The 57671-nt window shown below is 40.8% G+C and carries 56 protein-coding genes and 1 pseudogene (1 of these 57 running past the window's edge); 31 read left to right on the top strand and 26 right to left on the bottom strand.

Annotation, left to right across the window (positions count from 1 at the left end):
* Positions 1–600, bottom strand: partial view of a sensor histidine kinase gene (locus tag H6G18_RS08265; RefSeq protein WP_190406611.1) — the start only. Its footprint begins 663 nt before the window's first position; only the first 600 of its 1263 coding nucleotides appear in the window; its start codon is at positions 598–600; its stop codon lies off the left edge, out of view.
* A 215-nt stretch (positions 601–815) separates the two neighbouring features.
* On the opposite strand from H6G18_RS08265, the gene H6G18_RS08260 reads away from it, so the two are divergent.
* Positions 816–1115 (top strand): 30S ribosomal protein PSRP-3, encoded by a 300-nt coding sequence (locus H6G18_RS08260; protein WP_011320561.1) that lies wholly within the window; start codon positions 816–818, stop codon positions 1113–1115.
* A 181-nt stretch (positions 1116–1296) separates the two neighbouring features.
* On the opposite strand, the gene H6G18_RS25185 is transcribed toward H6G18_RS08260, so the two are convergent.
* The gene (locus tag H6G18_RS25185; RefSeq protein ID WP_313954425.1) at positions 1297–1395 is read right to left on the bottom strand and encodes a WD40 repeat domain-containing protein; all 99 of its coding nucleotides are present in this window, start codon (positions 1393–1395) and stop codon (positions 1297–1299) included.
* A 932-nt stretch (positions 1396–2327) separates the two neighbouring features.
* Between H6G18_RS25185 and H6G18_RS08255 the strand changes: the two genes are divergently transcribed.
* Positions 2328–5336 carry an EAL domain-containing protein gene (locus H6G18_RS08255; protein WP_190406610.1) on the top strand — a complete coding sequence of 1003 codons (3009 nt, stop codon included), beginning with the start codon at positions 2328–2330 and terminating at the stop codon, positions 5334–5336.
* A gap of 37 nt (positions 5337–5373) precedes the next feature.
* On the opposite strand, the gene H6G18_RS08250 is transcribed toward H6G18_RS08255, so the two are convergent.
* The 4 genes from H6G18_RS08250 to H6G18_RS08235 all read right to left on the bottom strand — a co-directional run bounded on the left by H6G18_RS08250 (position 5374) and on the right by H6G18_RS08235 (position 9876).
* The gene (locus H6G18_RS08250; protein WP_190406609.1) at positions 5374–6393 is read right to left on the bottom strand and encodes a helix-turn-helix domain-containing protein; all 1020 of its coding nucleotides are present in this window, start codon (positions 6391–6393) and stop codon (positions 5374–5376) included.
* A gap of 627 nt (positions 6394–7020) precedes the next feature.
* On the bottom strand, positions 7021–7755 hold the full coding sequence (locus H6G18_RS08245) for an amino acid ABC transporter ATP-binding protein (RefSeq protein ID WP_190406608.1): 735 nt from the start codon (positions 7753–7755) through the stop codon (positions 7021–7023).
* Complete coding sequence (locus tag H6G18_RS08240; RefSeq protein ID WP_190406607.1) at positions 7748–9238, bottom strand: ABC transporter permease subunit; 1491 nt, start codon at positions 9236–9238, stop codon at positions 7748–7750. Before H6G18_RS08240 ends, H6G18_RS08245 begins: the two co-directional genes overlap by 8 nt.
* A gap of 248 nt (positions 9239–9486) precedes the next feature.
* Entirely contained in the window at positions 9487–9876 is a 390-nt protein-coding gene (locus H6G18_RS08235; RefSeq protein WP_190406606.1) for a DUF2795 domain-containing protein, read from the bottom strand.
* A 75-nt stretch (positions 9877–9951) separates the two neighbouring features.
* Here H6G18_RS08235 and H6G18_RS08230 point away from each other — a divergent pair, with 75 nt between their 5' ends.
* From H6G18_RS08230 to H6G18_RS08220, 3 genes are all read left to right on the top strand, one after another.
* Complete coding sequence (locus H6G18_RS08230) at positions 9952–10410, top strand: rhodanese-like domain-containing protein (RefSeq protein WP_190406605.1); 459 nt, start codon at positions 9952–9954, stop codon at positions 10408–10410.
* Positions 10411–10442: 32 nt separating this feature from the next.
* Positions 10443–11198 (top strand): TIGR04283 family arsenosugar biosynthesis glycosyltransferase, encoded by a 756-nt coding sequence (locus H6G18_RS08225; RefSeq protein WP_190406604.1) that lies wholly within the window; start codon positions 10443–10445, stop codon positions 11196–11198.
* Between the two features lie 420 nt (positions 11199–11618).
* Positions 11619–12953: a hypothetical protein gene (locus H6G18_RS08220; RefSeq protein ID WP_190406603.1), complete on the top strand. Its 1335-nt coding sequence runs from the start codon at positions 11619–11621 to the stop codon at positions 12951–12953.
* A gap of 108 nt (positions 12954–13061) precedes the next feature.
* Here the strand turns inward: H6G18_RS08220 and H6G18_RS08215 are convergent, their stop codons facing one another.
* The 5 genes from H6G18_RS08215 to H6G18_RS08195 form a co-directional block, all read right to left on the bottom strand.
* On the bottom strand, positions 13062–13763 hold the full coding sequence (locus tag H6G18_RS08215; RefSeq protein WP_242040233.1) for a DUF547 domain-containing protein: 702 nt from the start codon (positions 13761–13763) through the stop codon (positions 13062–13064).
* A 7-nt stretch (positions 13764–13770) separates the two neighbouring features.
* Positions 13771–13980, bottom strand: coding sequence for a hypothetical protein (locus H6G18_RS08210; protein ID WP_190406602.1), 210 nt, complete (start codon positions 13978–13980; stop codon positions 13771–13773).
* A 142-nt stretch (positions 13981–14122) separates the two neighbouring features.
* Positions 14123–15307: an AbrB family transcriptional regulator gene (locus tag H6G18_RS08205; RefSeq protein ID WP_190406601.1), complete on the bottom strand. Its 1185-nt coding sequence runs from the start codon at positions 15305–15307 to the stop codon at positions 14123–14125.
* A gap of 621 nt (positions 15308–15928) precedes the next feature.
* Positions 15929–16267, bottom strand: a complete 339-nt coding sequence (locus H6G18_RS08200) for a hypothetical protein (RefSeq protein ID WP_190406600.1) — start codon at positions 16265–16267, stop codon at positions 15929–15931.
* Between the two features lie 648 nt (positions 16268–16915).
* A complete protein-coding gene (locus tag H6G18_RS08195) occupies positions 16916–17284 on the bottom strand; it encodes a Lin0512 family protein (protein WP_190406599.1) in 369 nt (122 codons plus the stop codon).
* A 163-nt stretch (positions 17285–17447) separates the two neighbouring features.
* Here H6G18_RS08195 and H6G18_RS08190 point away from each other — a divergent pair, with 163 nt between their 5' ends.
* The 8 genes from H6G18_RS08190 to H6G18_RS08155 all read left to right on the top strand — a co-directional run bounded on the left by H6G18_RS08190 (position 17448) and on the right by H6G18_RS08155 (position 23913).
* Positions 17448–18104, top strand: a complete 657-nt coding sequence (locus tag H6G18_RS08190; RefSeq protein ID WP_190406598.1) for an RNA polymerase sigma factor — start codon at positions 17448–17450, stop codon at positions 18102–18104.
* The gene (locus tag H6G18_RS08185; RefSeq protein WP_190406597.1) at positions 18094–19011 is read left to right on the top strand and encodes a DUF1822 family protein; all 918 of its coding nucleotides are present in this window, start codon (positions 18094–18096) and stop codon (positions 19009–19011) included. Before H6G18_RS08190 ends, H6G18_RS08185 begins: the two co-directional genes overlap by 11 nt.
* Positions 19012–19220: 209 nt before the next feature.
* Complete coding sequence (locus H6G18_RS08180; RefSeq protein WP_190406596.1) at positions 19221–21479, top strand: CHAT domain-containing protein; 2259 nt, start codon at positions 19221–19223, stop codon at positions 21477–21479.
* A gap of 2 nt (positions 21480–21481) precedes the next feature.
* Positions 21482–22093 (top strand): CPBP family intramembrane glutamic endopeptidase, encoded by a 612-nt coding sequence (locus H6G18_RS08175; RefSeq protein WP_190406595.1) that lies wholly within the window; start codon positions 21482–21484, stop codon positions 22091–22093.
* 46 nt (positions 22094–22139) lie between these two features.
* A complete protein-coding gene (locus H6G18_RS08170; RefSeq protein ID WP_190406594.1) occupies positions 22140–22391 on the top strand; it encodes a UPF0175 family protein in 252 nt (83 codons plus the stop codon).
* The gene (locus H6G18_RS08165) at positions 22384–22575 is read left to right on the top strand and encodes a hypothetical protein (protein WP_242040232.1); all 192 of its coding nucleotides are present in this window, start codon (positions 22384–22386) and stop codon (positions 22573–22575) included. Before H6G18_RS08170 ends, H6G18_RS08165 begins: the two co-directional genes overlap by 8 nt.
* Positions 22576–22884: 309 nt before the next feature.
* A complete protein-coding gene (locus H6G18_RS08160) occupies positions 22885–23175 on the top strand; it encodes a hypothetical protein (protein ID WP_190406593.1) in 291 nt (96 codons plus the stop codon).
* 234 nt (positions 23176–23409) lie between these two features.
* The gene (locus H6G18_RS08155; RefSeq protein WP_190406592.1) at positions 23410–23913 is read left to right on the top strand and encodes a hypothetical protein; all 504 of its coding nucleotides are present in this window, start codon (positions 23410–23412) and stop codon (positions 23911–23913) included.
* Between the two features lie 16 nt (positions 23914–23929).
* On the opposite strand, the gene H6G18_RS08150 is transcribed toward H6G18_RS08155, so the two are convergent.
* A complete protein-coding gene (locus H6G18_RS08150) occupies positions 23930–24130 on the bottom strand; it encodes a hypothetical protein (protein ID WP_190406591.1) in 201 nt (66 codons plus the stop codon).
* A 46-nt stretch (positions 24131–24176) separates the two neighbouring features.
* Here H6G18_RS08150 and H6G18_RS08145 point away from each other — a divergent pair, with 46 nt between their 5' ends.
* Both H6G18_RS08145 and H6G18_RS08140 read left to right on the top strand, forming a co-directional pair.
* Positions 24177–24734 carry a DUF4833 domain-containing protein gene (locus H6G18_RS08145; protein WP_190406590.1) on the top strand — a complete coding sequence of 186 codons (558 nt, stop codon included), beginning with the start codon at positions 24177–24179 and terminating at the stop codon, positions 24732–24734.
* Between the two features lie 299 nt (positions 24735–25033).
* Positions 25034–25780, top strand: a complete 747-nt coding sequence (locus tag H6G18_RS08140) for a hypothetical protein (RefSeq protein WP_190406589.1) — start codon at positions 25034–25036, stop codon at positions 25778–25780.
* Positions 25781–25887: 107 nt separating this feature from the next.
* Here the strand turns inward: H6G18_RS08140 and truB are convergent, their stop codons facing one another.
* The gene (gene truB, locus H6G18_RS08135; RefSeq protein WP_190406588.1) at positions 25888–26766 is read right to left on the bottom strand and encodes a tRNA pseudouridine(55) synthase TruB; all 879 of its coding nucleotides are present in this window, start codon (positions 26764–26766) and stop codon (positions 25888–25890) included.
* Positions 26767–27039: 273 nt separating this feature from the next.
* Here truB and H6G18_RS08130 point away from each other — a divergent pair, with 273 nt between their 5' ends.
* The 5 genes from H6G18_RS08130 (at position 27040) to H6G18_RS08110 (ending at position 32682) form a co-directional block, all read left to right on the top strand.
* Positions 27040–27411: a hypothetical protein gene (locus tag H6G18_RS08130; protein WP_190406587.1), complete on the top strand. Its 372-nt coding sequence runs from the start codon at positions 27040–27042 to the stop codon at positions 27409–27411.
* A 211-nt stretch (positions 27412–27622) separates the two neighbouring features.
* A complete protein-coding gene (locus H6G18_RS08125; protein WP_190406586.1) occupies positions 27623–28384 on the top strand; it encodes a glutathione peroxidase in 762 nt (253 codons plus the stop codon).
* Between the two features lie 172 nt (positions 28385–28556).
* Positions 28557–29762 (top strand): glutathione S-transferase family protein, encoded by a 1206-nt coding sequence (locus H6G18_RS08120; RefSeq protein WP_190406585.1) that lies wholly within the window; start codon positions 28557–28559, stop codon positions 29760–29762.
* A 563-nt stretch (positions 29763–30325) separates the two neighbouring features.
* A complete protein-coding gene (locus H6G18_RS08115) occupies positions 30326–31831 on the top strand; it encodes an FAD-dependent oxidoreductase (RefSeq protein ID WP_190406584.1) in 1506 nt (501 codons plus the stop codon).
* Positions 31832–32133: 302 nt separating this feature from the next.
* On the top strand, positions 32134–32682 hold the full coding sequence (locus tag H6G18_RS08110; RefSeq protein WP_190406583.1) for a DUF4334 domain-containing protein: 549 nt from the start codon (positions 32134–32136) through the stop codon (positions 32680–32682).
* Positions 32683–33106: 424 nt separating this feature from the next.
* Here H6G18_RS08110 and H6G18_RS08105 read toward each other — a convergent pair whose 3' ends face one another.
* Positions 33107–33745 carry a histidine phosphatase family protein gene (locus H6G18_RS08105; RefSeq protein ID WP_190406582.1) on the bottom strand — a complete coding sequence of 213 codons (639 nt, stop codon included), beginning with the start codon at positions 33743–33745 and terminating at the stop codon, positions 33107–33109.
* A 300-nt stretch (positions 33746–34045) separates the two neighbouring features.
* On the opposite strand from H6G18_RS08105, the gene H6G18_RS08100 reads away from it, so the two are divergent.
* The gene (locus H6G18_RS08100; RefSeq protein ID WP_190406581.1) at positions 34046–35269 is read left to right on the top strand and encodes a flavin monoamine oxidase family protein; all 1224 of its coding nucleotides are present in this window, start codon (positions 34046–34048) and stop codon (positions 35267–35269) included.
* Between the two features lie 16 nt (positions 35270–35285).
* On the opposite strand, the pseudogene H6G18_RS24695 reads toward H6G18_RS08100, so the two are convergent.
* From H6G18_RS24695 to aroC, 8 genes and pseudogenes are all read right to left on the bottom strand, one after another.
* Positions 35286–35390: pseudogene (locus H6G18_RS24695) on the bottom strand (serine/threonine protein kinase); the annotation flags it as partial.
* A gap of 9 nt (positions 35391–35399) precedes the next feature.
* Positions 35400–36575 (bottom strand): GNAT family N-acetyltransferase, encoded by a 1176-nt coding sequence (locus H6G18_RS08095; protein ID WP_190406686.1) that lies wholly within the window; start codon positions 36573–36575, stop codon positions 35400–35402.
* Between the two features lie 84 nt (positions 36576–36659).
* A complete protein-coding gene (gene mtnA, locus H6G18_RS08090; protein WP_190406580.1) occupies positions 36660–37703 on the bottom strand; it encodes an S-methyl-5-thioribose-1-phosphate isomerase in 1044 nt (347 codons plus the stop codon).
* A gap of 126 nt (positions 37704–37829) precedes the next feature.
* Entirely contained in the window at positions 37830–39959 is a 2130-nt protein-coding gene (locus H6G18_RS08085; protein WP_390824743.1) for a cation:proton antiporter domain-containing protein, read from the bottom strand.
* 89 nt (positions 39960–40048) lie between these two features.
* Positions 40049–40948 carry an MBL fold metallo-hydrolase gene (locus tag H6G18_RS08080; RefSeq protein WP_190406579.1) on the bottom strand — a complete coding sequence of 300 codons (900 nt, stop codon included), beginning with the start codon at positions 40946–40948 and terminating at the stop codon, positions 40049–40051.
* Between the two features lie 11 nt (positions 40949–40959).
* On the bottom strand, positions 40960–41343 hold the full coding sequence (panD, locus tag H6G18_RS08075) for an aspartate 1-decarboxylase (RefSeq protein ID WP_190406578.1): 384 nt from the start codon (positions 41341–41343) through the stop codon (positions 40960–40962).
* A gap of 134 nt (positions 41344–41477) precedes the next feature.
* Complete coding sequence (locus tag H6G18_RS08070) at positions 41478–41987, bottom strand: inorganic diphosphatase (RefSeq protein ID WP_190406577.1); 510 nt, start codon at positions 41985–41987, stop codon at positions 41478–41480.
* 123 nt (positions 41988–42110) lie between these two features.
* Positions 42111–43199 carry a chorismate synthase gene (gene aroC, locus H6G18_RS08065; protein ID WP_190406576.1) on the bottom strand — a complete coding sequence of 363 codons (1089 nt, stop codon included), beginning with the start codon at positions 43197–43199 and terminating at the stop codon, positions 42111–42113.
* A 304-nt stretch (positions 43200–43503) separates the two neighbouring features.
* Here aroC and H6G18_RS08060 point away from each other — a divergent pair, with 304 nt between their 5' ends.
* Positions 43504–43746 (top strand): BolA family protein, encoded by a 243-nt coding sequence (locus H6G18_RS08060; RefSeq protein ID WP_190406575.1) that lies wholly within the window; start codon positions 43504–43506, stop codon positions 43744–43746.
* Positions 43747–43810: 64 nt separating this feature from the next.
* Positions 43811–44134 (top strand): Grx4 family monothiol glutaredoxin, encoded by a 324-nt coding sequence (gene grxD / locus H6G18_RS08055; RefSeq protein WP_190406684.1) that lies wholly within the window; start codon positions 43811–43813, stop codon positions 44132–44134.
* 59 nt (positions 44135–44193) lie between these two features.
* Here grxD and H6G18_RS08050 read toward each other — a convergent pair whose 3' ends face one another.
* From H6G18_RS08050 to H6G18_RS08040, 3 genes are all read right to left on the bottom strand, one after another.
* Positions 44194–44697 carry a MogA/MoaB family molybdenum cofactor biosynthesis protein gene (locus H6G18_RS08050; RefSeq protein WP_190406574.1) on the bottom strand — a complete coding sequence of 168 codons (504 nt, stop codon included), beginning with the start codon at positions 44695–44697 and terminating at the stop codon, positions 44194–44196.
* A 154-nt stretch (positions 44698–44851) separates the two neighbouring features.
* Complete coding sequence (psb28, locus tag H6G18_RS08045; protein ID WP_190406573.1) at positions 44852–45187, bottom strand: photosystem II reaction center protein Psb28; 336 nt, start codon at positions 45185–45187, stop codon at positions 44852–44854.
* Positions 45188–45373: 186 nt separating this feature from the next.
* On the bottom strand, positions 45374–48505 hold the full coding sequence (locus H6G18_RS08040) for an MFS transporter (protein WP_190406572.1): 3132 nt from the start codon (positions 48503–48505) through the stop codon (positions 45374–45376).
* 450 nt (positions 48506–48955) lie between these two features.
* Here H6G18_RS08040 and H6G18_RS08035 point away from each other — a divergent pair, with 450 nt between their 5' ends.
* From H6G18_RS08035 to H6G18_RS08020, 4 genes are all read left to right on the top strand, one after another.
* Positions 48956–50257: a general stress protein gene (locus H6G18_RS08035; RefSeq protein ID WP_190406571.1), complete on the top strand. Its 1302-nt coding sequence runs from the start codon at positions 48956–48958 to the stop codon at positions 50255–50257.
* A gap of 91 nt (positions 50258–50348) precedes the next feature.
* A complete protein-coding gene (locus H6G18_RS08030; protein ID WP_190406570.1) occupies positions 50349–50810 on the top strand; it encodes a BON domain-containing protein in 462 nt (153 codons plus the stop codon).
* Positions 50811–51004: 194 nt separating this feature from the next.
* A complete protein-coding gene (locus H6G18_RS08025) occupies positions 51005–51436 on the top strand; it encodes a CAAD domain-containing protein (RefSeq protein ID WP_190406569.1) in 432 nt (143 codons plus the stop codon).
* A gap of 223 nt (positions 51437–51659) precedes the next feature.
* Entirely contained in the window at positions 51660–52067 is a 408-nt protein-coding gene (locus H6G18_RS08020; RefSeq protein WP_190406568.1) for a hypothetical protein, read from the top strand.
* Between the two features lie 178 nt (positions 52068–52245).
* Here the strand turns inward: H6G18_RS08020 and H6G18_RS08015 are convergent, their stop codons facing one another.
* The gene (locus H6G18_RS08015) at positions 52246–53037 is read right to left on the bottom strand and encodes a hypothetical protein (protein WP_190406567.1); all 792 of its coding nucleotides are present in this window, start codon (positions 53035–53037) and stop codon (positions 52246–52248) included.
* A gap of 81 nt (positions 53038–53118) precedes the next feature.
* On the opposite strand from H6G18_RS08015, the gene H6G18_RS08010 reads away from it, so the two are divergent.
* The 4 genes from H6G18_RS08010 to H6G18_RS07995 all read left to right on the top strand — a co-directional run bounded on the left by H6G18_RS08010 (position 53119) and on the right by H6G18_RS07995 (position 57390).
* Positions 53119–54294 (top strand): sigma-70 family RNA polymerase sigma factor, encoded by a 1176-nt coding sequence (locus H6G18_RS08010; protein ID WP_190406566.1) that lies wholly within the window; start codon positions 53119–53121, stop codon positions 54292–54294.
* Positions 54295–54420: 126 nt separating this feature from the next.
* Positions 54421–55590 carry a DUF1822 family protein gene (locus H6G18_RS08005; protein ID WP_190406565.1) on the top strand — a complete coding sequence of 390 codons (1170 nt, stop codon included), beginning with the start codon at positions 54421–54423 and terminating at the stop codon, positions 55588–55590.
* Positions 55591–55661: 71 nt separating this feature from the next.
* Positions 55662–56129 carry a DUF4870 domain-containing protein gene (locus tag H6G18_RS08000; RefSeq protein ID WP_190406564.1) on the top strand — a complete coding sequence of 156 codons (468 nt, stop codon included), beginning with the start codon at positions 55662–55664 and terminating at the stop codon, positions 56127–56129.
* A gap of 148 nt (positions 56130–56277) precedes the next feature.
* Positions 56278–57390, top strand: a complete 1113-nt coding sequence (locus H6G18_RS07995; protein WP_190406563.1) for a Gfo/Idh/MocA family protein — start codon at positions 56278–56280, stop codon at positions 57388–57390.
* Positions 57391–57671: the final 281 nt, after the last annotated feature.

Genomic DNA, 57671 nt, shown 5'->3' with positions numbered 1-57671 from the left:
AAATCTTTGTAGGTAATCGTAACTCTGAAGAATTGGTTGCATAGCTACTCCCCCTAACCACCAACCAGTCAAAGCTATGACTCCTAAGGTAATGGGGACTGATATAGCCAAAACTAGCCTAAACTCAGCTAAAGCAGCTTCGGTATAGGTCATTGGCGTTGCTGCTTGCATATAACCAATTAATAAACCATCCTGGTAAACAGGCAAAGTCACCTGACGTAACCATAACTTGCTATCAATTTTGATAGTATTAAATCCACCTGCAACCAAAAGGCGATCGCTCGGATTGTCACCAAAAAATTGTATCAGTTGCTTTTGCTCATCATACCAACGTGCATAGACTAATTGACTATCCGGCATCGGTTGTACCATAGTCCCTAGCAGAGGGACATTTTCCAAGTCCAACTTTCGCTGACCATTGTTGAGTTCTGACCTCACACTCGCCGCCATCACGCTGGTTTTTTGATAAAGTAATCGATCTAATTTTTCCAACTCATCTAAGACTTTTACATAATAGACCACCGCCGCAAACACAATTAAAATACCCCCCATTGCTAGGGTGAACCAACTGGCTAGATTGCGGCGACTGCGATTAAACATAGGTAGTCAATAGTCATTAGTCATTGCTTTTCTCCCCATTCACTATTAGTCTACGGGATACATATCAAACCTTCATGAGGAGTTTCTTTGCTTAAGTCTTAACCTATTTGGTCAACTGGGGAGGTATTGCGTTAAAATAAGCGATGGCGTTCCGCCCGCCATAGGCGATCGCAAACTTAATTAATTTAGTACACACATATTGGCCGGAGGTGTGATTGTCCAAGTTTATTTTGAAAATTCTTTGGCTAGACGAGAACGTTGCGCTGGCTGTTGATCAAGTGGTAGGCAAAGGTACTAGTCCTCTAACTAAGTACTTCTTCTGGCCCCGCAATGATGCTTGGGAAGAGTTGAAGAAAGAACTCGAATCCAAACACTGGATCAGTGATTTAGATCGCGTCGAGTTGCTCAATAAGGCAACAGAGGTGATTAACTACTGGCAAGAGGAAGGTAGAAACCGCCCGATGGCAGAAGCTCAATTAAAATTTCCTGAAGTTACCTTTACAGGTAGTGCTTGATTTAATCAAACTAGTGCAGGAAGGCAGTAAGGTCAACTTCATACACTAACAAGCATGAAAAAATTAGAGGTTAGAGGCTAGAGGCTAGTACTTTTTACTCAGTGTTCAGTACTCAACACTCCTTACTCTTTCAATTTTGCTGTTTTATACCAATTTTTCCCAATTCAGCAATCTATCCAACTCAGAAAACCTTGTCATCGCTGCTTATTGCCAGAATTTTGCTATCTGGACTAAAAGCGATCGCCAAAACTGCCCTTGTATGTCCTGAAAGCGTTCTTATTTAGGTACATCTAGGGTAGTTTTGCGTTTTTGCCATCTACTATCGGCGAATTGTATTGTTGCACTACAACAGGAACTGGGGGCAATACGGTTCGGTTAACAGAGTTATCTGTTGAGGCGAGCAGGGGGTGCAGGGGGAGAATAGACGCAGGGGAAGAGAAATTGCTTAATAATAAATCTCTTCCCTCCCCTGCCTCCCCTGCCTCCCCTGCCTCCCCTGCCTCCCCTGCCTCCCCTGCCTCCCCTGCTTATCCGAACCGTATTGGAACTAGGGGAGATTCATCTTCGTTTACAGCGAGATAGGTTTGGCAAAATCCCCCCTGAGTAATCAAATTGAATCAACGATAACGATTTTGTCAGAGATTTAAAATAGTCAATTTCCATTCCTGAGTACTTTGTCATTTAGTGCTTAAAAGAATCAGGACTATTCGCGCAGCGTTCCCTTAGAATATTCCTTACTACTAACTGGCTTACCCCGCAGCGTCATATTTAGATTGCTGTGTGCTGTAATAATAAAATACTTAGAAAATATTGCATTCCGCCTATCACATCATTTTGTTAAAGAAATGTTACGTCCATATATAAATTTTCAGTAAAAAATGTGACTGCATCTATCAAAAGGAGTAAAGTTAAGAATAGTTTAATAATTCTCTTTGACAATTAACAATTAGTGTTCAGTAATTACTGTATAGTCAACCCTAAACAACTAAACAATTTTTAGTTTGCCATAGATGCTCAAAATTATTTATCAGTGAAAACATTTAAGTGTCTACCAAAAGCAGGTTGTATTATATACAGTTCTAGGCTAGCATTTACCGCTATAATAGATTGCTGGTGTACAAGTGTACAAACACTATCAGTTCAAGTGTCAGAGCTTTTTAAAAAAGTGGGATTTTTGATTAAACTTACTCAGTAATTTAAGAAAGTCTGGCAATGGTTTTTACGCGTGGTAAAGTGTACAAAAATCATCTGAACCTTCAGAAAAAAAATAAAGGCTTTTCCCAGCCAACAGAAGATTGTACCTGTGGGTGTGAGGCTAGAAATCTCAATTTAATACAAGAATTTCAGCCTTATGAAAAGTCAATATTAGATTTACAAGAAATAATTAATTTATTAGCTGAAATTAACCCATTTCCGGTAGTAATCATCTGTTTAGAAAGTACTCAAATTTTATTTAAGAATAAGCTTGTTGAAAACCCAGTATTTGATCAAATAATACCCGATTTTTTGGCTAATTCTGATTTATGGCATCAGTTAACTAGCAACCTACAAAACGGTGATTTAATTAGTAACTGGGCGATAGAAATCAAAAAGAGCAACAAAGAAAGCTTTACAGCTAAAATTTCCGGCAAACTGGTTAATTATGAAAATAAGCTAGCAGCATTGCTCGTATTTACTGATGTAAATACTGTCATGGGAACTACCGAGGAAAAACCAGAATCTGGGAATTTAACTTTTGAGACAGGTGATATCTGGCTATCATCATCGCCAGCTCCTTTACATTTGATGGAACGAGCTTTAGCTGCTACTAGTAATGGGATTGTGTTGACAGATGCCAATCAACCACATAATCCCATTATTTACGTCAATCAAGGCTTTGAAACTATGACTGGCTACTCGGCTCATGAAGTCATAGGACAAAACTGCCGCTTTCTACAAGGCAATGAAACCGATCAGCCAGGTCTTGAGGTGTTGCGTTCTGCGCTACAAAAACAAAAAGAATGCCATGTCATCGTCAAAAATTTTCGTAAAGACGGTACACCATTTTGGAATGAACTATACATTGCACCTGTGTTTGATGCCTATGGGCAGTTAACTAATTTTATTGGCGTTCAGAATGATATTACCCAACACCTACAGGCGCTAGAGACATTACGAGAGCAAGAAGAACAATATCGCCGGATTGTAGAAACGGCAAGAGAGGGAATTTGGCTACTCAATGGAGATAACGAAACTACCTTCGTCAACCAACAGATGGCCGCTATGTTGGGTTATACCGTTGAAGAAATGATAGGCGCAACGTTATTCTCCTTTATGGATGCAGAAGAATTAGAAACTGCTCAAGAGCAACTTTCACGCCGTCGGCAAGGCATTCATGAGAAACATGATTTTAAATTCCGTTGTAAAGATGGCTCAGACTTATGGGCAATTATTTCCTGTGCGCCGTTGCTGGATGATGAAGGAAACTATGTCGGCGCGTTGGGAATGGTGACTAACATTAACGGACGCAAACAAGCAGAAGCCGCATTACAAGAAAGCAAAGCACGTTTAGACGGAATTTTAAATTCTCTGGAAGTTGTGATTTGGTCAATTGCGGCGGATACCTTTGACACTCTTTATCTCAATCCCGCCGTTGTGCAAGTTTATGGTCGTGCTGTTTGTGAATTTCACGATAACCCAAACCTGTGGTGTGAGGTGATTCACCCAGAAGACCAACAATGGGTTAGTCAAACTATTCAACCCTTGTTGTTGACTGGTAGCCAAGAAATAGAATACCGAATTTTACGTCCCGATGGAGAGGTACGCTGGCTTTCTAACCGTAGTCATGTGATTTATGACAATGTTGGTAAACCTATTCGCATTGAAGGTATTGCCACGGATATTACTGAACGAAAAAACATGGAAGAACGGTTAGTCCACCATGCTTTCTACGATGATCTGACTGGGCTGCCTAACCGAGTTTTATTTATGGATAAGCTAACGCAAGCCATAACCCAAATTAAAGAATATCCAGATGAGTTGTTTGCTGTATTAATTTTGGATCTTGACCGTTTTAAAGTTGTGAATGATAGCTTGAGTCACTTAGTAGGTGATCAATTACTGGTCAGTTTTGCCCAACGCCTACAAAGTTGTTTACGGCCAGAAGATACCTTTGCTCGTTTGGGTGGAGATGAGTTCACGATTTTACTTTCTCACATTAAATCTATTGACGACGCAACCCGCATAGCCGAAAAAATTCATCAGGTACTCAAGTCACCGTTTAATTTGAGTGGATATGAAGTATTTACAACTGCCAGCATTGGCATTGCTCTAGGTACAAATGAGTACGTTCAAGCGGCAGATTTGCTCCGAGATGCTGATACTGCTCTTTACAGTGCTAAAGAGCAAGGTAAAGCTTGGCACATAGTATTTGATCAGACTATGTACGACCGAGCTGTAGCCCTTTTGCAATTGGAAACTGACTTGCGCTGGGCGATCGCACGGCAGGAGTTGCGAGTTGTTTACCAACCCATTGTTTCAGTAGCAACAGGTAAAATTACTGGATTTGAAGCACTGGTTCGTTGGCAACACCCAGAACGAGGGCTAATTTCACCAGCCGAGTTTATCCCCGTGGCGGAAGAGACAGGACTGATTATCCAGATCGGTCAATTTGTCTTGCGCGAATCTTGCCAACAATTAAAACGATGGCACTCAGACTTTCCTCAGTTCCAGTATTTGAGTATAAATGTCAATCTTTCCGGTAAGCAGTTTTCTCAACCATGTTTAGTTGAAGAGATTGAGCAATTATTGCAAGAATTTGAGCTTGACGCTAGCAGCATCAAGCTAGAAATTACAGAAAGCGCCATTATGGCTAGTCCTGAACAAGCTGCTACTATTCTTCAACAATTAAAAACTTTAGGAATAAAGTTGTGTATCGATGACTTTGGTACAGGTTATTCATCTTTAGCTTATTTACACTGTTTTCCGATTGATGTTTTAAAAATTGACCGTTCTTTTACTAAACGAATTGATAGGGACGGTGAGCAATTGGCAATTGTCCGCGCCATTGTCACGCTAGCCCGGAACTTGGGAATGAGTGTGGTAGCTGAAGGAGTAGAAACAGTAAACCAGTTGGTACAACTCAGGTTACTAGAATGTGACCAAGCCCAGGGATACTTGTTTTCAACAGCCTTGAGTGATGACAAAATTAGCTTATTACTGGCTTCAAAGCTAGGCTCTTGATGATGTCCTTAGAGAATGTTTACAAGTTCGTGACGAATTAATAAAAGGCTTCTGGTGGTGCAATGTCATTACCGATACTTATACCAATACCAGTAGATTTAATTCCTGGTTTGATTATTGCTTCAGACTTTTGTGGTATTCGCAAAGAAGATGAAGTGGGAGAAACTACTATATCTGAATCGACTAGCCTATCAGGATTTGCTTGCTGAGAAATATAGGATAATCCGCCCACGGCTCCAACCACAAGGGCCGTATAACCCACATATAAGTGCATCGGACGTATTTCTAGATTCAATGGTTTACTGTTATTTTTTGTCTGACACCAAGAGGGTATAACTGATTTCATCGCTCCCGGTTTAGGTAAAGAAGCCGCTAAAATTGTGCCATTTATCCCTAAAGCATTGCCCATAACTCGAATAAATCCGCGTAGATAGACATCCTCTGGTAATAAGTCAAAATCAGCATTTTCCACGGCTACCATTTGCTCAATGGATATATGTGTATAAATACTGAGTTGTCTCCAACTCAAATTTTGCGTCTCACGGGCTTGTTTTAGTTGTTGACCTATTTGACGCATGGTTTCTAAGCGTTGCTTGTCTGCCATTTCTTGGGCTAGCTGATTTTTAGAGGTTTTTTTGTGTGATTTGAGCCATTGTATTAGTGTTGTTGCTGGAGGTTGATGAGGTATTGGTGTTTGTGTAAGGTTTGTTGAAGACTGACTAGAAGGCGAATTGTGCAGGGAAAGTTCAGATGGTGGTTGTGTGGGGGTAACTATACTTGCAATGTCGCTGTTATCAGTAGGTTGATCAATCTGTGCAACAATTTCATGTTGTTGAGCAAACTGCTGAAATGCTAAACCAATTGCTTCTCTACCTAATGCTTTACACAAAATCTGGGCTTGTTCACCAGCAGAACCTAACAATGTTTGGAACTTACCTACAACACGGCGATAAACTGTGCTGCGATGAAGTTCAACTTCGATTTGAGCTAGGAGCGATCGCAATTCTTCTTGAGAAATAGCAAGAGTTGGATTTCCGGGTATGTTTAATAAATACATAAGTGGAATAGCATAATCAAAGTATACTCATGTATCATTTCTCGATTCCTTCACAAATTAATCCGGAAGTTTTAGTATTTTTTTTACATAGATTTTTGATGATACGTGAAAATTGGTGTTTAGCAAATAACTGCTTAAAACGGAAAAACCTTGTTAAATTGGCTAATTTTCTATTTTTTTAGACTTAATTAAAAATATTAAATAATAAATCTTTAAAAGTCATTTATTGCCATTAAGCTAATACTACTTAAGTATACGTAGAGTGTTTTCTTACAAAGGATTTATGATCTTTAGTAGCAAAAAGTATATATAACTATGTATTATTGCTGTGTAATCAATGATCTGCGATCGCTCATAGCTCAGGCATTGCTGAATAAAGGGATGAATCTTGTAGGGTGGACATCTTGCCCATCCCCCAAAAATATTGGGCGTTGCAGAACAGGGGGATGAATTTAGGCAGGCAGGGGAAGCAGGGGAAGCAGGGGGAGAAATTTTATAACTTGCTAAATCATCCCTCGATTCATCAACACCAAATATTGAAATCATCCCGCATTTATGCAACGCCAAAAGGCTATATTCTCTCTGCATCTCTGCATGAGAAAAACCATACCCAAATATGCGACACAACTAAAGCATCTTGTCCAAAAATTGTTGGGCGCGATCGCACTGAGGATTGTGGAAAAACTCCCCAGGGGTGGTATCCTCAGCTAAAGTACCCTGATCAAGAAACATAATTCGGCTAGCAACTTCTCTGGCAAATCCCATCTCATGGGTGACAATGGCCATTGTGATTCCTGTTTGAGCTAAAGCCTGCATCACTAGTAATACATCTTTCACCATTTCTGGATCTAAAGCAGAGGTAGGTTCATCAAAAAGAATCATCTCTGGTTCCATAGCCAAAGCGCGGGCGATCGCTACCCTTTGTTTCTGTCCGCCTGATAATTTGGATGGGTAGACATCTGCTTTTTCTGCCAAACCCACCTTTGTTAATAACTCCAACCCCTTATTTTCGGCTAACTGCTGATTCAATCCTTTCACCTTCATCGGTGCATAAGTAACATTTTGCATTACCGTTAGATGGGGAAAAAGATTGAAGTGTTGAAACACCATCACCAACTGTTGACGAACCTTACCAATATTTACTTTGGGATTAGTGATTTCTACGTCGTGAAAATAGACTTTACCTTTGGTGGGGCGTTCTAGCAAATTCATACACCGGAGAAATGTAGACTTACCCGAACCAGAAGGCCCCAGAATAGCTACGACTTCCCCTTGGTGAATCTCTGTAGATATATTTTTGAGTACATCTAGTTTGCCAAAAGATTTACACAAAGATTCTGTACGAATGACGACTTTATTCACTTTGTCTCAATCTCCTTTCTAACACTGATGCACTAAAGGTCAGACCCATAACTAAAACATAGTAAATTACCCCAGCAAACAACAGAGGTTCAAAGTAAATATACTTGTTTGCTCCGACGATTTGGGCGCTACGTAATATTTCTACGACACCAATTGTTGATACCAAAGCTGAGTCTTTCAATAATCCAATAGTCTCATTTACCAATGCAGGTAGAATATTTTTCAATGCTTGGGGCAGAATTATATCCCACATCATCAACCTGTAGGGAACACCCATCGACATCGCCGCCTCTGCTTGTCCTTTATCTACGGCTTGGATTCCCCCCCGGATAGTTTCCGACATATAAGCGCCAGAATTGAGGGTAAAAGTTAATACACCTGCCTCTAAAGCCGAGATATCGTAGCCTGTAAGTTGGGGTGTGGCGTAGTAAACCAAAGCCAATTGTAATAGTAAAGGTGTACCGCGAAATACGGAAGTATAAGCGTTAGCAATCCAGATGAGGGGTTTGAACCCGGTTATTTTACACAAAGAAAGAACCGTACCCCAAATTAACCCCAAAAATACTGACAATAGGGTAAACAGCAACGTCAGGGGGATACCTCTAAGAATAAAGGGAATGTCTGGGAAAATTCGCCTAAAGTCGAGATTTAGTCCGCCTTTAGCTGGTGGTAAAGATGCAGCATCAGTGGTGGTAGTCTGAGAAAACCATTTATTTACTAATTTTTCTAGTTCGCCGTTGTCCTGCATTTGTTGTAGGACTTTGTTAAACGGTGCTACCAAATTGGAACCTTTGGGAAAGGCGATCGCTGAACCACTAGCCTCGTCTGAGGGAATCACGTTAAACTCTAACTCTGGGTTAGCTTGAGCAAATCCCCTCGCAACGGTATCTTCAACAATCGCTGCATCTATCCGCCCCGATTTAATTTCTTGAATTACTTCTGGTACTCTATTAAGCTGCTTGATCTGAATACCTGTGACTTTTGCAGCAATTTTTTTAGCATTTTGCTCTTGAATCGTCCCCAATTGTACCCCGACAGTCTTACCTACCAAATCTTGTGGTTGTCTGAGGTTACTAGCTTTGGGTGCAACAATGGTATCTTTGGCTTCGTAATAAATAATAGAAAAATCAACATTTTTCTGACGTTCTGGCGTGGGTGTCATCCCAGCCATGACAAAATCAGCCCGGTTTGCTTGGAGTGCGGGAATTAAGCCGTTAAAGTCTGACTCCATAATCCGCAGTTTAAACCCCAATCTTTGAGCAAGGGTATTGGCAATATCTATATCAAAGCCAACGATTTTCCGCTCTCCTCCCTTGGTATCATAAAACTCATAAGGCGGGTAATCTGGTGAAGTAATCATCGTCAGTGTGTCTTTGCCTACAGATGAAGCCGCTTGCAAAGAATGACTATGACCTGTGATGATGCTGATTATTAACATTGCTACAAACAGCATTGTCAACAGCCAGGCTTTTCTAGTTTGCATGAAATTGATAAATAGACAAATCCATCCCCATATTGCCAGGATTTTCTATATTAAATATGTCAAGAAAGATTAATCCCATTTCATGTACATATCAATTCAAAAATTTCTGCCTATAAATAACCGTAAAATCAGACGGGGGTTGAAATTTGAGGGATTACCATAGTCATTAGTCATTAATTTTCTCCCCCCTCTCCCTGCTCCCTGCCCCCTGCTCCCCACTTACAACTCAGCAAATAATTATTTGGTTATCAACTGGCTCTTTTGTTGATGCCTTGGTTTACCTCATCTAATGTTTGATACTGTTTTGATGGTAAAGTTTTTAAGGCTCTTAAGACTTGCTCATCAACTCCAGTTTCTTCAGCATATTTCACCAACTCTTTTTTAGTGATTGGATAGTTAATTTTAAGCAAATTCTTTCTTAATTTATCTGAACTAATTTTATCCATTGTGAGTTCACCAATATGTTTGCTCACATCAAGTAAAGATTTATATTGTTTTGCTGGTAACAACGTCAATACTCTTAAAACTTGTTCATCAACTCCGGTTTCTTCAGCGTATTTCACTAACTCTTTTTTAGTAATTGGGTAGTTAATGTTGAGCAAATTCTTTTTAAGTTTCTCAAAATTTAATGTCAACATAATTGCCTCTTCAATTCTATGAAATTTTAAAATCAAAAATGATACTAATAAAAAGCACAAAGGATAATTATAAAAATGCCAAAACTATTGCTAAACTTACTGAAATACTTGATAAAAGTCAACTTTCCCAACATTAGCCAAATTACAACAGCAGAATTTGCTGAATGGCTATTGGATTCGACAAAGCCTCAACCGTTAATATTAGATGCACGCACTCAAGCCGAGTATGGTGTTAGTCATATTAAAACAGCAGTACGTATTGACCCAATTGCACCAAATTTTACAGCATTATTACCAGATTCCCACAACATACCTATAGTTGTGTATTGTTCTGTTGGTTATCGTAGTGCCAAAATAGCCCAGCAACTACACAGTCAAGGATTTACCCAGGTTTTTAACTTGAGTGGTGGTATTTTCCAGTGGGTGAATGAAGGACGAGCTATTTTTAAAGACGGTGAACATCCAACAAAGTTTGTTCATCCTTATGATGCCATCTGGGGAAAGCTGCTGAAAGCTGAACACCGCAACAAGTGAAATAATAACAATGGCAGAACTGATAGAAATCTATGTCTCAAGTTTCGATTGTTATTCCTACTTTAAATGAAGCAGCCAGTTTAGAACGCACCTTACGTCAACTAACTTTACTTAACCCACCCGCAAAAGAAGTAATAGTAGTAGATGGTGGCAGTGAAGATGAGACAATAGCGATCGCTAAACAAAATTTCGAGTTATTTCTTCCACAAACACATACACAAGTTATCTTTTGTCAGCGTCGTGGACGTTCTATTCAAATGAACTACGGAGCATCCTATACAACTGGAGAGATGGTTTGTTTCCTCCATGCAGATACTTTGGTTCCCGATGATTTAGTTACCATTATTAATACAACTTTAGCAGAAAGAAAAGTTGCCTGTGGAGGATTTATTTCTCTCATGAGTGGCGCTCAAACAACTCGCTGGGGTATTTCTTTACATAATTACCTCAAAACCTACTATGCACCTTTATTATTTAAGCCACACCTATTTTTTCGTGGATTGCGTCTTTTATTTGGTGATCAGGTAATTTTTTGTAGGCGGATTGATTTTTGGGATTGTGGTGGATTTGATGAAGAATTGCCAATTATGGAAGATGGTGATTTATGCCTGAAAATCATCAAAAAAGGACGAATTTCTTTAGTGAATCGCATTGTCCAAAGTTCTGATCGCCGGGTGGCACGTTGGGGTAGTTGGAAAGCAACGGTAGTTTACCTCTATATTGGCATTTTATGGGGAATTGGTGTTGATGCAAATTATCTTAAAAAGTTTTATCAAGATATTCGTTAACTGGGAAATAAATAGTAATTATTTTAATTAAAAAAGTCATAACCTAATCATAAATTAAAATTCATGAGATTTTAAATTTAATTTACACCAATTTTTACTAAAAGATTAACTAAATAGCTTAGTTTATCTATGGCAAAACAATTTTTTCATTGCTGAATTGAAAAACATATTTTAGTGGAAATATAGGACTCATATTTGATTTTTGAACAGATAAATAGTCCAGTAGGGTGTGTTAGCGACAGCGTAACGCACCGGAGGGGTTGGGGGAGGTGCGTTACGGCTTACGCCTAACACACCCTACACCTCTGTCTTTAATTTTGAATTGATTCATTGCAGACATCTAAGCAATTAAGTGGGTGGAAAATTTTGCCTTGCCAAAATATTGAGCGTCGATGAACTTTTCTTTATAGGACTTTTCAGATGGTTCAAGTCAATTTTAATGTTTGGGGTAACGGTTCTATTAACCGTTTGGGGCAGATTAATTCCGATATGCCGACCTATGTAATTATTCATGGTTATCAAAGCACTGGTGGCAACGCAAGTAACAATTATCAACCTGCAAGCTGGGTGGCAAATATAGCCCAAACCCTGCGACAACGCCAATCCAATGCAAATATCATTTTATTAGATTGGGAGGATGGTGCTAGTTCCTTATCTTATCCAACTGCCGCAGGTAGAACCCGTGATGTGGGTAATCAGTTAGCCAGCTATTTAATTAATAATGGCGTAGATGCCACTTACACTAATTTAATTGGGCATAGCTTAGGCGCACACGTTGCTGGATTCGCTGGGTCTACTTATCGTACCTCTACTGGACTTTCCATTGGTCAAATAGTCGGACTAGATCCAGCAGGCCCTGAGTTTGAAGGTAAAGGTGCAGGCGATCGCTTAGATCCCACTGATGCTACTCGTGTGACAGCTTTACATACTAGTGAAACTCTAGGTTATGATGACCGCTTGGCTAGTTTAGACCTCTACATCAACTGGAATGACCTTTTCCAACCTGGACAATGGTCTTTTGTCGGCAATCATAGCTATGCCCACACCCTCTATACAGAGTTACTTCAAGGCCATAGCTTCACTCAGTCCAACGGCACACTTGTGAACTTAAACACAGTGGTCAATGGTGGATTTTTGGGTGAGAACTATACCAGAACTAGAAATAATAAAACAATTGTTGCCCTCAATCTTGTTGGTACTATTGGTAACGACACCTTAGCAGGTGGTGCAGCCAATGACACCATCCGTGGTAATGCTGGTAACGACTATATTACCGGTGGTGACGGTAATGATTTCCTATTTGGGGATAGCGGTAACGATCTCCTGAACGGTGGACGCGGTAATGATTCTATTTTCGGCGGTACTGGCAGCGATCGCTTATTTGGCGATGACGGTAACGATGTGCTGACGGGGGCTGATGGATCAGTAGGAAGAGGTTTTGGAGAAATTGACCGCTTGACTGGTGGAAATGGGGGCGATCGCTTTGTCTTAGGTACTACTGGTAATGTCTTCTACAGCGATGGTAATCCTAACACTTCCGGCTTAGGCGACTATGCGCTGATCACTGATTTCAATGCTGTAGAAGACACAATCCAATTGGCTGGCTCGACTTTTAACTATAGTTTAGGCGCTGTACCCAATGGTTTCGTTACAGGTACAGCTTTATTCCTCAATGAAATTACTTCCGAACTAATTGCCATTATTCAAGGCTCCAACAACCTTAGCCTCAGTGCTAATTATTTTGTCAGCGTCTAAAACTTGACAGGGAAACAAAAAGGGCTAGAAGACTTTATATATAGGCTCTAGCCCATTCCTAACTCAAATACACCAACGTTGACACAGAAAAATAATCTTCACCAATAACTATTGACTCTGATTTAAACTCCAGTCGTAATCAAGGTAAGATATCGGTGTTGAGGCAGTCAAAGGTGCATCAATTTTCAAGTAGGAGCTAATATATTCTGGCAGCGAGGGCGCAACCTTTAAAAAATCTTGACGATACCATTTGAAGATTTTATTACAGTAGAGTGTTTGAGTTGAGAAGTCATAATGGACTTTTTCATAATTATTAATGAAGCGTTGAGCATCTTCATCTAACTGCTGCATCACTTGCTCAGGAAAATAAGCACCAGAACGCAATAAAGGACAACCGATTGAAGCACAAACAATTGCAAAATGTATTCGTGGTTCTTGCAACTTTTTTCGGAGAATTTGATGCTCTATTTGAGTTAAACTGTAACGCTCCCCAAATATGTGGTAAGCCTGTCTTTGAAAGAACCATAGAAAGGCTAGCCAATTGGGAATACCTAGAAATCTGGGCAGAATTGATTTAAGTGGATATCGTTCTAAAATTGTCAAAATAGTAAAAGCATTGTAGAGGTTAATCCACAATGCTAATTGCTCACAAGTATGGGAATTAGATTCAAAATGCCAGTGCTTGTACCTCTGCAACCAATCGAGCAGCGCATGGGGTTGTTGTGTTTTCCACGCCAGATAGTCTACACGACCATGTTCATCAACGTACTGACGAAGTAGTGTATCCCAGGGTAGAAAATCAATCATCATTTTATTTTTAATCGTCTAACAAACTCATTAATGCTTGAAATTGCAAGTCTGGCTGCTGAGACAATTGCGATCGCAACTCTAACAACTGCGTCTCTAATGCTTGAGCTACATAGAGCATATTAGATTCTTGGGCGATTTTCATTTGATGTTCTTTAATTTTGATTTGTCGCAGCAGTTCATTGACAACAGAAGTTGAATCCCTATCATGAGAAATCATAGCTTTGCATCTATTAAAAACTGATAATCGGATTTTTAGTAAATAGTATAGATGGTATTCAGCCAAAAATTTTACGAAAGCGATCGCCTAGAAGAATTCACAATTACAATCAGTCGGTAGTAGCATTACACCCCTACATTCTCTAATCCCCAATTCCCAGACCATCAAGACGGTGGAATAAAAATAGCCAAAGTGGTAAAGAACTGTTAATGGCAATAAGTCTCACTAAATGACCAGTTGTGACAATTTCTACATTGTGATTTAAAGCCAAAGAGACTAAAATCATTTCTGCTGCTCCGCCTGGTGCTGTGACTAACAGACAAGTCAACCAGTCCCAGGAGGTTAACTGCATGGCCAGAATAGCAGCGATCGCACCAGCAACCAAGGTCATAGCTACAGACATCAAGGCGTAACCTACAGTTCTTTTGCCAAAATTGGGTTTTTCTCCCCAATATTCACCAATGGTAATTCCTAGCAGCATTTGACCGATAATGTTAACCAACAATGGCGGATGGAAGTGAATATTACTGAAAAAAGGCAAATATTCTAATAAAGAATTGAATGTTGCTCCCAGAACTAATGCACCAAAAAAATCGCCAGCCGGAATATTCCATGTTATTGCCAGATAAACTATAATTCCGGTAATTAGGAGTACTACTGCCAGCAATCCTAATTGTAATGGTTCAAAATTGATCAACACACGTTGAATTGCAAGTGTTGGCGGATTTCGGTAATTACCAACAGATGTCCTAGCGATGAAAGGAATGAGTAGGACTACAGAAGTAACACGAATTGCTTGCACTAAGGCTACTAATGTCACATTGCGATTATAGTCGGCGGCGATCGATGACATCACTCCTACACCACCGGGAACTGTAGCCAACATTGCTGTTAATATGTTGGTTTTACTTAAGCGAGAGTATATGTAGCCAATGCTCACACCACATAACAGCAAGAATAAAGTTAGAAAGATAAATATAGGAATCTCAGAAACAATGTTAACTAGATTACTATTGGCATTGGATGCACCAACAGTCAGCCCAACTAGTCCCATTCCTACTTTTCTGGCAATTCGGTTAGGCTTGGGAGAATAGTTATAAAAAACTCGATATCCTTGCAAAATTGCTGTTCCTGCGGCAATTCCTCCAAATATCCAAGAAATTCCGCCAAAATGCAACTTTGTTAATGTCCAACCCAGAGGTAATGCTAGGAGCATTTCTAAACAGAGGATGATAAGTTGCTTGACAATTAGCTGTGATTTAGCCACTACAGGACTAGTGTTAGGAGGTTCCTTCTGGGCGGTAGTAATACTTAGACTTTGATTCATTGACAGAGATTTCTTAAATTATTTTTAATATGCAGTTAAAAATAGCGCAATATCTACGCTGGGACGTAGCCCAATACGGTTCGGATAAGCAGGGGGTGCAGGGGAGGCAGGGGAGGGAAGAGAGTTATTATTAAGCAATTTCTCTTCCCCTGCTTTTATTCTCCCCCTGCACCCCCTGCTCGCCTCAACAGATAACTCTGTTAACCGAACCGTATTGGGACGTAGCCTATTGCTGAAGATTGGCGCATTCTCCTAACTAAGTAGAAAATTTGTATTTTATAACACAATAAACATATCCCAAAAAAATCAAACACAGCATTAATTAACATTAGTTAATATATCCTTGCATAACATAATTCTGTATCTGATAGGGAGTATTTAAGGAAATCACCGCAGTCAAAAATTGAGATTTATTACCTCAAATATTCTCATCTCCTCAAACTGTTGAAAATAAAAGTAACGCGATGTGCAACTTATAGGCTTCGATTTTTGCTCTTTTTCCTTACAAGAGAAGGGATTGGGGGTTAGGTTTGAGAGAAAGCTGCACATGGCGTAAAGTAGGAACAAAATAGTTGTGTCCCTGTATCAATCTATATTGCTGTGGAGAAATTTGCTGGAATTTTAGTCTTCGTCTAAAGCCGGAAAAATTTCTTCCAACTTCCACAGTTCATCTTTATTATTGATAAACCACAACCGAGTTTCTGGAGTTAACTGACTCCAAATGATTTCACTAGATATGGCGGGTGAAGCATAGCGATATTTTTCACCAAGCGATTTGAGATTCTCGGCTACATTATCAGGAATACCAAATTCTTGCCAGTCTACTTTTATGTATCTTCCTGATACTCCTCCAGCAGGATCAAAAATCAATTGTGCGGCTCTAATTAAATCAGCAAAATGTGTGGGTTTAAGACTGGCTAATTGCTGAATCTGGATTGATTCGTCATGCTCGTGAGACATGGTTCCTGGAGTAAATAAAGTTATTCGACTTTAGAACTTACTGCCAGAGATTTCTATGTCAATATATTTAGTTTAGCGCAGATTTATGAGGATATAGCAGGAAATTTGCTGAGAATATTCAAATTGTATAACTTTACCTTGAAGATTGATTTTTATTAATTAAGTGAATACTGTTAGTGATTAAAAGTAATAATTTATATAGGGTTGCGATGAGATAAAACTAATCATAATTAAGTTTTGTGTAGCATTTTTTACGCCAGACTGAGCTATTAAACCAGGAAAAAAAATTGTTGTTTGGAGGCGATCGCTATGTTAGTAATACTCTGGATTACAGTTGTCTGCTTTATTTGGCTGATGGGGTTAAGTCTGTTGGCAGAAATTTGGTTTTATGAAGAAGAGGAAAAATTATCATGATGGATTTGGCTATACAAAGCCTTTGGTGAACTAATTCCTCTATGCAAAGCTGTATTGAGTGGCTGCATAATCCTCTCCAGTCAAACATATCTCTAATTAAAGGTTCATTTGAGCCTGTTGCGAGACAAATTTATAAAATTATCAGCTTTAGATACAGCTATTGATGATCAAGGTGACTTGATAGCTGTTGTGTCTGACACGACTAATTTCTCTCTGGCTTTCGACAATTAATAACTATTGATTAGTCTCTACCAAAACAGTCACCGATGCGATCGCTACTAACATTTCGTCATTTTTATCGTTGAGTTCGGGAATAGCCCGCCCTGGAACTACCATACCTCCAAATTCTACCTTCAGGCTTTTACGTCCGAAGGGTAAAACAGCTAATACTTCTTCTGATCTCACCTGTTCTGGATAGGGTACTGCTACCTGGACTTCTACAATCATTTCATTGGGATGACTTAAACCAGCGACTTCCCAAACACCAGGTAAAGCATTGTGAGCGATCGCATTCCGTACAGCTCTTGCTGCTGCTACTGTTGGCTCCTGTCCATGTTGATCTACTCCCATACCCATTTCGATAATCAAGCGTTTAAGAACCACAGCTATCTCCTGAAATCTTCCTTTCTTACTTTATCGTTATAGGGATTGACAAATACCACAGATTATTTTTGCAGCACGATCGCATGATTCTTCGTATTCATAGTAGTGGGGGGTATCTTATGCTTAATGACACTGCCATAACTATATCCTGTGTCATAAGTCTATGGACGAGCTAAACCTCTACCTGCAATCACTCATTCAAGAGGCTTGCAGCCACCCACCAACTAGCCCACAGCGTAGTAAAGCTATCAACAGTTTGTTGAGAGTTCTCCAAAATTCAAAGCCTACCGGGAATAGCAGGGATGGTATTTACGAAGAAGCTCTATATAAAACTATGTTTAATTTGAGTAAGACAGTTTGCGAGAAATACGATCCTCATCGAGGTTCATTCTTGACTTGGTTTAATATATGTCTTCGCAATCAGTACAGAGATGAACTGCGGGCGGCTAAACGCGATCGCTCTCGCAGACAGTTTGTATGGCACAATGATGCAGCTGAACTCGATCCTTTAGATCAAGTTGCTGCTCCAGTAGATGCTACATTGCTGCTCGATACTTGGGAATCTTTTGTGCAATGGATTAAAGACGATCCTGATAATCTTCTCAAGACTTGCCACATTAGAAATAACCCACAAGTCAACTGTCAATTACTTGCATACTTAAAAGTCGTTAGTGGTAAAGAAGAGAAAGATATTGCTACAGAACTTGGCTTACCACGCGGTACTATCTCGTCTCATTGGGAAAGAAAATGTAAATCCTTGATGCGACAGTGGTTAGACAAAAATCAGAGGCTGTTTGGAGAGGATAACTATGAACGATAAGTTAACTGCGTTACGAGAACTGGCAATTCCTTTCCCCATACCTGCATCGTTTCGCCGACAAGCCAAAGCCTACGCATCACAGTATTTCACGCCAGCAGCCCAAGAAAGGGTTTATTTGAACACCTTAGCTGTACTCGTAGCCGATGCTTACTTGCGTTTGCTCGGTTTTGAAACTAATCTTACCAAACAAGAAAGATGGAATGCAGCGCATCGTCTATGGAGCGAAGCTAACGAGCTAGAACTATCTGGATTAGGGAATTTGGAATGTTGCGTAATTGCTACAGGACAGGAAAGTATTATTATCCCATCGGAAAGTTTGAGTGATGCCAAAGATATCCGCATCGGCTATTTATTTGTAGAAATTGCTAGTTCACAACAAGCGGCAACCCTAATAGGTTTTTTACCTGCTGTGCATCCCGAAATTACAGATGCAGAAGTGGCTCTTGCTGATTTACAGTCTATGGATGATTTAGCCGATTACTTGGCGCAAGCACAAACAACCCCAATAAATGACCTGACGCAAGAATTTGCAGAAAGGAAAATTACCTACTTAAGAAACTGGTTAAATAATATTTATACAGCAGAATGGGAACCCTCAATGCGCGATCTGCGGGGTGCTACCTGCAAGAAAAAACTCGATCTGGCAGGGCAAGTATTTGAACTGCAACTTTCTGTTTCGCAAAGCGACGATGAATTGATGTTGGTGAGAGTAATTGTTCAAGGTGAAAATACATATTTACCTAGAGGAATGCAGGTGAGTGTCCCAGACGAATCTGATATTTATACCGAAACAGTAAATGAAGTGGCTGATCTGATTTCTATCCCTCTGGAATTATTGCCTGGTGAAGAATTCTGGGTAGAGTTGCGGTTAGGAGAAGCCAGTATTAGAGAATATTTCATCGCTTGAACAAGCAGTTGCAGAAAAATTTTTATTTTTTGCAGCAAGGAAGGACTCTCAAACGTTTATATATTAAACCTAGCACGATTGACTTAATAGCAGAATGCTTATGAGAAAGGTCTCATTTCAACAATGCTGATTAAACAATCGAGAAAAAATTGAGGTCTTGATAGCCTGAAATTTGACTTGCTTAATTGATGGTATTTTGAATTAGTATAATGGCGTTTAAAATATACTTTAAAATTGGCGGCAGGGTAAAACTTAACAATTCTGAAGTTTTGCCTGTTACCGTTGCCATTTATGATCAAGAAGGGCAAACAGAAGAACTCGTTTCGTTTCTTTATCCTCTACCAAAACCTCTCGAAGATAAGTTCAAACAATGGCAGTATTATATTGGTCTTCAAGGTAATCGTAGGGTTGCCAGAAATCGGGATAATTTTGTTTCCGGGACAGTTAATCTCACAGAACTTGCTAATTCCTTGAAAGCTGAATTGAACAAATGGTTAGGTAGAGATGGCTGGATCGATGAAAATGAAGAAATTGATTTACGAGTTGGTCAAGTTTTGGACAGATTCAGAAAGAGAATTAACGACAAAGATGAAGTCCAGATTATTGTGCAGACAGAAGACCGACAACTACGAGGACTTCCCTGGCAAGAGTGGGATACATTAGCTAGTTATACTAATAGGGGTGTGGAAGTTGCCATTAGTGCTACAAATTTCCAGCGACTAACACAAAAGCAAACACCACAACTGAGAGCAACTGCACGCATACTTGTAGTTTTTGGTGACGAAAAGCTGGGTTTTGCACAAGAAGAAGATTTTATCAAAAGTCTGAGACAGCATGGAGGCGAACCCCATATTCTCAGACAACCTACACGCCAAGAATTAGAACAAAAGTTAAAAGACCCCCAAGGGTGGCACATTTTCTTTTTTGCTGGACACAGTGAAAGCGATCGCAATGGAAGAATTGGACGGTTTCAAATTAACCCAGCCGATGGCGTACAAGGTATTATCGCCATCACTGAACTAAAAGATTTACTCCAAGGTGCAATTAACCAAAAGCTACAATTAGCAATCTTTAATTCTTGTGATGGTCTAGGACTGGCAAACCAGCTAACTGAGCTATCACTACCTTACTGTATTGTGATGCGGGAAATGGTTGAGTCCTCCGTTGCTAGAGAATTATTGAGGCATTTTCTCGCGGCTTTTGTTAAAGATCGCTCTTTATATGCCTCGATGAACGCAGCCAGACAGCAGCTACAAAAGAAATTTGAACCAGGTAAAAGTTGGCTACCTGTAATTGTTGCCAATCCTCTGGCGAAAGAACTCACCTGGAATCGTTTATTTTCAGAGAGGAGGTTATCTTGGCAGTGGGAAATGGTATTGGCTATAGTTGCGATCGCTGTGCTAGTTTGTCTACCTGTAGGGATATTGTGCGAATTTCAGGGTTGGGAAACCTTGACGTTTTACACCCAACTCTACCCCCATCTGATAGTGTATCCTTCTTTGTTTCTGTGGATGCCTCTGTTTGCAGCTTACAGAGCGCATTGCATGATTCGTGTCAAGACAGGCCCATTCATATTTTTGACATTCTTAACTGTTTTTCTCGTATTAGGGGGGCTGTTCTTTGAGCTTACAGGCGATCGCATCATGTTAATGGAGTTTAAATCTGATGCGACAACGACAATTTCCGCACAGCAACTCCCGCAACTCTATTCCAAATGGGGAAGAACAGCAGCAGATACAGAAGCAGATATTAAAAGCATTCCCCCAGAAATTTTTCACATCAGTCAAGCTTTTGATGTTGATGGGAATTTGACACTAAAAAAATCAGAGTTAGAACCAGCTATAGAACGAATGCTTCCCAATAACATAAAGGGAATGCAAGCACTTTTACGGATTGCTACCGCCTATGATGTTTGGCAAAAAAATCCTCAAGCCTTTTCCGTCAGTCGGTTGTTTTACGCCCTCACCTTTATTGCCATTATTTCTTGTGGTGTTCAAATTCTGGCACTTGTGGCGACGATTTTGTTTGCACCAGATTCTATATTTAACAAGAATAAATACTTGACATACGTCATCATGTGTGAATTAGGTATTCTGTTGTGGGTGCCTTTTCAAAGCTACAGCATAGAGAATACCAAAAGCCTGTTATTTTCATACGAGTTTCGAGGGACTTTAGCTGGACTCAATGTTCTTGTTTACGCCATTATTGCCATCATAGCTTTGGCAACTATTAGCAGCATCTCCAGAAGCGCCAGCAAAAAATATCAGCCTATTTTATTGTCATTCTTGTTAGGTAGTTTAGTCGTTGGGCTTCTAGGTAGCTGGTTTGGTGTTTATCTCATTGATCATCTGTTTGGAATGAGTAGTACCAATCCCCTAACTCCTTGGTTTGCAAGTAGCATTTTCTTTGCTGCTTTATTTTTCTTCTTGTTAGTCCGGTTGATTGATCATAGTGTTAGAGACGAGTGAATATGCAAGGTAAATTAGTCAGTAAAGAACAGCAGAAAGTAATTTTGATTGTGGGCTTGGCATATATTTTGCCTGTTCTTTTGATTTATTTAGGATTAGTTCCTTTCTCCTGGCGATTTTATATTTTGATTTTGGCTGCTGTGGCTGTTTTAGCGATCGCTCGACTGTACCGATTTTCTACTGTAGAACTAGGATTTACGAAACAAAACTTAAAAAGTTCTCTCAGTGCGATCGCTCTACCAACATTAGCTTCTGCTTTGCTGATGTTCATTTACTATATGAAGCAAGGTTCACGTATCGACAACTCTGCATACACATGGCCTTTCTACCTGTTTTTTGTGGCTGTATCTTCTCCTTTGCAAGAGTTTTTATATCGCGGCTTTTTATTCGGGATTTTTTCGAGAGCTAAATTAGCGATTTGGTTACAGATTCTCCTCTCAACATTACTCTATAGCTTTGTTCACCTCATCTATCAAGATGTACCCACACTACTATTCACATTGATCATTGGTATCTTTTGGGGCTGTCACTACGCCAAATATCGGAATTTACATAGTATTATCATCAGTCATTCCCTACTGGGTGCGATCGCTATCTTAGTTGGTCTGGTATAAGCCATAATCAAGAAAGAATTAAGCATCAGGAAGTAAAAGCCAAACTATGCACATCTTATCCCTTCAGTATCCCGATGACTTACTCATTACCTCCGGTAAATCACCCCAAGCATTAGAAGCAGAATTGACATTTTTGCTTGCAGTCAAGTTATTTGAACTACGCCGACTATCCCTTGGTAAAGCCGCAGCCTTTTGCAGTATGAACAAACTCCAATTCATGTACGAACTAGGGCGTTTGCAAATCCCGGTTATCAACCTTGATGATGACCAAATCGCCGACGAATTACGCGATGACTAACCCTGTGATTGTTGCCGATAGCAGCCCCCTCATTTGCTTGTCAATTATCGCGCAACTAGAACTTCTGCCCCAACTGTATCAGCAAATATTAATTCCCCTAGCAGTATGGGATGAAGTCACAGTCCAAGGTGCAGGTTTACCTGGCGCACAAGCCGTCAGTCAATTAACTTGGTTAGAAATTTAATCTCCTGAAGCCCTGATATTAGAACTATTATCAATCTTAGTTGATCGTGGAGAAGCTGAAGCTATTGCTTTGGCTCAGTCAATGTTGGTCTGGTAAGCTAATCGTCATTTAAATTGCATCAATTTCATGCTGGTAAAAGCTGTAAACCCTCTCCCTTGCCCCCTGCTCCCTGCCCCCCTGCGGTCTCAATATGCAAATTAAATGCTTAACAGCTTATAAGCCTCCAGAAAAAAATTTTGAGTCTTTTGCAGCACTGAGGGATTCTCTTACGTATCTATATTGTGAAGGATAAATTAAGAGAGCTAGATCATGAAGCAAATGATGACTGTTGCTGGGGGGATACTCTTCGCTGTTGCAATAATATCTCTAATTTTTGGAGGTGCAAGTTTTTTTCAGATAATTCAATTTCAAAATGAGTTAGAAAGTCGAAGTCAAGCCGATAAGCTATTTCGTAAAGTAACAGATTTGGATAAGTTCGACGAGCAAGCATTGAAAGGCAAGCAAGATGCAATGGTTACCTCTCTTGCGATTGCTGGAATATTCGGTTCTGTTGGTATCGGCCTTGCTGTTGCAGGAAGAAGTAAGACTACACAAATATAGGGCTAGTAACATGACAGGCCTAATATCTTGTAAAAAAATTGTAGTCGGGGAAAAACTTATTTACTGTTTGCAGCACGGTGTAAATCTTAAACGTACATAGATTGTGAAGGATAGAAAATGAAATTGCAAAGATAAGTCAGAATGTCTGGCGCTATCAGTGTCCATTCTGCAATTATACTTACAAACATCGATTATCCTAGTCACAAAAAGCTACCACTATCAGGATATATTCCTATGAAATTTATTGTTGGGTTATCAAGTCTGGCTTTATTTTCCATCTCTAGCATTTCTCCATCTTTAGCTGCAACTGAGTTAGTCAATTCTTCGACAAATAAATCTTTACCCAGTACAGCAAAAACCATCCAGATTGCTAACTCCTTCGGGTCTTTCAACCAAATAATCAATACAGTAGACCGCGAGGTACGCAACAGAGAAAGAGCCAGACAAAGACAAGAACGTTATGAGCAACGACAAAGAAGGCTAGAAGCCGTTAGACAACGGCGGGAAGCTGCTAGACAAGCAGCTAGAAAACATCGAGAAGCATACCTCCAAAGCCTCACACCCCAGGAGCGAGAAAAGTTTCTGGCGGCAGAACGGGAACGAAACGCTCGGATGCGGGACTTCTTAATTGACACATTAGTGAAGACGGCACCCTTTTGGGGCAATGACAGTTCCAGTACAGTTCCGGGAAGGCGTACTCAGCTTGACAATTGCCAGTCTTCCTACGATTGTTTATAGCCCTAAAATTAATCAACTAGGAACGGGAAGGCGTACTCAGCTTGAAAATTGCTGGGGGGTAAACAAATGCTGGCGATAATGATTCTACGGTTTCAGTAAGTCGCCACAAATAATCACCACTGGTTTGCAGTTGCGCTACTGAGCGAGAAGCAGTTTTGTGTCTATGCGGTAAAGCGCAACTACAAGCCAAATACAAGTGTTTTACGCAAAGTACCATCAAAAAATACTATTCTTTGCCCATTCGATATCAAACGCCAAAGCTTATGTCCGAGCTACTAAAAAAGCTAGTAAATCTTTCTTTTATAGGTGGTGCGATCGCACTTTTACTTGTTCCAACCACCCGCTCCTATGCTACAACCCTCAACAGTATTTTCTTCATCTCCAAGAGTGACAACGGTAATCAGGTACATTATGGTGTACAAAATAACCCAGATTGCTCTTGGAAAACTTCTAAACCTGTATACCCTTATTGGAAACTTCAAAATGGTCGTTTAGAACGTCTACTAGCAATTGAAGTTCCAGCTTTTGGTATCGCCCGTCAATCGGTTTCAGATAATGAAGTAGTCATGGAAGTGAACGGCTTCAAAGCACGAGGAATTGCAAAACCCATTAGATTTCGGTCTACCCAATCAGCAAATCAAGGGTGTCAAATATCAGCTTTTACACAAATCAATGGCGAAGTCTCTCAGCTGCTGCGAGTCCATATTGACTTGACTAGAAGCGGTTTTTTTGGGCTTGGTGGTACGGTTCACAGCATCACATTTTACGGTGCTGATGAAAAGCAGGAAAAGATTGTCTGTAAATCTAATTGTAGTTTCTAGGGCGTAAGCAGGTAATAGGTGATGCGAAAGAAGCATCTTTGAGTTGTATTGAGTTTTTATGGCTACGCTCCCGTAAGGGATACCAAAATCAAATATGAGTTCTATATATCCTTAGGCATTTAATCCAACTGGTCTATTGTCTTGCTGAGGATATGAAATCATCCTTGACAGTTCCAGGTAATTGCACATTTGTCAAAATGGGGTTCATTACTTCATTTTAATTGTGGCGCAAGTGTGGGCGACGCTATTTTACTTGGAATGTACTGCTAATCAATTTGTAGGCAAAAATAATGTTGAAAATGAAAGGTTTTAAGCTTGCAAAATTATTAATTGCTAGCCTGACACTCTTAGTATCTATTCCTCGTCCTGGAATAGCAGCACCCAATATATGTGGAGACTTGGGCGATAATCGCTATACGAATTTCAGAGATAATGGCCCTGGAAAAAGAAACCGTGGCTATGTGTGTTTTGTCGTCAAAGACAACCCTAATTTAAAAGGCGTATTGACTTTAAAGCATCTAAATAACCGTGGAAATTGGGATATTTTAGTCGGTACAAGTTTTGATCCCACCTCCCTGAAGGTTCATAATCTAATTAATTATCAAAATAACCGTGGCAGTGTTGATGAATTGGTGTGGCTTCCTGGTAATAGTCATAAAGAGTATGTAGTTGTTGCATTTCCCAATTCCAATACACCATCCAATGCTTGTCTAGTTTTTCATAGGTTTAATAATAACGAAATTATAGGTCAAGCATTGGTTGAAGCTCTAATTAAAGAAGGAATTAGAAATATTTTCAGACCTAATAACCTAAATCAAAAAGACAAAGCTCAATTTGACCGTAGCGTAAGTGTTGGGTTTTCCATATTGACCAGGAATAATCTTGCAGATATAGGATATGATGCGGTACTTAACGAGATTAATATTCAGCTTACTAATCTTTTTGGAACCGACTCTTGGTTGCTTGACTTTGGTGTAAGCTATTTTGGCAACTATATCAAAGAATCTGGGAAATTTTTGTTTGATAAAAATATGAGATGTAGCTGAATAGACGATACGCAGTCCACATCCCAGATGGTATGAATATCTGACACAATATCCTGATCAATGAGGAATTGGCACAAGGCGATCGCACCTAAGATATTCAAATCTATTTAAGAAATTGGTTCAAAAACCATCTGAGGAATTAACACACCCTCTTGCAATTCCCCAATTCCCAAAAAACGAGTGTCTGTTTCATAAACTCGCACTTTACCAGCAATTTCTGAGGTAAAGTCAATTCGTTGTCCCTGACACCATTTTTGTGCAGATATAGTTGGTAAAGTGACGGATGGTAAATATTGTAAGGCTGTATCGGCAGGAGTTGCTTGAAATATACCAGCTTGCAGTTGAGTTTCTAAGTCTGTAAAGGTGAGACTATCTGTTAAATTGAAGCCACTGCTATGAGTACGGATTAAAGCGGCGAGAGTTCCACCTGTGTTGAAAACTGCACCTAAATCACGAGCGATCGCTCTAATATATGTACCACTACCACAGGCGATCGCCACGTCTAATTCGGGAAAATTCCCTTCTCGCCAATCTAAAACTTCTATACTAAAAACTTCTACAGTCCGCGCAGGTACTTCTATTGTTTCACCTTTACGTGCCAAATCATACAAGCGTTTTCCCTCCACTTGAATCGCACTGTAAATGGGAGGTATTTGTTCAATCTTGCCGGTAAATTTGGAGAGTGCAGCTGTCACCTCAGACAAACTCAATCCTATACAAGGTTGAGAAGTAATAATTTCTCCCTGTAAATCATCCGTTGTAGTCCGCACACCAAAGCGGATAGTGGCTTTATAGGCTTTGTCTCCTGGGAGATATTGCAATAATCTTGTAGCTTTGCCAATGGCGATAGGTAACACCCCAGTAGCGGCTGGATCTAATGTTCCAGCGTGTCCCACACGTTTGAGGCGTAACAGTTTACGCACCCGCGCTACACAGTCGTGGGAAGTCCAACCAAATGGCTTGTCTAAATTAATAAAACCTTGCACAGTTTAATTTCGTGGTTTGTAGATAAGCCATAATACCAATTCAAAATTCAAAATTAAAGAATTTCTTCCCCTGCGCCTCTCTAATAAGTGTAGGTTTTTAAAGGCGCAATCAGTGATGACTATAAAACTAACGAAATAATCATAGTTTTATCAATCCACCCCTACACCCTAAACCCATTTTTTTGAGAAAAGCGTAAAAAACCTAAACCTGTGAGGCTCCTCTTCTCCCCTAGCTTTGTTGATAGACTAAAACAAATTATTGAGGAAGCGTTAATGGCAAAGCCAAACGGGGTTAAAAGTGAAACTGCACAGGAATTGCCTACAGTGTTAGAAAATGACAATTCCTCTGAACCTGTGGAAGATACCCAAGATATTGATCATATTTTGAATTCACTAAAATCCTTACTGAGTACTGTAGAAAAACTGCAAAAAGTTCGGCAGGAAGTGGGGGATATTAAACCTTTAATCGGGCGGATGCTGGATGGGGAACTAGTTACAGGTGAAGAGCTTGAGCAACTTAAGACTGGTGTCAGTAGTTTATCTCGCTTGGTTCGTGCTTACAGTGACCACCAAGCAGCACTGACTAAAGCACAACCAGCTAGACAATTACTCGATCAAGTGTTGAAAGAGCGCAAAGCGGATTGAAACTCTTTACTAGTCATAGTTTGTGGACGTTATGGCACGGTTACGCCCATCAATAAAAATTCTACTAGCGATCAGCTCAGCTGAGCTGATCGCCATCCGTTAGGGGTGTAACCAACTCAATTCCGATTATTGACAAATATACTCATAACGACTACGCTTAAAAGTAAGAGACAATCAAAAATAAAATTTCATCAGCTAGGGAATTAAATTTATGTTTTCCAATCGAGAAGGCCAGAAAGTTCCTCAAGTCACTTTTCGAACTCGTCAAAACAACGAATGGGTTAATGTAACAACCAGTGATTTATTCGCAGGTAGAACAGTCGTAGTCTTCTCTTTACCTGGTGCATTCACACCAACTTGTTCATCGACTCACCTACCCGGTTACAACGAGTTAGCTAAAGTCTTTAAAGAAAATGGTGTTGATGAAATTGTCTGTGTTTCTGTCAATGATGCTTTTGTCATGAACGAATGGGCAAAAAGCCAAGAAGCAGAAAATATCACTCTACTCCCTGATGGCAACGGTGAATTTACTGAAGGCATGGGAATGCTAGTAGATAAAGCAGACTTGGGTTTTGGCAAACGTTCATGGCGTTATTCCATGCTGGTGAAAGATGGTGTAATTGACAAAATGTTTATTGAGCCAAATGTACCTGGTGATCCATTTGAGGTATCTGATGCTCAAACAATGCTCAATTACATTAACCCCCAAGCAGCAAAGCCAAAATTAGTTTCCCTGTTTACTAAAGTTGGTTGTCCTTTCTGCGCTCGCGCCAAAGCTGCGTTAGAAGAATATGGCATAGAGTACGAAGAAATTACCTTGGGTAAAGGCATTACAACCCGCTCTCTACGTGCTGTCACAGGAGCAACAACAGTTCCTCAAGTCTTTATTGATGGTCTATTAATTGGTGATTCGGAAGCTCTTTTAAACTATCTTAATCTTAATGTGAGCAAACCAGAAAAAGTAGGGGTTTAAAATCTCCTTCCTACTGCAATTCAGCGATACTCGCATTAATTAACTCGCTGAATTGCAGTAGCATCTATAGCAGAGACTTCTCTCCGTACCTCTAGTGATGTTCAGATAATTCTTATTGAAAATATTGTAGAGTCAAGAAAAGTCTTAAGTATTGACCTACGCAACTCACCCTATGACTACTGCACCCTTAAGCTGGCAAGAACTAGAAACCCTCACGGACTATCAAATAGATACCGTTAATGGTCTCACCAACGCTAAAGCCCGGTTGCGCTTGTTTGGACAGCCCGAATCTGATGTGCGGGTAACGCTGTACCGCGATAACCACGCTTGGTGTCCTTACTGTCAAAAAGTGTGGTTATGGCTAGAGGAAAAGCAGATTCCCTACCGCATCGAAAAAGTGACAATGTTCTGCTATGGGGAGAAAGAAAGTTGGTACAAACGTAAGGTACCATCAGGAATGCTCCCTGCTATCGAGCTAGATGGACGGATTATTAAGGAAAGCGATGATATTTTGATCGCTTTGGAAAAGGTTTTTGGACCATTGAGCCAAGGAATGGAAGACCGCACGGTGCTTCCTCTACGTCAATTAGAACGACTTTTATTTAGAGCCTGGTGCGCTTGGCTGTGCTATCCAGCAATTTCCCCTCAACAGGAAAAACGCAACCGAGAACAATTTATCGGCGTGGTGGCTAAAGTCGAGGAAGCTCTAGGCCGCACCCCAAGCCCTTATTTTCTAGATAGCTTCGGCATCGTCGATGTCATTTTTACGCCCTATGTAGAACGAATGAATGCGAGCCTTTACTACTACAAAGGCTACTCACTGCGGGAAGAAAACCCTCGCTTGAGCGCATGGTTTGCCGCAATGGAAAGCCGACCTACCTACTGCGGTACCCAGAGCGACTTTCACACCCACGTACATGATTTGCCGCCCCAGATGGGGGGCTGTTGGGAAAACGGCGAAACCCAGATGCTGATCAATAAAGCGCGGGTAGATAACGGTCCCTGGTTCGGGTTACCAGATGTTACTTATCCAGAACCCGAAAACTCCCGCATGGAAGCGCTTCAACGAACTATCGAACACCGGATCAATATTATCCGAGTCAACCCCTTAGATGATGAATTGTTTGATCAAGCCTTACGTTGTGCTTTAACACACATGATGACCGGTGAAGACTGTGTACCTCCATCGGGATCTGATGTAGCTCTAAGATATTTGCGCGATCGCATTAATGTACCTAGAGATATGTCTATCTACGCAGCCAAGCGATTGAGGGAATCCCTGGAGAAAACCGCAGCCCTTGCCGGTGATGGGCAGCCAGCACCCATTCCCACTAAGCATCGACTAGATCAAGACCCGTCTAACTTTGTCAGAAAGTAGGATTCATGCACCCATCTTGGCAGATCGTGTAACTCTCCCAGTTAACAGTGAACATTCATCTTGGTTGCCAGCTTTGACATACCGATTCTCTACAGCGATGGCCTTCAGCAAGACATGGCAACACAGGATTTACAGCCTCTGCAAAATTACATAATTTTGATGTCTTTATTCTAACTTTTAAAATAATAGTTAGGAATTAAAAATAGATTTTTTTTGAATATTTACCTATAACTTAAGACTAGTATGTATTTTCAAACTTATTACTCAAAACTATCCATAAGGTAGTATTATTTCATAGTCTAAAACATATATAAAAGAATTGATAATATTAATAACAGATGAATCATGCAAAAAGTCTTTTTTCCTCTTATTTCTATTTTTTGTGTTCTCTGCGGTTATTTATGTTGTGATTAGTGCGTAAATTTGAAGATAAAATTAATGTAATTTACACATGAAATTTGACTAAATTAGTAATCAGTAAACCTAAATTTTTTAAGTCTTATTCTTAAAAAATAGTTTGGTCATCAAAGTATTGTATTTATCCAACAAGTAACCGAAAAAATATGCCTACTATCTCAGGAAAACACATTTCTTATTGGATTGACTCAACACCTACAACTAACTTTCCATCACTGAGCAAAAATCTATCTGTAGATGTGGCCATCGTTGGCGCAGGCATTGCAGGAATCACTGCTGCCAGATTACTTAAACGTGCAGGTAAAACCGTTGCGGTAATTGAATCGAGACAGATATCTACTGGAGTTAGCGGTCATACTACAGCTAAAATTACTTCGCTTCACCAATTAATTTATGCAGATTTAATTAAAAATCATGGTGAAGAAAAGGCACGCATATATGCACAGTCAAACCAAGCAGCATTAGAATTCGTTGCTAAAACAGTTGCAGAAGAACAAATTGATTGTGATTTTAGTCGTCAAAATGCCTATACTTTTGCAGAGACAGACGATAATCTCAAAGACATTGAAAAAGAGGTAGAGGCAGCACTAAAATTAGGGCTACCCGCAACATTTGTTTGTGAAACTTCTCTACCTTTCCCTGTAGCTGGTGCTGTTAAGTTTGAGAACCAAGCACAATTTCATTCTCGCAAATACCTGTTACATTTGATCAAGCAAATTCCTGGTGATGGAAGTTACGTATTTGAAAATACAACCGTAGAGAAGGTAGAGGAGAATAATCTTTGCCAAGTTACTACTAATAAGGGAATCATTCAGGCACAGGATGTCATAGTTACAACCAATATCCCCATTACTGATGAGGGGTTATTTTTTGCGAAAACTTATCCCAAACGTTCTTATATAATTGGTGCGCGGATTGCAGATGAAAAAGCTCCTATAGGAATGTACATAGGTTCAGGAGAAAAATACTACTCCATTCGGACTACTCCTCATAAAGGTGGATTATTGCTACTTGTTGGTGGCGGTGGTCATAAAGTGGGAACAGTAGAAAATACTGAAGACAAATATCTAGATTTGGAAAATTATGCCCGTTCTCGCTTTGGTGTTGATTCCATTGATTATCGTTGGTCTACTCAGGACTTTGTATCTTTTGATCAAATACCCTATATAGGAAAATTGACTCCTTTAAGCAAACATACTTTTGTAGCAACTGGTTTTAGTCTGTGGGGTATGACTAAAGGAACCTTATCGGGAATAATACTTGCAGATAAAATTTTAGGGATTGAAAATCCTGCTGCCGATTTATACGATGCAACTCGCGCCACTCCTTTTGTCCAGATAGAAGGTATAAAACAAAATTTGCAAGTCGGTACTCATTGGATAGGAGATCGTCTCAAGGGATTGAATAAATCTCTGGAAGATGTCGCAATTGGTGAAGGAAAAGTAGTCACTGTTGATGGTGATAAGGTAGCCGCTTACCGAGATGAGACAGGAAAAATACACGCTGTTTCTGCGGTGTGTTCTCACTTGGGTTGTGTTGTTGCTTGGAACAGTGGTGAGAAAAGTTGGGACTGTCCCTGTCATGGTTCACGTTTCAGTTGCATTGGGGAAGTATTGCATGGGCCGACAGTGAAAGATTTAAAGAAGTTCTAGGTATGAAGCAATAGCTAAAACTATTTTGCTTTATAACAACATGATCTAAAGCACCGTCAACCAATCACACACCACCGACTTAGACCCGTCCGCAAAGCTAACAACCACCATATACTGCCCCAAATACCCATTCCAAAACGGCTCTTTCTCACACTTACCATTAAATAGTCTCTTGGAGGTGTGAGATGAGATCAGCGAGCCTATCAAGTACCCATCTACTATCAAAGGCTTGAGATCAAAGCATGAGAGAATGAGCATTAAAAGCTCGTTCCGGCAAAATTGCGGTTACAAGGAGAACAAAAATGGAAACATTAGAAAATTATCATTTAATTTTGAACACGGGTAACACTACGACAGAAAAAGCTTTAGAACTGTTTGACGCTCTTGAACCCGTAAATTTAGAGTTTATGTTTGGTCTGTGGCAAGGATCTGGATTACATACAAATCATCCAATAGATGGTTTATTAGAGATTTCAAATTGGTATGGCAAGGAATTTATAGACTCTGAAAATGTTCATCCTTTATTATTTTTAGATAACCAAGAAAAAATTTTTCGTGTTGCACCTAATCCTACTTTAATGGACTGGGTTTTAAAATTACCGATACCTAAAAATAAATCTCTAAGACCATTACTAGTGTCAATGAATTATTTAATGAAAACCGATAACAGTCAAGCAAGACTGAGAATGATGGAGTATAGAGGAAGAGTCTCTGCTACAATGATTTATGATTATTTACCGATCAATGATTATTTTAGAAAAGTAGATGAAAATACTGTGTTAGGCATTATGGATTATAAAAACCTACCTCAACTTTACTTTTTTATTCTTAAGCGAGTTGTTAACTTATAATTCTGGTCTGCTGGCATCTTTTTTTGAAAAATTTGTTACTTTACCTATAAACAGGTTATTCATTATTGCTTGACCAGAAGGTTTTTTTGTTTAAAAACCTGTTTAAACTAGCTAATTACTATTATCGTCAACACTTCTTCAAACACCACTAGAAATTAAACTTTAACCAACTCTATCACCAAACAAGTAAGACAGATGATTACAAAGCCTTACATGAAAGTGAGTAAGCAAATCATCACTTATATGAGATTCAGCATGGATAAGTTATTTTCCCGGACTGAAAGCCTAGAAACAACATCCAGGGAAATTTCTAGGGAAACCGAAAATTCCCCAATATAAAGATAAAACCAAAGGAGTTAGATTTTGTTGCCGTGAACGCAGATATCATGTCAATAGTTTCTTGACAAACTACTAGTCGGGACTATTATGTTCCTGGACGAGAGCGAAGATCATCGGGTATATGATGGCGATCGCCTAATATTTCTAACAAAGGGCCATTAACGTCAAATTTAACCATACTTACCGACGCGACCAAAATATTCACCCGATAGCGATAGCGTCCCAAATCAATTCCCAGTAAACTGCAAAGCATAATCCGAATCGTGGCTTTATGGGAAACTACTAAAACATTACCCTGGGGATGTTTTTCTTGAATCTCAGCAATTACAGGCATAGAACGGTTAGCAATATCTACCGCAGTTTCTCCACCTAGTGGTGCATTCCAAGCGGGTTCTGTCACCCATTTTAAATAGTTTTGGGCGTAATTCTCTTGAGCAAACGATTTACTCTTAGCTTCCCATTCGCCGTAACTACCTTCTCTAAGCCCGTCACGCAACTGCATCTCCATACCGATAGCATCACAAAATGGCTTGGCAGTTGCAATTGTGCGCTTCATCGGGCTGACATAAACCGCTTCCCACTTCAATTTTTGATAAACATCGGCAAAACTCTCTGCCATCTGTAACCCTTGGGAGGTCAATTCCGCATCAGTTTCACCGCAGAAATTACCACTTTGACTAAAAGTAGTTTCTCCATGTCGTAGTAAATATAAATTGAGTGTCATAGCTTGTATTGCGATGGAAATAAAGGAGTTTGTGCAACAATAAAATACCATCAATCTGGCAATCGAGTATGTTACACCACGACAAAGTAATCAACCAAAAAAGTCAATCAACCACAAACTTTTGAAATCGAAGATAAAAGTAGCAGTTTCAGCTATTCACAGCTTATATTTAATACCTTTGCCAATTTACGAGAATTAAACGCCTGTAGAAACGTTATGAATGCGTCCTAAAGCAGTAAGCTTGGTAAAAAGAATACCCTAAAAAATTGCTTTTCTTCCCTAATCACTAGTTCCGCCTCTATGTTCAACCTGAATCGTCGTCAGTTTTTATTGCGGAGTACTCTCGCCATCGCCGCAACTGTAACCTACGATCAAGTACAAGCCCAAAAACCAACTTCTCCCGGCGCTTTACCCAAAGGACTGCCGCATCGAAAGGTGATCATTATCGGTGCAGGTATTTCCGGTTTAGTGGCAGCGTATGAATTAACAGCAGTCGGTCATGATGTCACTATTTTAGAAGCAAGGAAAAGTGTGGGTGGTAGAGTTTTGACCCTGCGAGGAGTTTTCCAAAAAGAGGATTTAGTAGAACTTGGAGCGGCTAGAATCCCACCAAATCATCATTTAACCCTTGATTACATCAAACATTTTGGTCTAAGACTTTCACAATTTGCGCCGACATCTGGGAAATATCTCACGATGAAGGATGGAAAACGTATATTAGTCGCAGCGAAAGAACTATTTCAAAATCAACCACAAATCCGTACTCAAGAGATTCAAAAACTGACGGATGGATTTGATCTACTTCCCCAAGCATTTGCCCAAGCATTGACAGAAAAAATTAAACTTGATGATTCTGTTACTCGAATTGTACAAACATCTAATGGTGTTGAAGTGTCGTGCTTGTCAGGGCAACGATATTTTGGTGATTGTGTGTTGTGTACTGTCCCGTTAACCGTTTTAAATCAAATTACTTTTTCACCTGACCTATCTCCAGCAAAAAAACAGGCGGCCGCAGGAGGATATAACTATCGAGCAGCAACTCGTTGCTTTGTTAAATTCCCTAATCGGTTCTGGGAAAAAGATAACTTAAACGGGTGGGGATCTTTCGAGGATGAAGAGCTGTGGCATACTACTTGGGATAAACCTGAAAATACAGGTATTCTTCATGCCTATCTAAAAGGAGAAAAAGCTCTTGAGATAGATGCTTTTGAGGGCAAAGCTCAACAGGCTAAATTACTCCAGCATTGGGAGGAGATTTTACCTGGGGTAACTAATTACTCTGTGCGATCGCACTTTTATTCATGGACGAAAAATATCTGGTCAAAAGGGGGTTGGGCCTATCCAACAGATGAACAGGAGAAGAAACTATTTCCAGAATTAGGGAAGTCAGAAGGAAAGATTTATTTTTCTGGAGAGCATACGTCCAAGACGAGAGGCTGGCTTCAAGGAGCGTTAGAATCTGGACTCAAAGCTGCTAAAGAAATTCATCTGGCTGGCTCTACCGTTCCCTTTATGAAAAGGTGACACCTTATACTCCACCGTAGCTTTTTACTACACACTCAGGATACTCAGGGTGATAAACTACTGCGGCATAATTTCCTTTACCCAGCAACCGCCAAGGTTGTGGAATATAGTTGACCCCCACACGCCTAGATTAAAAGAAATCAACCATCCAAGGGGATTCACTGGCAAAGATTTGTGTAGCTGTTAGGAGTGCTGTTTCTGTAGCATTGAGTTTTCCTGTTAGCTGCAACTGACGGGGTGTAAATAAACCGGTATACAAGGGTGCTAATCCTCTAATGTCTAGCTGTAATTCACCTTTACCACCTTGAGTTACTTTACCTTTGCAATTGGCAACAGATAAGATAAATTTACCGTTGTTGGCAGTTAAAAGGTCATCTTGCACCTCTAAATGTAATTCTGCGTCCACTCCTGAAGGATAACCCCGCGCCTCTAGTGCTTTGCACACATCAACGATTCGTAACATCCAGCGATCTTGATTTTTGATTGTGGCGCTGTGTTCTGGTAGGAGTAATGTCAACGCATCGACTACAGAACTCTTCCAAAGTACTTTGTCAATTTGGGAACGATGATTGGCAATAAACGACCAAAAGCTTTGTACAGCAGCATTGGAAAGCATTACCCAATCTCTAATTCTGAGAATTGTGTCATCTTTGGTTCGTTCTTGAGTAAAGATGATGTAACCTTGGGGTTGGTCTTTGTCACCAATTAAGTAACTATAGAGAGTTTCTGAATCAGATGTCCGCATTAATCCTTGCCAAATAGCAGGATGTCGGTCTAAATATCCATGAGTGAGTTGTGCCTGTTGTTGATATAACTCACGAAAGAAGGTTTGATTTTTAGGAATGATAGGTTCTACGGGTAAAGGCTGCTGTCGGATTTGAATACTTTCAGCCGAAATTTCCCATACGCAAGAAGTCCCGGCTTGTTCATACCCGGCTTTACGGTAAAGGCGTTGTGTCGCTGGATAGAGAACCGAAATAGGAATTTCTTGCTCAGAGATATCTTGGAGAGTATGCTGGATGAGAGCGATCGCCGCTCCATCTCCCCGATATTCTGGCGCAATACCCACAGCCGCAATCCCCGCCATTGGTACACGCTGACCCCCCCACCACTGACCCATCGGCAGAATTGCCAATCCACCTGCAACTATGTCTTCTCGATAAATAACACGAAAGTTTTCTAACCCAATGCCTTTGGCATAGATTTTACTGTCACCAGATGACATGACAAAACACTGTTCAAGGATAGACCCCAGTTGTTGAATATCCCCTTGACTAGCCCTGGTGTATTTAAATCGAGGTGTCATCATCGGTGAACCAAATTAAATGAGTAATGAGTAATGAGTAATGAGTAATGAGTAATGAGTAATGAGTAATGGGTATTTACTCATTTAAGCCGCAAATTGTTTTTGTAATTTGATTAAATCACCAGGAGCAAATGCACCATTCTCTGTGATGATGGCTGTAATTAACTCGGCTGGAGTGACATCAAAAGCAGGATTGTAAAATTCCACGCCTAAGGGTGTCAGCATAGTATCCCCGACTTGATAAATTTCTACTGGATTGCGTTCTTCAATGGGGATTTGACTACCATTGGATAATTCAAAATCAACAGTAGAGAGAGGTGCAGCCACGAAGAAAGGAACGTGATGTGCTTTGGCTATTATTGCTAAACTATAAGTGCCAATTTTATTAGCAGCATCACCATTAGCAGCAATTCGATCAGCACCGACAACGACAGCATGAATTAAACCCTGTTTCATGCAATGGGCTGCCATATTGTCAGTAATCAGCGTTACGGGAATACCTTCTTGCACACATTCCCAGGTAGTGAGTTTTGCACCTTGCAGACGAGGACGGGTTTCATCAGCAAACAAACGTTCTAACCTTCCCTCGCGCCAAGCTGAACGGACAACTCCCAAGGCTGTACCATAACCAGCCGTAGCTAAAGCCCCGGCATTGCAATGGGTGAGCAATGTGAGTTTTTCTGGTGTTTTGGGTAAGACAGCCAAGCCATTGTCGCCGATCGCCTGACAGGTTTGCAAATCTTCTGCATTGATAGCTTGGGCTGTTTGTAAGAGTTTTTCTTTGATTTGGGCAACTGTTCCTAAAGTTTCGTGGGCAGTTTTCAGCATCCGACTAATTGCCCAAAATAAATTTACCGCAGTGGGACGAGTTGCCCGCAATAACTCAGCGACTTTTTCCAACTGTTGCAAAAACTTAGAGCGATCGCTTGTTTGAATTTCCCTAGCCCCCAAATACATCCCATAAGCCGCCGCCACACCGATAGCAGGCGCACCTCGAACAATCATGGTTTTAATCGCCTGGGCCATATCTTCACTACTATGAATTTCTACAACCACATACTCATTAGGTAAACGAGTTTGATCAATTAGTAAGACTGAATTATTTTGCCAAATAACGGGATAAATCATAAGTGGTGAGTGCTGAGTTGTGAGTGCTGTTAGTGGTAGCGGGGCGTGTAGCCGATGCTGAGTAGAGGGGGAGTGAGGATAAATTATGTTTTTCCCCTGCTCCCTGCTCCCTACTCCCCTGCCTCTTTATTGGGGAAAGTATGCAATAATCATGGCTACTTTCGGATGATTACGGGCGATCGCTTCTGGTGCGTTGCCAAACAGGGAAAATAGTTGCGTTTTGTTTTCCACAGTCCCATTCAGTAGCAGTAAATCATTGGTTTTGAGTAAGCGCGAAACTTGGCGGACAAAGTTCCCCCGTACTTTTTGAATTGGTGTATCGGCTGGTAGTCCAGTATCACTTATTTCGATTGCTTCTCCCCGCAACGATACTACTTGTAAAAGTTGTAGAGAAGCTTTAAGTTCTGTGGCTAACGCTTTAGCTAATTCGATGCTTTGCCCAAAGGTGCTGACTTGGGCTTGTTGGGTGGTAAAGGCTAAAAATACCCGATTTGTGTGTTGAATGGGTAAGGGGAAGCGAGACACCAAAACAGGTATAAAACTACGCTGGACAATCTTGTCAATTACACCACCAAATAAGTTTTCTTCATAGGTAGAGTAACCCTTCCAACCGCAGATAATCACACTAGCTTGCTTTTCTTCGGCTACGCGGGCAATACCTTTGTCAATGGATTCGTCAATCCGGCCGACTGGTGTGACATTGACAACAGCTGCATGGGCAATCATTTCTGCTGTGGACAGGAGTTGGCTTTGTTTAGCTTTGGCATCTGGGTTAATCGGGGTATTTTCCTCCAGTAAAATGTGGAGTGGGAACAAAGTACCGGCGGCTGACTTAGTCAGGATAATTGCCAACTGGAGTAGGTTATCTTCTGTGTTGGGGTTAGCAACTGGAACTAAAACGCGATCGCCTATACTGCCACCTTGACGTGTTTGGACACTATCCGCTCCTGGCTTGAGATTTCTTCCCCACTTTGCTGTTACCCAAGGAGAAGCAATACAGGTAACTAAAATCATGGCGATCGTGCCATTGACTGTTAATTGGTCTACCAACTCGATCTTATAAGCCACCGTGATTGCTGCCAAAGTTGATGCGGCTTGAGCTACCGACAGCCCAAACATCACCATAATGCCGTTAAATCCTAGCCCAAATAATTTACCGGAACCCCAAGCGGGAATAAATTTGGCAATAATAGCCACAGTTACCATCACACCAGATACTACCAGCGATCGCGGTTCTTGTACCAAAATCAAAGGATTAACCAGCATTCCCACAGAAATTAAAAAGAAAGGTACAAACAGGGTATTGCCGATAAATTGAATCCGGTTCATGAGGGGGCTAAGTTGAGGGATGAGTTGAGTAATAGCAACTCCTGCCAAAAAAGCCCCAATAATTGGCTCAATTTGGACTAGTTCTGCTCCATAAGAAACTACAAACAGGGTAGCCAAGACGAAGGTAAACTCTGCCCCTTCATCATGTCCAAACCTTTGAAAAAACCAGCGCCCGATGCGTGGTACACCCCACAAAGTGAGAAAGGTGTAAATAATTAACGCCGGAATCAGAAATAACCAAAAACTGAGAGTTAAATTACCTTGATGCGCCCTCACTACCACCGCTAACACCAACAATGCCAAAATATTGGTAATTAGCGTCCCTCCGAGAGTTGTAGTCAAGACTTGAGAACGCATGATGCCCAGTTTAGTTGCAATGGGTAGAGCAAGTAGAGTATGGGAGGCGAAACAAGAAGCCACAAGAATCGCAGGCAATAAATCATAGCCAATTGCCATCATGGCTCCAGTACCCAATATCATGGGTACTGCAAAGGTAGCTAGTCCAAAAATGACTGCCTTATCAGCGTTGTATTTCAGGTCATCGAGGCTAGTTTCCAGTCCTGCCATGAACATCAGGAACAACAAACCTATAGTACCTAAAAGCACAATAGTGTTATCTCTTGCCAATAATCCCAACCCGTTAGGGCCGACTATTACCCCTGCTAAAATTAATCCCACAATCCCTGGTAGGCGAATCTTCTCAAATAGCAGGGGAGCAATTAACATAATCCCCAATATCATCAAGAAAACTGGTACTGGGTCTTTAATAGGTGTGGAAAATATGGAAGCAACTAAATAATTACTTACACCTTGCCAAGAACTGGTGATGGGTAACGCTCCACCGTAGGCGATGGCGTTCCGCCCAGCGTAGCTGATCGCATCTAATATCATGGATGTTTGTATAGCACTATATTTGCATTCATTCAAATACTAGTACCTTCTCAAAACTCTAATAGAATTGGCACTATTCGTAGATATATATTTTTAACCTCCGGTGCAATTAACCAGGAAACGGCTTAAACAATAGGTAGCACCAAACCTTCGCAAGCTAGTAAGGCGTTAGAAAAGGTTGACTGAACTTCGTTTTCCACCTGATCAAGAAAATCATCATGATCGTCTGGGTGATGGTGGGAGATAATTAACTTCTGTACTCCTGCCTTCTGAGCCATTTCTACAGCAGCTTGCCAAAGTAAATCAGCCGATTCATGATCGTGAGATGTGGGGGGTCTATAAGTGGCGTTAGCAATTAGCAAATCAACATCTTGAATAATTTGCAAAATTTGTTCTCGTTCCCCTTGTTCAGCATTCATATTTAGATCTGTGACGTAGGCAACACTATATTCTTGCCATGTGACGCGATAGCCGATTGAACGCTGAGTTTGATTAATTAATGCTGTTGTAATAGTGACATCATCTAGCCTAACTTCACTATTAGGCGTTAGATGGTAGAATTGCAATTCCGACTGCATCAACTGTAGGGGATAAGGAAAATGTGGTTGGAGCATCTGATCATAAAGGCATTGTTTAATTGAAGCTCCATTAGACGCAGCAGCACCATAAATGTGAAAGCAATTCTCGGCAATAAATGCCGGAGCAAAAAAAGGAAACCCTTGGATGCGATTCGATTGAGAATTGGTAAAAAATAAGTGGGCTTCTAGCGGCTGTTGTAAGTGCTGCCAAGCTTTACCCAATATTCGTAAACCCGTACCACCATCAAAAATTAGGCGTTTACCAGCTACCTGCATTTCTACACAAGCAGTATTACCACCATAACGGCGAGTATTGCTGCTTGGGGTGGGAATTAATCCCCTCACACCCCAGAACTGCACGAGAAATTTACCAGCAAGGCTACTTAGGTTAGCAGTAGACTCATCATTTAGGTAGCTTTGGGAACCTGACAGCTCAAGATTTGTCATTTTCTTTGAATTTAGACCTTACTGAGCAGGTCATCGTAGCGCCGCACTTCCAAAGGTTGGTTTTTTTCGTCTACAATGACTACCGTTGGAGTGTAACTTTTTAACTCTTCCGGTGTAAACTGCCCGTAAGTCATTATAATCACGCGATCGCCTATAATGCCTAGACGGGCGGCAGCCCCATTTAGTTCAATAATTCCTGAATGCGCTGGAGCCGGGATCGCATAAGTAATAAACCGTTGACCATTAGCATTATTGACTACTTGCACTTGCTCGTAAGGCAAGATACCAGCTTTGTCTAATAAGATTTGGTCGATGCTGATACTACCCACATAATTGATGTTTGCCCCAGTGAGGGTACAATTATGAATTTTTGCCAAAAGGAGGGTACGTTGCATTTGGTTAGAATTTCTCCAGCAATTGTTGCATTTAGTCCATGATAAACGGGCAGTGGAAAGCAGGGGGGAGCAGGGGAGCAGGGGAAGAAATGCTTACTCAGCACTCATCACTACTCCCTTGCCTCCGCCTACTATCACTTGTAAGCTCTAATAGATTTATCTACTAAGGCTTTTACTTGATCAACATCTTGCCAACCGAGAATTTCCGTGACTTTTTTTTCTAAATTTTTGTAACTACGGAAAAATTCGGCTATTTCATCCAAGCGGTGTGGTGCTACATCGTTCAAGGATTTTACATGAGTGTAGCGTGGATCTTTATCGGGGACTGCGAGAATTTTCTCGTCGCGATCGCCACCGTCAATCATTTCCAAAAAACCAATTGGTCTGGCTGGGATGACACAACCAGGGAAGGTAGGCTCATCGATGATTACCATGCCATCTAGGGGATCACCATCATCAGCTAGAGTATTGGGTACAAAACCATAATCGTAAGGGTACTTGACCGAAGAATACAGTACTCGGTCTAGAGCAAAGGCTTCCAGGTCTTTATCAAATTCGTATTTATTTTGACTACCACCGGCAATTTCAATCAAAATATTGATGACACCGGGTTTGGGTTGTGCTGGAATACGGGATAAGTCCACAAAAAACTCCTGTTCTAGCTAAAAGTGCATTGGGGACATACTCCCCGTGTAGCATTTTATGGCCAAGATGGACTTCTTCCCAAAGTATTTATCGCACTGGTGTGTCAGTTGTCAGTTGTCACTCTATAAGATTTCACACTGACCATGATGACGTAACAAATGATCGCACAATACCAAAGCTACCATTGCTTCCACCATCGGCACTGCGCGGGGTAAAACGCAGGGATCATGTCTCCCTTTGGCGGCTAAGAGGGTTTCTTCGCCTTCACGAGTGACGGTCTTCTGCTCTTTTCTAATTGTGGCTGTGGGTTTAAAAGCAACTCGTAAAATAATATTCTCGCCGTTGGCAATGCCGCCTTGAATCCCCCCAGAACGGTTAGTTACGGTGCGGATTTCACCGTTTTCATCGGTATAATATTCATCATTATGCTCAAATCCTGTCAACAGAGTGCCGGCGAAGCCTGAGCCAATTTCAAACCCTTTACTAGCAGGGAGAGACATGACAGCTTTGGCAATATCTGCTTCCAATTTATCGAATACTGGCTCACCTAAGCCCTTGGGTACATTCCGCGCCACGCATTCCACTACACCGCCGATAGAATCGCCTTGTCTACCAGTTTGTTCGATTAATTCAATCATGCGCTCTGCCAATTCCCCATCGGGACAGCGAACAATGTTGCTTTCCACTTGGTCTAGGGTGACAGTATCGGGGTCTACAACACCTTCTAGATCCTTAATGCGTTTAACATAGCCAATAACCTCTACATTAGCAACTTGACGGAGGATTTTTTTAGCGATCGCACCTGCGGCTACTCTACCAATTGTTTCCCGCGCTGAGGATCTACCACCACCTTGCCAATTACGAATCCCGTATTTGGCATCATAAGTGGCATCAGCATGGGAAGGGCGATACTTTTGCGCCATCTCATCGTAATCTTGGGGACGAGTATCTTTGTTTCGTACCAAAATCGATATTGGTGTTCCCAAGGTCTTACCCTCAAACACACCAGACAAAATCTCGCAGGTGTCGGCTTCTTTGCGAGGTGTTGTAATCTTACTCTGTCCTGGTCGTCTTCTATCTAACTCCAATTGAATTTCCTCAGCAGAAATTTCTAGTCGTGGCGGACAACCATCAATCACAACCCCCACACCTCCGCCGTGTGATTCGCCAAAAGTAGTGATCCGAAACAGATGCCCAAAAGTATTGCCCATGATGTTGAGGAAAAAGGAAGCGGCTTATGTATTGTACCTAGAGTTTTCGTCAAAAATAATCTTTGTGTTTGTGGTTTTTTTCGTAATATTCAGCAAAAAAGTTCCTTGACACATCAAATTAGATTCTTATATGTCAACTATCGGTTTTAGGAATAGAAAAAAGCAATAACCATGAAAACCTCTATCTTCTAGCCTCTAGCTGCTATTCTTTACTGCCCACTTCCCACTTCCTATTTTTAAATTAGAGGCATCTGCTATATATCTGTTAATAATATAGAAGAAAGTAAGTTTTTCAGGAATTGCGATGATTACTCCGCAGCAGGTTGAGGCAATGATCAAGGCGGAACTGCCCGACGCGCAGGTTCAGGTGCAAGACTTGACCGGTGGCGGCGACCATTATCAGGTGACAGTAGTCTCATCGCAGTTTGCAGGTAAGAGACTTGTGCAACAGCACCAGTTAGTTTATGGTGCATTGCAGCAAGCTATGTCAACTGAAGCCATCCACGCCTTAGCATTGAAAACATACACTCCCGAAACTAGTCAATAGTCCAAGGTAATGACTAATGACTAATGACCAATGATTCATGACAAAACTAGGACAGATAAAAGCCATGACACCAGATACCAAAGAGAAGATAGATAATTTAATCACACAAAATAAAATTATGGTTTTTATGAAGGGAACCAAATTGATGCCTCAGTGTGGTTTTTCTAATAATGTTGTGCAGATTCTCAATACTTTAGGTGTTCCCTTTGAGACTGTAGATGTTTTAAGTGACCAGGAAATTCGTCAGGGTATTAAAGAATATTCTAACTGGCCGACAATTCCCCAAGTTTATGTGAATGGTGAGTTCGTCGGTGGTTCAGATATTCTGATTGAACTTTACCAAAAAGGTGAGTTACAGCAATTGGTGGAAGTTGCTTTAGCTTCGTAATTTTCTTGAGCAACCGGGGACTGGGTACGGAATACTTCTCAAGACTCAATACCCAGTCCCTATTTACGCATTTGGCTGACCAGGTGAGTGAGTTCTGGTATGATGAGTTTTTCCATGCCTAAACGTACAGCATTGGTGGAACCAGGAAGAGAGAAGATTAATTTATTTTGATATACGCCTGCAACTGCACGAGAAGCGATCGCCCGTGAACCGATTTCTTGATAACTTAAATATCTAAATATTTCCCCAAATCCAGTTAGGGTTTTTTCTAGCAATTTTTCAATAGCATCATAAGTAGTATCCCTGGATGCAATACCTGTACCACCATTAAAAATCACAGCATCCAAGTTAGCTTGTTTGCTCAATAATGTTATCTGTGCCTGGATTTGTGTTGGTTCATCGTGAATAATTACGTATGCTAATACAGTATGATTTGCATCAATTAGCATTTGTTGGATGAGATTACCACTTTTATCAGTCTCTGGGGTGCGTGTATCGCTAACGGTGACAACAGCACAATTTATTGTTATTCCCAGTGCATCTGGATGGGGTTGTTGCGTCATGATGTAGGGAGAAATTATGAGTCAAGAGTCAATAGTCCATAGTCCAAATCTCACTTAACTAATGACTAAAGTCCATAGTCAAAAGTCCATAGTCTGATCATCTCTTAGTTGTTGACTAATGACTGTTGACTAATGACTAATGACCAATAACTCTCTAAGATTTACTAAATCCCAAATCGTTTTCTTGAGCGTAACGTTCCATAAATCGGATGAAACGCTCCCATTCTTCGGCTGATTTCATTATGTAAATAGCTTCTAGTCCTTCAGGTCTACCGTTGACAAATTTACCCTTAACCTCACGGGTGACGATTTCTCCCTCTTCGTCAATTAAATACATCCCGGTAATATCTTCAGTAGTACCTTGGTCTAAAATTTTAGGATTTGTAAAAATAAATGTTGCTGTTCCACTGTCACCCGTGCGCGATCGCGTTAAACGCACTTCTGGAATTACTTCTTCGTCGAGTCCTCTAGAAAACTGGATTTTTGCCATGATATATGAATTTAAAGTTTTGTGATGGTTAGTTTAATATTCTCTCATCATTTAGAACTCAGTAGACCGCTATCACCGGAATTCAAAAATGAGAAACACATACAAAACTTAGAGAGATGGGATAAAGTATCCACCCAAAAGGAATGGGTAAGTAGAAATATTACCCATTACCCATTACCAAAAATGTTATACGCCTGTGACAGCTATTGCACCAGCTACAGCACTAGCGACGAGAGAAGATAAAGCCGCGCCAAATAGCCACCAAGCAGCGCTAGCGACGGTTTTTCTGGTTTCTTCTACTTGTTTTCTAGCTTGTTGTCTGACGGCTTTGATACGTCTTTGTGCTTCTTGTTGGATACGTCCGGCGCGTTGTAGCACGCTATCCCGTGCAGCTTCGATTTGGTCGATGATGCGGTTGACATCTTCACGGGAAATATCTTCACGAGAACTGAGGATAGCAACTAGGGTATCACGGTCAAATTGACTGAGGCGATCGCGTAACGCCTCAAATCCAGTTTGGGGGTCATCAAACAATTTAGCAAAGTCTTGACGGATACCTTCATAGTTGAGTTCTGGACGATCCAGGGAGTTGAGATAGTGGCGAATCCTATCAAATACTTGGTCAATTGTTGACTGTAGTTTATGCTGAATCTGCTGTACTTGCTCGGCAATATTACTGCGAACAGACTCGATTTGGTCAGCGATGCGGTTGGCTTCTTCTGCTGATATATCTTCCCGTTGGGATAGTAAAGCCACAATTGTTGAACGGTCGAATTGAGAAATGCGATCGCCTAAACTACCAATTCCCAACCGTGGATCTCGCAATAGTAATTGTAAATCGCGTTTGATCCCTTCTGGATTCAGTTCCTCTTTATTGGTTTGACGCAGATAATCTTCTAGACTAGCTTCAAAATCTGCAACCCTTTGAGTAGTACGTTTAGCTAAACGGCGGGGCGCTTTGATAATATCGCCAATAGCGTTTTGTACTTGGTCAATAATTTGATTAACTTGGTCTTCGCTCAGGTTTTGCTGTTGGCTAACAATTCTGACTAAGGTTTCTTTGTCAACTTGTGACAACCGATGTCTTAAAGCCACAGTACCCTCTTTGGGGTCACTGAGTAAAGTTTCCAAATCTTTCCTAATACCTTCAGGGTTGAGTTCTTCTAGGTTAGTGTTACGGAGATAGTCTGCAATGGCTTTTGTCGTTTTTTCGTATTGTTCTTTGGCTCGATCTACCACTGCTTGCGGTGCTTGTAATACACTATCTCTAACTGCTCCTACCTGATCGATGATTTGGTTAATTTGGTCTTCGCTTAAGTCTTGACGCTGATTGAGTAACTGCACTAAGGTATCACGGTCAAAGTGAGATAAGCGCGAGCTTAAGAGGCTGATTCCGACTTCAGGATCTTCTAACAATACCCGCAAATCTCGTTTGATTGTATCAGGATTCAACTCTTCTTTCTTGGTATTACGCAGATATTCTTCTACCCTTTGCCATAATTCATTGGCTTTAGCCGTTGCTTTTTCTTGGGTTTCTCTGGCTTGATTTAAGAAGTTATCACGGATGCTTTCCAGTTGACTAACCAGATTATTAGCCTCTTCTTCACTGAAGTCTTGACGTTGCAAAAGCACCTGTACAAAGGCTTCCCGGTCAAATCCTTGTAAGCGAGTGCTTAAGTCTGCAAATTCTTGGTCTGCTTCTGTTAACAGATTTCCAAAATCTCGGTTAATTGCATCAGGATTCAGTTCTGGTTTACCAGTAGCACGGAGATAATTTTCGATGCGACTGCGGATTTCCTGGCCTTTTTCAACTTTCTCCGACTGCTGCACTGTTTCTAAAACTTGCTGACGAATGCTCTCCATTTCTTGAGCAATCTCTTTCACCTTACCTTCACTGAGGTCGCCTCGTTGTGTCAGCAAATTAGCAAAATCATCTGGGTTGAGTTGTTCAATTTGCTGGCGGACATTTGTAGGATCTGCCTGTGGGTCGTAGATGACATCTGAAAATTCATTTCTAATGGTGATGCGGTTGAAATGCCAAGGAAAAGAATTGCGGATGTAATCTTCTACATCTGTTTTGATAGTGTTATCGCTTGGAGGTGAGAATCTGTGACTAATTTGCTCAGTAGTTTTCTCTCTAATTTGTTGCAATTGCTTAGTAATTCTCTCAACATCAATATCTTGAACTTTGTTTCTCAACTGTTGTAGTTGATTGGTAATTCTGTCTACATCGATGTCAGAAATATCTACTCTGTCTAATACGGCTGGTACGGCTGCACTTAAGCCATATTTAACCGCTTTCTGCATTACTCCATTTCTACCGTTACCGTTTTTTCTAGATGTAACTAGTTGTTGCAAACGTTCACCCAAGTTTTCCGATTTCAACTCTTCTGGGGTAGCAGATTGCAGTAAATTAATTACTTGCTCCGTGGGATTTTTGCGGTTAGAAACTTGTTCCCAGGCTGCTTGTAATTGGTCAGCGATTTGATTGATATTGGCTGGAGATAAATTGGTGCGTTCACTAATTAAATCAAAAAATGTTTGGCGATTCACATTTTGCAATACATCACCATCACCAAAAGACTGCCAATCTACATCACCCAATATTTTGTCAAATTGATTGCGAATTTCATTTAAATTGAGTGTGGGTATTGGTAATGCTGATAAAGAAGATTGGAGGGTATTTTTAATAGTATCTTGATCCAAACCAGCAGTTAATTCGCGCCGGACTGCGGCTGTAATGTCTTCTGCTGTTGATACCATTTGATTTCTGGTAGTCGCAGCACCAATGGCTGTAGTAGCAGTTCCCGTCAAAGCTTGTAAACCAGAACTAACAGTACTGATAATCGAACCGAGCAAGGAACCCACGGCGGAAGAACCCAACCAAATTATTAAAAAGAAGTAGGTAGACCAAATGACTACACCACTAATTGCTCCTAAAAATGCACTTTGGATGAAACTCAGTTTTACTGCTAAGAAACTAGCAGCAAATAAAGCAATACTAGCGGTGATGATTGCCCAACCACCAACTTTAGCTTCTACTTCTCTGACTTGTTCACCAAGACTTTCTGAGTCGTCATCATCACTAGATGAACTTTTTCCATAAGTAGAAATTCCCACAGCGACAGAAAGATTGGTCAATAGTAAATGAAAGGCGATCGCCATCAAAGTACCAGCCAATAAAGCAACTAAGATTTTAGTACCAGAAAAACCCAGAGGAACTGTGGTTGGAGCCAGTACTTCCGGCAATCTATTTGTACGTACTATTCCCAACGATAGCCAGGAACAAATTAAAAAACTTTCCAAACTATGAAACATAGGACTTTTTCTCTTACGCCCGATAGATGACTTTCCCTTTACTCTTATAAAGGGCTTATATTTCAGTCTATTTATTGTTTCCAGAGCCTTACACTTTCTCAGGTAATAATTACATTCATCAAAAGTTGTATTTCTTGATTGTGTAAAAAAAGAAGTATTGTCTTTTAGTAAATAATTAATTCAAATTAAAATTTAATAGATTCGATAATTAACACAATTGATTTTCATATGTGCATAAAATGGTGATAATTCTACACATGATTTGATATATAAATATTGTTATTTTTAGTTTGTAAAACTCATCTATAACTAATGACAGAGTGGAAAATTCAGCCAACAGATTGATGAAAAAGCTTTAGGAATAAGTGATAAATAAAAATGATTACATCAATAATTTTCTAAAGAAGTAATTACCTAATTTTGTCTTTTGTTGTTTAGGAGAAATTAAGCATGGTAGTAGGTGTACATAGACGTGCTGTAGGTGTATTTTCTCATCGCCGAGATGCAGAACAAGCATTGCATGAGTTGAAACAGTCTGGTTTTGCAATGGACAGGGTTTCTGTAATCGCCCAGGATGCAGACCGCAATGAAGAAATTGCCGGTAGTCCAGTACGGGAAAAAGTAGGCGATAAATCTGATGAAGGTGCAGCCATTGGAGCAACTTCAGGTGGTGTTCTAGGTGGTCTAGGCGGCTTGTTAGTTGGTCTTGGTACTCTAGCTATTCCTGGTGTTGGCCCAATCATGCTGGCTGGAGCAACAGCAACTACCTTAGCCACAACTCTTGCTGGCGCTGGTATTGGTGCAGTAGCTGGCGGTTTACTCGGTGGACTAATTGGTTTAGGAATCCCTGAAGAACGAGCCAAAGGCTACGAACAGCGTGTGCGCCGTGGTCACTATTTAGTCATCGTAGATGGTACAGATGCAGAAATCGCTCAAGCGGAAGTAGTTCTACGTCGCCGTGGTATAGAAGATTACGATATTTACGACGCTCCTAGAGACGCATCTGTAACCACAGGCGCAACCACTGCAACTACTGGTGCAACTACTGGTGTGGCTCGTCGGGATGTGGCTCCCTCTGCAACTACACAAAAAACCAGAAGAGCGATCGGTGTATTTCCTCACCGTCGAGATGCAGAAGCCGCATTAACAGAATTGCGGGATGCTGGTTTTTCCATGAATCAAGTATCCCTAATTGCCAAAGATAGCAGTGGAAACAGCACCACTGGAGCAGGTGCTAACCTCGGTAAAGGCAATAAAGCAGACGAAGGAGCCAAAACTGGAGCCGCTACAGGTGGTGCTTTAGGTGGTTTAGGCGGTTTATTAGTCGGTTTAGGCGCTTTAGCAATCCCTGGAGTTGGGCCAGTTATTGCAGGTGGTGCAGCAGCTACCGCCATAGCCACAACCCTAGCAGGTGGCGCTATCGGTGCAGCCGCCGGCGGTATTGTGGGTGGACTCGTGGGTTTGGGAATCCCCGAAGAACGGGCGCGAGTTTATAGCGATCGCTTCCAAAGAGGCGAATACTTGATCATTGTCGATGGTAGAGAAGCGGAAATCCAACACGCTGAAGCCATCCTCAAACGTCGCGGTATTCAAGAATACTCGGTCTTTGATGCCACAGATTTACATGACACCAGCCGCCCAGGTGTTGATCGTACAGTTCAAACTAACTTAGGCGATCGCGTTGCACCTACTGTAAGTGATCATACACAACCAAGCGTCGTGATTGTGGACAACCGCGAAGAAAGAATCTAATCCCATTGAGGACTTAGGGAAGCAATTTACCACGTCTCTCAACAAGTTAAACAAATTCATCCTCTCTACATTGATTCGAGAAATTAAAGAAATGAAAAAGCTAACTCCTTTTTTAATTAGTTGTTTTGTAGTTCTTGGTGCTGCGGCTTGTCAAGATACAGCCAGAACCACTCAGTCTGCACCAGATACTACCCAAGAAAATGTCCAAGTACCTTCCCCAGAAGCGACACAAGCAGCCCAAGAAGATGCTCAAAGTGATGTCCGCAGAAGTCAGTTAGATGCTGACATCCGCGCCCGTGAAGAACGCAATAATCTTACTGGTGGTGATGCACAAAGAGCCGAAGGTGATCTCGCTAGTGAAGTCCGTTCCAAATTAGAGGCGAATATACCCGATGGTGCATTGACAGTAGAAGCCCAAGAGAATGGTACTGTAACTGTCGCCGGAACTGTGAACAACCAAGACCAACTTTCTAAAATTGAACCTTTAGCCAAAGAAATTAAAGGTGTGACAAACGTAGTTGTGAGAGCGATCGTTGCTCCCCCAAACAGCTAAACCTGACTAAAGGTAAATCCTTAATATTTCATCCTTGTATCAGTAGTTAGATATACTAACTACTGAGCAATTTCATTGACAATTGACAACGTAAATGTTTATGTTTATTTACGTCTAGTACTGGTATGGTAAAGTCAAGCTACCCTGTGCTGTACTAGTTATAAAGCTGTTGTAATTACCAGAATATAAAAACTATGGAAACCGAACAAAAGCAACCGGAATCCTTAAATACCGATGTATCTCAGGGGACGATCGCACTACCTAGTGCAGGAAATACCAATCTACCGAAGCTACCACCAGCTACAACAACTCCTCAGTGGCAACAAATTACTCAACAAGTTACTGATTTTCTGGCAGAACTTCCCGAATATTTAGGTAGTTTTTATCAACAGTACAGCCGGACTATTCTGACCGTTTTGTTAATCTTAGCGGCGATCGTCACCTTAAAAGTAGTACTGGCTTTATTAGGTGCCATCAATGATATCCCTTTGCTATCATCGCTTTTTGAGTTGATTGGCATTAGTTACTCAACATGGTTTACTTTCCGTTATCTCATAAAAGCCTCAACTCGCCAAGAATTAAATGGAGAAATTAGGACACTAAAAACACAACTTTTTGGTAAATAAATTTCCCAGATAGAGGCATCCTCAGTCATTAAGAATAAATAATATCCCCACCTTATTAAAGAAGTTGGGGATTTTGGTTTATATTACTTTATGTATATCTAAAGAAAGAGCATCATCTCACAATTTGCCCTTAATTCACTTCTAAAGATAGTAGATTTATCATCGTTAAAAATCATAATCTAGTTCTCGAAGTTTTAACAGAGTTTTTAATGAGGACAGATTTATGACTAATGAACCAGTTAAAAGAACAACCGATTCATCCGAAAGAGTACAAAGTGATACATACGATAGAGGAATCGTACCTGCCGAAACTGCTGCCCGCAAAGAAAGAGAAGGAGATTTATATAAAACACTTCCTACAGAAGCAAGAGAAGCAGATGCAGCTACCGATGACCAAACAAATAAAGACAGTATTCACACCACAGATGGTTATACAGTAGATAAAGAAGGTTTATTGAATAACTATGCAGTTGAACCAGAAATGTACTACGAAGTACCAGGTGATGCGAGACAAGAAACAGAACAAGATACTGCATCACGGGTTCAAGAATTGGGAGAAATTAACGAAGATAAAGAAGGTGAGTTAACCGAGAAAGGTGACAGTCGTGGTAGAGGCCCAGGATTAATTTAGATCACAATTGCCAATTTTCTTTTCTTCGGAGCAACACCATGATAAAAACCCGGTTTATTTGATAAACTGGGTTTTATGTTGAGCTTAATAATATCAATTTTCTCAAATTTAGCTACAGATTCAAATTCATAAACCCTTGTAAAATCTGGCTTTATTAATTTTGAATTTTGAATTGATATTATCGCCACTTTTCACTCCAAGCACCTGTAACATCAAAACCACCAGTAACAGGTGTCAACTTCAATGAACCCCAACCGAAAGTATTACAAATGGGGCCGAAACCAGTACCACAAATATCACCAGCACCATAACCATTAACACCACGGGTTCCTATATGGGAATAAGTCGTACCTCCCCAATTACCACTACCAAACCAAGTGGTATTTCTCATTCCGACACGCAGCACACAACGTAAGCCTTCACCTCTACGGCTACCTGCAAAGTCAGAAACTTTATATTCATCAAAATACTTACCACAAGTTTTTGGTCTGGGTAAAGATCGATGATTGGTGCTATTAACTAATTGCCATTCTTCATTCCACGCACCAGTAACGCGAATCCTGGAACTCCCGATAATTTGTATCTGTAAATTTCCTGGGAAGTTGTTGTTAATGTCTTCACCGTTACCGTGGATATCAGAAGCGAAACCAACTAGACTAGAACCTCGGTAAATAGCTTGTCCAGCGTGGCGATAGGTTGCACCACTCCAGTTACCTTCACCGTACCAGGCTAATATGGGAACCGATGTTCCGGGTTTACCTTGGCTCAATTTGACGCAACGGATACCAGAACCTTTACGGTTATCTAACGGTTTGACAATGTAAGTACGCAGGTGTGGCCCGCAACTAAAGTTTGGGGCTTGAACTAATCGTAAGTTTTGTACTATGGGTACTTGGGCAAAAACGCTAGTTGCAGTAGTCAGGGCTACTATTGTACTTAGTGTTAAAGATTTAATTCCTAGTGGAAGCATAATCCTTGTTCCTTGTAGTAAAGTTTGTGCAGGTGTTATTGAACGCCTGTACTTTTTCTCTAGGTCGGCCTCTAGTTTTTTATGCAACCTCGGCAAAGCATCATTGAAATTTTTTCAACTTTTGTGCAATTCGATGCCGATCGCTTCAGTTGTTGGGCGACGGAATCACGATTGCGTCGCAGTATCCAACGTTGTCTCAATCACACACCAAAGGAAACTTCGGAACATTTCTGGGCTTTGTATTGGTATAAGTTTTTGCAGGTTTCTGAAACCCAAACTCTAGCGAAGCAACATCTCACTGCTTATTTGCAAGAACCTTGTTATTGGATATCCCAAAAAACAGCCGCTAGCTTTGTGAGTACGCAATACAGGCTATCTGATTGTTTTCAAGTAGCGATATCGCAAGTTGATAGAGTCCTGAAAAGCTTTAATCCCAGTCAAACTAGTACTCTGAAAAACTACGCCAGCATTATTTTTGGTAGTGCAATCCGCGAAACTCTCCGCCAACGTCAAGAAGTCGATATCTGTACTGATTGGGGTCTATTACGCAAAATCAGCCAAAAGCGGTTGGATGAGTCGTTACAAAATGCTGGTTTGTCCTCAACAGAGATTCCTGCTTATATCCTCGCTTGGAATTGTTTTAAAACCTTATATGTCCCCACAAAAGCTGCTAACTCTCGCCAACTATCTCGACCGGATGACGCAACTTGGGAGGCGATCGCCAAAGCTCACAATTCCCAAAGCAACCAACCAACCAACCCCCAAACTATCGAAAAGTGGTTAGTAAATACGGCGAAAGCTGTCCGTAAGTATCTTTATCCCACACCTGACTCGCTCAATGTCTCCAAAGGTGCAGATGATTCATTTGAGTTGCTAGATAATCTCCCAGGGACAGAACAGCCATCTCTCATTCAAGAAATTATTGCCCAAGAAGAAGAACAAGCCAGAACTTCTCAACAAGCAGAAATTCATCAGGTTTTAGTTGGGGCGATCGCTCGACTCGAAACGCAACTACAACAGATTCTACATCTGTACTACCAACAAAAACTCAATCAAGATGGCATTGCTCAACAATTAGACATCAAGCAATACACTGTTTCTCGAAGACTAACCAAAGCTAAGGAAACTTTACTGCGGTCTGTAGCGAGCTGGAGTCAAGACACACTGCATATTTCCCTGACTTCAGACATACTTAAATCTATGAGTACATTAATAGAAGACTGGTTACAGAATTACTACAATGACTCTAATACATAAAAAATGCTAAAACAGTCGGAAATTCACTATTAATTAAGAATTGGAGATTTTCACGTCTGTTCGGGACACAGCAATTTTTTCCAACTTCCCCCAAACCCAGCCAAAGAGATCACCGGAGTAAACCCTATGACTGCGAACCCCACTGTATTCACTTTTGCTGACTCGACAGACCTAATTTTAGAAATCCCTTCCGCCACATCAGCAAATCTTGATAGTCAGTTATTTTCTCATCCTTATTCGCGTTATCAAGCTTATCTCAACGAACTTTGCCTGGGTGCAGTCTTACCTTGGTTACAGGAAGACTTTTCTACCCAGTCAAAAGTTTGGCCATCCACCGCGACTCTAGCCAGCCTTTGGGAACTTGTGAATGGCACCGCAGTCACAGTTGACGCAACTCGATTTATTTTAGTTCCCAGTGAAAATATTGATAACAGCGAATTCCGAGTACCACAAGAATGGGTAGATTTACCAACCTGGGCTGGAGATTATTATTTAGCTGTGCAAGTGGAAACAGATGGGGGCTATGTAAAGGTTTGGGGTTACTGTACTCACGCACAACTAAAAACTCAAGGTAAATATGATCCAAGCGATCGCTCTTATTCTTTAGATGGGAGTGATATCATCAGCGATATGAGTGTGTTAGCTGTAGCGCGGGATTTATGCCCTGATGAAGTTACACGGACTGCCATAACACCATTACCCACACTACCCCAAGAACAAGCCCAAAATTTAATCACCCGGTTAAGTAATCCAGAAATCATTAATCCCCGGTTAGCCATCCCTTTTCAGTTATGGGGTGGACTGATGGAACATGGCGGCTGGCGACAAAGTTTGTCTGAACGCCGCGTAGGATTACCAGAACAAAGATCAGTGCTGCAATGGTTGCAAAGCGGTGTGTCTCAAGTCGCTGAGACTATGGGTTGGGGACGGTTGAATTTACAATTAAGTGCGGCTGGGGCTAGGAGTATAGAAGATAGACAACCAGGTGTTACCCTATCTCGTAGATTGACAATAGCTGGTCAACTATACGAACTGTTGATTACACCACAAGGCGAACCAGAGACACCTTATTGGCGCTTTGAGTTGCGGAATGCAAATGTAGGTGCGGCTATTCCTGGTGGCTTTAAACTGCGACTCTTGACAGAAGACTTACAGCCATTTCCCAATAATGAGGATATTGCCACAAACGCCGTAGAACAACTCTACGTTGAAGTTTCCCTAGAGGCTGGAGAGGGTATAGTTTGGGAAATCGAACCCCTTCCGGAAAATTATGACCGAGAAATTCTTAAATTCTAAGCTGTTGTTGAGCTTTTTTTCTTGATAATGTGGATAAGCATTCATTCTCAATCCACATGAGATAATCAGCCATGAGAGTAAAACACAACAAACAAATGCGAGTCTGGGCGATGTTGTGTCATTTCTCAGCTTTACTAGCATGGTTACTTTTATTTTTTTTAGTCTTTCTGGGCATTCCTTTATTTTTACCCTTAAATATCTTAGTCCCATTCCTAGTTTGGAAATTCAGAAAAGTCAAATACCCCTGGGTGGATTTTCAAGGTAGAGAATCTTTAAATTTTCAAATTTCTCTAACGTTTTATATTGTATTTGTCATAGCTATATCTTTGTTATTAGTTCTAGCTAGTTGCAGTGTTGCAGTAACTACTAATGGTGAAATAAATCAAGTTAGTACAGTTTTAGACACCTTACTATTTATTTGGATGTATTTTACTGTAGCGCTAATTTTATTACAATTATTTCTAGTAACTTTTGCTGCTACAAAAGCTTACAATGGTGAACATTATCGCTATCCTTTCACAATGCGAGTTTTGCGGTAGTAGCTGGTGGAAAATTTGGGATTTTCGATTAGGAACAGAGCAAAGTGACATTATCTATTCAGCCAACCTCAGTAACTAATCTGGAAGAATCTAAATCATTTACTACCTCAGCTATTGAAAAAAGAATCATTTTGAATACATAAAGTTTATGGTTTCTGGATTACAAGCAAATCAGGGTAAAATTGGCGTGGCTATTGTCGGAACTGGCTTTGGTCAAAAGGTACATATCCCTGCCTTTCAAGCCCATCATCGTACCGAAATAGTTGCTATTTATCACCGCGATATTGATAAAGCTAAAGCAATTGCCGAAGCAAATAACATTCCCCATGCCTGTGACAGCATAGCTGATATTGTAGCTTTACCAGAAGTGCAAGCAGTCAGCATTGCTACACCGCCATTTCTGCACTATGAAATGGCAAAAACAGTACTACAAGCAGGTAAACATTTACTATTAGAAAAGCCTGTCACCTTAAATGTAGCTGAAGCCCAAGAACTATATCAATTAGCACAAAGGCAAGGTGTAATTGCCATTGTAGATTTTGAGTTCCGTTTTGTCCCTGGGTGGCAGTTATTTGCAGAACTTTTATCATCAGGTTATGCAGGCAATCCCCGCCTGATTAGAATTGATTGGTTGGGTTCCTCTCGTGCAGACACTTCTCGCCCTTGGAATTGGTATTCTTCTCAAGAAAAGGGTGGTGGTGCGTTAGGTTCGTTAGGTTCCCACGCCTTTGATTATATTCATTGGCTATTTGGGCCAGTCCGCAGATTAAATGCACATTTGACTACAGCAATTCCTGAACGGGTTGACTCTACTAGCGGTAAATTAAAACCAGTAGAGACAGATGATACTTGTATGCTGTCACTGGAATTAGCAAATGGCACACCTTGCCAAGTAACTATCAGTGCTGTGGTTCATGCTTCAAGGACACACTGGGTAGAAGTGTATGGCGATCGCGGTACTCTAGTTCTTGGTAGTGACAATCAAAAAGACTACATTCACGGTTTTCGCGTTTGGGGTTCCCATCCCGGCGAACCTCTCACAGAAATAGAAATTCCCCAGCGATTATTATTCCCACAAGATTACAGCGACGGACGCATCTGTGCTTTTTTGCGTGTAGTAGACCAATGGGTACAAGGAATTGATCAGCAAAAGCAAATAGTACCATCCTTAAAAGAAGGCATTTATTCTCAGTTGCTAATGGATTTATCTCATCAATCTCACACAACTGGTAACTGGGTAGATGTACCAAATTTAGCTTAAACAGCAAGGGAGGAGCGCGCAGGAAGCATTTCCCCTGCCCCAATACGGTTCGGATAAGCAGGGGGTGCAGGGGAGGCAGGGGAGGGAAGAGAGTTATTATTAAGCAATTTCTCTTCCCCTGCTTCTATTCTCCCCCTGCACCCCCTGCTCGCCTCAACAGATAACTCTGTTAACCAATACCTTTGCCAAATTACGAGGGTTCAACGCCCGTAGAAACGGGATGAATACGTCCTAAAGAAGTAAGCTTGGCAAAAATCTGGTTTAATAAAATAGGCTCAGGA

The sequence above is a fragment of the Anabaena subtropica FACHB-260 genome (genome assembly GCF_014697105.1).
Lineage (GTDB): Bacteria > Cyanobacteriota > Cyanobacteriia > Cyanobacteriales > Nostocaceae > Trichormus > Trichormus subtropicus.
Note: the sequence above shows the minus strand (reverse complement) of the source record. Positions and strands in the feature narration are given on the sequence as shown.

Bases quoted from the DNA above. Each gene is read 5' to 3' on its own strand.
- panD (WP_190406578.1), bottom strand. From the start codon at position 41,343: ATGCAACGTACCCTCCTTTTGGCAAAAATTCATAATTGTACCCTCACT.
- H6G18_RS08190 (WP_190406598.1), top strand. From the start codon at position 17,448: ATGGACGAGCTAAACCTCTACCTGCAATCACTCATTCAAGAGGCTTGC.
- H6G18_RS08235 (WP_190406606.1), bottom strand. From the start codon at position 9,876: ATGTTGACATTAAATTTTGAGAAACTTAAAAAGAATTTGCTCAACATT.
- H6G18_RS08155 (WP_190406592.1), top strand. From the start codon at position 23,410: ATGAAATTTATTGTTGGGTTATCAAGTCTGGCTTTATTTTCCATCTCT.
- H6G18_RS08215 (WP_242040233.1), bottom strand. From the start codon at position 13,763: ATGATGATTGATTTTCTACCCTGGGATACACTACTTCGTCAGTACGTT.
- H6G18_RS08170 (WP_190406594.1), top strand. From the start codon at position 22,140: ATGCACATCTTATCCCTTCAGTATCCCGATGACTTACTCATTACCTCC.
- H6G18_RS08225 (WP_190406604.1), top strand. From the start codon at position 10,443: ATGTCTCAAGTTTCGATTGTTATTCCTACTTTAAATGAAGCAGCCAGT.
- H6G18_RS08030 (WP_190406570.1), top strand. From the start codon at position 50,349: ATGAAAAAGCTAACTCCTTTTTTAATTAGTTGTTTTGTAGTTCTTGGT.
- H6G18_RS08110 (WP_190406583.1), top strand. From the start codon at position 32,134: ATGGAAACATTAGAAAATTATCATTTAATTTTGAACACGGGTAACACT.
- H6G18_RS08010 (WP_190406566.1), top strand. From the start codon at position 53,119: ATGCAACCTCGGCAAAGCATCATTGAAATTTTTTCAACTTTTGTGCAA.
- H6G18_RS08210 (WP_190406602.1), bottom strand. From the start codon at position 13,980: ATGATTTCTCATGATAGGGATTCAACTTCTGTTGTCAATGAACTGCTG.
- H6G18_RS08185 (WP_190406597.1), top strand. From the start codon at position 18,094: ATGAACGATAAGTTAACTGCGTTACGAGAACTGGCAATTCCTTTCCCC.
- H6G18_RS08180 (WP_190406596.1), top strand. From the start codon at position 19,221: ATGGCGTTTAAAATATACTTTAAAATTGGCGGCAGGGTAAAACTTAAC.
- H6G18_RS08255 (WP_190406610.1), top strand. From the start codon at position 2,328: ATGGTTTTTACGCGTGGTAAAGTGTACAAAAATCATCTGAACCTTCAG.
- H6G18_RS08140 (WP_190406589.1), top strand. From the start codon at position 25,034: ATGAAAGGTTTTAAGCTTGCAAAATTATTAATTGCTAGCCTGACACTC.
- H6G18_RS08005 (WP_190406565.1), top strand. From the start codon at position 54,421: ATGACTGCGAACCCCACTGTATTCACTTTTGCTGACTCGACAGACCTA.
- H6G18_RS08240 (WP_190406607.1), bottom strand. From the start codon at position 9,238: ATGCAAACTAGAAAAGCCTGGCTGTTGACAATGCTGTTTGTAGCAATG.
- aroC (WP_190406576.1), bottom strand. From the start codon at position 43,199: ATGGGCAATACTTTTGGGCATCTGTTTCGGATCACTACTTTTGGCGAA.
- H6G18_RS08050 (WP_190406574.1), bottom strand. From the start codon at position 44,697: ATGACGCAACAACCCCATCCAGATGCACTGGGAATAACAATAAATTGT.
- H6G18_RS08025 (WP_190406569.1), top strand. From the start codon at position 51,005: ATGGAAACCGAACAAAAGCAACCGGAATCCTTAAATACCGATGTATCT.
- H6G18_RS08125 (WP_190406586.1), top strand. From the start codon at position 27,623: ATGTTTTCCAATCGAGAAGGCCAGAAAGTTCCTCAAGTCACTTTTCGA.
- psb28 (WP_190406573.1), bottom strand. From the start codon at position 45,187: ATGGCAAAAATCCAGTTTTCTAGAGGACTCGACGAAGAAGTAATTCCA.
- H6G18_RS08220 (WP_190406603.1), top strand. From the start codon at position 11,619: ATGGTTCAAGTCAATTTTAATGTTTGGGGTAACGGTTCTATTAACCGT.
- H6G18_RS08120 (WP_190406585.1), top strand. From the start codon at position 28,557: ATGACTACTGCACCCTTAAGCTGGCAAGAACTAGAAACCCTCACGGAC.
- H6G18_RS08105 (WP_190406582.1), bottom strand. From the start codon at position 33,745: ATGACACTCAATTTATATTTACTACGACATGGAGAAACTACTTTTAGT.
- H6G18_RS08200 (WP_190406600.1), bottom strand. From the start codon at position 16,267: ATGTCTCACGAGCATGACGAATCAATCCAGATTCAGCAATTAGCCAGT.
- H6G18_RS08250 (WP_190406609.1), bottom strand. From the start codon at position 6,393: ATGTATTTATTAAACATACCCGGAAATCCAACTCTTGCTATTTCTCAA.
- H6G18_RS08000 (WP_190406564.1), top strand. From the start codon at position 55,662: ATGAGAGTAAAACACAACAAACAAATGCGAGTCTGGGCGATGTTGTGT.
- H6G18_RS08060 (WP_190406575.1), top strand. From the start codon at position 43,504: ATGATTACTCCGCAGCAGGTTGAGGCAATGATCAAGGCGGAACTGCCC.
- H6G18_RS08165 (WP_242040232.1), top strand. From the start codon at position 22,384: ATGACTAACCCTGTGATTGTTGCCGATAGCAGCCCCCTCATTTGCTTG.
- H6G18_RS08020 (WP_190406568.1), top strand. From the start codon at position 51,660: ATGACTAATGAACCAGTTAAAAGAACAACCGATTCATCCGAAAGAGTA.
- H6G18_RS07995 (WP_190406563.1), top strand. From the start codon at position 56,278: ATGGTTTCTGGATTACAAGCAAATCAGGGTAAAATTGGCGTGGCTATT.
- H6G18_RS08145 (WP_190406590.1), top strand. From the start codon at position 24,177: ATGTCCGAGCTACTAAAAAAGCTAGTAAATCTTTCTTTTATAGGTGGT.
- H6G18_RS08175 (WP_190406595.1), top strand. From the start codon at position 21,482: ATGCAAGGTAAATTAGTCAGTAAAGAACAGCAGAAAGTAATTTTGATT.
- H6G18_RS08100 (WP_190406581.1), top strand. From the start codon at position 34,046: ATGTTCAACCTGAATCGTCGTCAGTTTTTATTGCGGAGTACTCTCGCC.
- H6G18_RS08130 (WP_190406587.1), top strand. From the start codon at position 27,040: ATGGCAAAGCCAAACGGGGTTAAAAGTGAAACTGCACAGGAATTGCCT.
- H6G18_RS08095 (WP_190406686.1), bottom strand. From the start codon at position 36,575: ATGACACCTCGATTTAAATACACCAGGGCTAGTCAAGGGGATATTCAA.
- grxD (WP_190406684.1), top strand. From the start codon at position 43,811: ATGACACCAGATACCAAAGAGAAGATAGATAATTTAATCACACAAAAT.
- H6G18_RS08115 (WP_190406584.1), top strand. From the start codon at position 30,326: ATGCCTACTATCTCAGGAAAACACATTTCTTATTGGATTGACTCAACA.
- H6G18_RS08205 (WP_190406601.1), bottom strand. From the start codon at position 15,307: ATGAATCAAAGTCTAAGTATTACTACCGCCCAGAAGGAACCTCCTAAC.
- mtnA (WP_190406580.1), bottom strand. From the start codon at position 37,703: ATGATTTATCCCGTTATTTGGCAAAATAATTCAGTCTTACTAATTGAT.
- H6G18_RS08150 (WP_190406591.1), bottom strand. From the start codon at position 24,130: ATGGTACTTTGCGTAAAACACTTGTATTTGGCTTGTAGTTGCGCTTTA.
- H6G18_RS08015 (WP_190406567.1), bottom strand. From the start codon at position 53,037: ATGCTTCCACTAGGAATTAAATCTTTAACACTAAGTACAATAGTAGCC.
- H6G18_RS08230 (WP_190406605.1), top strand. From the start codon at position 9,952: ATGCCAAAACTATTGCTAAACTTACTGAAATACTTGATAAAAGTCAAC.
- H6G18_RS08040 (WP_190406572.1), bottom strand. From the start codon at position 48,505: ATGTTTCATAGTTTGGAAAGTTTTTTAATTTGTTCCTGGCTATCGTTG.
- H6G18_RS08080 (WP_190406579.1), bottom strand. From the start codon at position 40,948: ATGACAAATCTTGAGCTGTCAGGTTCCCAAAGCTACCTAAATGATGAG.
- H6G18_RS08035 (WP_190406571.1), top strand. From the start codon at position 48,956: ATGGTAGTAGGTGTACATAGACGTGCTGTAGGTGTATTTTCTCATCGC.
- H6G18_RS08160 (WP_190406593.1), top strand. From the start codon at position 22,885: ATGAAGCAAATGATGACTGTTGCTGGGGGGATACTCTTCGCTGTTGCA.